The organism is Brevibacillus fortis (assembly GCF_046196545.1).
GTDB lineage: Bacteria > Bacillota > Bacilli > Brevibacillales > Brevibacillaceae > Brevibacillus > Brevibacillus fortis_A.
In genome coordinates this window covers 1,604,531-1,661,957 of record NZ_CP176370.1, presented here as the reverse complement: position 1 = coordinate 1,661,957, position 57,427 = coordinate 1,604,531, and the positions used below count along the sequence as shown (strand labels likewise).

The window sequence follows — 57,427 nt, the reverse complement described above, 5'->3', positions numbered from 1 at the left end:
CTCTCCCGTAATCGTTCCGCCCAAATCAATTGCCGCCGCGAAAATTTCCTCGAAGGCATGCTCAACGCGCTCGATCTCCTCCGTGTTGCGAGCGTCTGTCATGCAGGTCGGATGCAAATTGCCGTCTCCCGCATGGCCAAAGGTGCAAATTTGCAGTCCGTAACGCTCTGTAATCTCTTGGATCGCGGCGACCATCGGCGCAATCGCGGCGCGGGGAACGGTTGCGTCCTCCAAAATGGTCGTCGGACGCATCCGTGACAATGCGGCGAGCGCACTGCGTCTGGCAGTCATTACCTCATCCGCTTCCTCAGCTGTCGTCGCTACCTTGATTTGGACGGCATCATTCTTCTGGCAAATAGCAGCGATCTGCTCCATGTCCCGATCGACCGTCTGCGGCTCTCCGTCCTGACCGATCAGGAGGATCGCCGCCACATCTGTCGGAAGCCCGATCTGTTTGAAATCCTCGACAACACGGATCGTTCCTTGATCAAGAAATTCAAGCGTTCCTGGAATGATACGATTGGCAATAATATCAGAAACAGACCTCGCCGCCTGTGCCATATCTGCAAACATCGCCAACATGACTCGCTGTGTCTGCGGCTTCGGAATCAGCTTGAGAATAGCCTCGGTAATGATCGCCAACGTGCCCTCGCTACCGACCAAAAGCTTGGTCAGATCATAGCCCGCCACATCCTTCATCAGCTTGCCCCCGGTACGAATGACCTCTCCGTTCGGCAACACAGCTTCGAGTCCCAGCACGTAATCCTTGGTCGTTCCGTACTTCAACCCGCGCAGTCCACCCGAATTAAGTGCAATATTCCCGCCAATTGTGGAGATGACCATGCTGCCTGGATCTGGTGGGTAAAACAAACCGAGTGCCTCTACCGCCTGATGGATGTCGACCGTTCGGACCCCCGGCTGCACCGTTATCGTCAAATTTTGTTCGTCAATCTCTACGATCTGATTCATCCGGCTCAACACCAAGACAATTCCGCCACCGACTGGTATCGTTCCGCCGCATAGATTGGAGCCGGCTCCACGCGTCACAATCGGGATGTGATGTCGTGCTGCAACTCGCATGACCTGCTGGACTTCGGCTGTACTCTTCGGTATGACGACCACATCTGGCAATGCTTGCTGCATCGGAGTTGCGTCATACGAATAGGCGACTAATGCTTCCTGTTTGTCGAGGCAGTTTTTCTCTCCGACGATGGCACGCAGCTCTTCGCGAATGGATTCTGGCAACATGGAATCTCCCCATCCTTTCCCAAAAACTTAGTCCAGCTGCTGAATGGCTTCCCTGATTCTTCCATTGGTAACATTCAACAAACGAGTGGCCTCTTCCCTGCTCGATCCTGTCAGCTTCATGATAATGGCAGTCTTCGCATCTCCGTCTGCCTGATCAGCCAGTTGTTCCGCCTCCTCGTAGCTCGCTCCGGTCACTTCCATGATGATCCGCTTCACGCGTTCCTTCAGCTTGAGGTTGGTCGCCTGCACGCTGACCATCAGATTTCCGTACACTTTGCCCAAACGAATCATCGCCGCTGTCGTCAGCATGTTCAGCACCAGCTTTTGAGCTGTTCCTGCCTTGAGCCTCGTCGATCCGGTCAATACTTCCGGTCCTACGACGACATTAATCGCTACATCTACGCCTTCATTGATGTACGAAGGCTTGTTGCAAGAGACAGCAATCGTCTTGGCTTCGATCTTCTGTGCCTCCGCCAAAACACCGAGAACATACGGAGTCCGTCCACTAGCTGCGATCCCTACGACCACATCCTTTTTGGTCACGCCGTATTTATGCACATCTTCTTGACCTAATTCAAAAGAATCCTCTGCGCCTTCTACCGCGCGTACCATTGCGGATGGTCCGCCTGCAATCACACCCTGAACGAGCTCAGGCTGGGTACCAAAGGTCGGCGGGCACTCGGACGCATCCAAGATCCCTAAACGTCCACTTGTTCCAGCACCAAAATAAAACAGTCTTCCGCCCTTTTCCAATGCGTGTGTGATGACCTCTACCGCATCGGATACTTGATCGAGGACGCGCTCTACCGCATAAGGAACCTTCTTGTCCTCATCGTTCATCATTTGTACGATGCCTCGAGCACTCAATTGATCCAAATCACTGCTGCTCTCGTTTTTTCCTTCAGTTGTCAATGCTTGCAAGTTCTCCAGATTCATGCTCTATCGAACCTCCTTTTCAATCTTACTGCCCCATGCTCACTTCATGACTGATCCAGATGGCAAGTGACAAAATGCCCTCTCGATACCTCGCTAGCCACAGGAGCAACCGTTTTGCAAATGTCCATACAGTAGCGGCAACGCGGATGGAATGTGCAGCCAGACGGCGGATTCGCTGGACTAGGCAGGTCTCCCTCCAAAATGATCCGCTGAGTCGCCAAATGGGGATTCGGTACAGGCACCGCTGATAACAGTGCTTGTGTATAGGGATGTGTTGGTTTCTCGTACAATGATTGTTTATCCGCTACCTCCACCACTTTTCCGAGATACATGACCGCTACCCGGTCCGAAATATGGCGGACGACACTCAAATCATGCGAGATAAACAAATACGTCAGATTGAACTCCTTTTGCAAATCTTGCATCAGGTTCAAAATTTGCGCCTGAATCGACACGTCCAGAGCAGACACAGGCTCATCAGCCACAATCAGCTTGGGGCGCAATATCAGTGCCCTTGCTATGCCAATCCGCTGGCGCTGACCACCGGAAAACTCATGCGGAAAGCGATCCAGCTGCTGCTTGGAGAGGCCGACGATCTGGATCATCTCCTCGACTTGCTTGCGGCGTTCTACTGAATTGCCGATGCCGTGGATGATGAGTGGGTCCTCCAAAAGCTGTCCGATTGTTTTACGCGGGTTCAGCGAGGCAAACGGGTCCTGAAAAACGAGCTGCATGTTGCGTCTAGCCCGGCGCAGCTCTGATTCATTGAGCTTGCGAATATCCTGTCCTTCAAAAAAGATTTCTCCATCTGTCGGCTCAATCAGGCGCAGGATGCAGCGTCCTGTCGTGGACTTCCCACAACCTGATTCACCTACGATACTGACCGTCTCGCCCGGATAAACAGTCAGGTTGACTCCATCGACAGCACGGACGACTTTCTCCTTGCTGAAGAATCCTTGCTTGCTCATGAAATGCTTGGTCAATGATTTGACTTCCAGCAGTGGTTGCCTCATTGCACGTCCTCCTCGCGATACAGCCAGCAGCGGCACTTTTGGTTGTCTGCGACAGGCGTAAGCTCTGGATTTTTCTCGCGGCAAATATCCATGACTTGTGAGCAGCGCGGTGCAAAACGACAACCCACAGGCATTTCGCTCAGAAGGGGCACCGAGCCCGGAATCGCATCCAAACGCTCTTGGTTGACACTGACTGAAGGCATCGATTTCAAAAGCCCTCTCGTATACGGATGCTTCGGTTCGTCAAACAGCTGCTTGACGTCGGCCTCCTCTACGATTTGACCTGCATACATGACGATGACACGATGACACATCTCCGCCACGACTCCCAGGTCATGTGTGATAAGCAGGATGGAAGTGCCTTGCTCTTGACGGACTTTTTTCATGAGCTCCAATATTTGCGCTTGAATCGTCACGTCCAAAGCCGTCGTCGGTTCGTCGGCAATCAAGAGCTTGGGCGCACAAGACATCGCCATCGCGATCATCACACGTTGACGCATCCCACCTGACAATTGATGCGGATAGTCGGAAATGATTTCATCGGCACGCGGAATCCCGACTTCTTTCAAAAGCTCGATCGTCCGACGCTTGGCTTCTTGTTTGGACAGTCCGAGATGCCGACGCAAGGGCTCGCTGATCTGTTTGCCGATCGAATGCAATGGATTGAGCGAAGTCATCGGTTCTTGAAAAATCATCGCGATCTGATTGCCGCGAATCGCCTGCATTTGTTTATCCGTGAGTGAGAGCAGCTCCTTGTCTTGAAAACGGATGCTCCCAGTCATCTCCACATTCCGTCCCAAGAGCTGCATGATGGACATGCTGGTCACGCTTTTTCCACATCCGGATTCACCGACCACACCGACGGTTTCACCAGGCTCTACAGAGAGACTGACACCCTCGATCACGGTCAGCTTTTTGCCTGCTTGGATAAAAGAAGTTCGCAAATCATCAATCGTAAGCATTGCTGCCATGAGTACTCCCCCTTTTCATCAGGATGTGTGGTCAGGTTTGATTACCGAAAATAATCGGTTATGGTGAGCGGTCCGCCACGCCCCGATCAACGGGCTCGCGACAGGATGCACGCGGTTTGTCAATGTAATCAGCGTCACGTCTCTCGCCGGGTCCGACCAGATCGACGTTCCTGTAAAGCCGGTATGCCCAAAGGCGCGTTCCGAAACAAGATCTCCCCCGCTGCAGCCAGTAGCAAGCTGTTCCAAGGAACCGCCTGTCGGGGAAATGATCCACCCCAATCCTCTGCGATAAATCGAATGGTCTGTGAGTGAGCGAGTAGCCAAGGCACACAGCGTCGGATCAAGCTGCACGGAAGCCTTCCCACTCGTCCAAATGTGCATGTAGCGCTCTGTATCAGCCAAGGTGGAAAAAAGTCCGGCGTGCCCGCTGACACCTTCCAAGCCATAGTGGGCGTTGCAATCGTGAACAGTGCCACTGATAACTCCTTCTCGCCAACCGTATCCGGTCAAAGCTTGCTGCCATTCCAGCGCCAAAGGTTGTCTGGCTTCTGCCAGCTCCGATAAATAAGTCACAGCCATTTCTTGTTCAAAGGCATTGCCCTTCTCCGTAGCAGCAATGTCCATTCCTTGCAGACGTGGTTGTTTCAGCGGCAAGTAGCTCGTATGAAGCATTCGGCTCGGTTGAAAAATCATTCGCTTCGCCAGCGCGTCCAGTTCCTCGTCCCAAATGCGCTCCAGTAAAAAGCCCAACAGCATGAATCCCAGATCGCTGTACACAACGCTTCGTCCCGGGATGTCCAGCATCGACTCGTTTGCGATGAGCCGCAAATAGTCCTCCCGATTTTTCCCCAGCAAAAAGTACGGACGCCATGCAGGAAGTCCCGATGTATGAGTGAGCAGGTGAATGATTTTGATCTGCCCTTTGCGTTCCTGATCGTGGACGCTCGCCAATTCTGGCAGGTAGGTCGTCACGGAGTCAGTCAACGACAGCTTGCCTTCCTGCACACTAATGAGAATGAGCGGCAAGGTCACCATCACCTTGGTCAAAGAGGCCATATCGTACAACGTTTGATTATGAACCGGTCTTCCATCGTGTCCATAGCTTGTTTTTCCCATGCAGACTGTCAAAGCTGGCGCGCCTTTTCGCAGCATACTGACAGCGCCTCCCGGAAAAATGCTCTGACGAATCCCTTGCGTCAGACTGGACTCCATTCGTTCTCTGATCTGTTGCACGTTCATTTGTTCTCACCTCTGCCTATCGTTCCTATTTCCCACGATGACGCGGGTCGAGAATATCACGGACGGCATCCCCAAACATGTTGCAAGCAAGAATCGTCACCGTCATGGCCATACATGGCCAGATGATCATGCCCGGAGCTAGCTCCATGTAGCGACGCGCCTCTGAAATCATCCCGCCCCACGACGGGTCTGGCGGCTGAATCCCCAATCCCAAAAAGCTGAGGGCCGATTCGGTCAGGATCGCACCTGAAATCGCCAGAGAGGATTGAACCAGCAGCGGTGCCGTTACATTCGGAAAAATTTCCTGAAACAAGATACGCGGTGTACTCGCACCGATGGCACGAGCGCTTTCTACGTACTCCAGATTTTTGATAGAGAGAACCGCTCCCCTCACCGTCCGGGTGAAGATCGGAATGTTCACGATTCCGATGGCCATGATCGTGTTGAAGGTTCCTGGCCCTAATGCAGCGACAATCGCCAGCGCCAGCAAAATTTCCGGAAAAGCAAACAGGACGTCCATACAGCGCATAATAAATCCGTCAATCCAACGCCCGAAGTAGCCAGCGATCAAGCCAAACAGCGTACCGAAAATGACGCTGACAAGAACGGCAGAAAGCCCGACCACCAGCGATACGCGCGCACCGTAGATGATACGGCTCAAAATATCACGACCAAACTGGTCCGTACCTAGCAAAAACTCACCCGAGCTGCCTTCCATCCGATGATCCTGAAACATTTGTGTCGGGTCATGCGGAGCCAACACCGGAGCCAGCACTGCCGTCAAACAGAGCAACGCCAGCAAAATGGAGCAGAAGACGGCTGTCTTATTCGCCAAAAAACGCTTTCGAAATGTGCTCATGTCGCATTCCCCTTGTCAATACTTGATACGCGGATCAATCCAGGTATAGATCAGGTCTATGAGCAGATTGACCAGGACAAACACCAGAGCGACGAACAAAACGCCTCCCTGTACAACCGGATAATCCCGCTGATAAATTCCTTCCAGAATGTACTGGCCCAAACCCGGAATCGAGAACAGCTGCTCAACGATCACAGACCCGCCCAGCAGATAACCGATCTGCATACCTGCGATCGTAACGATCGGAATCGAAGAGTTGCGGAACGCATGACCCATGACGATTGTCCACTTACTGTTACCCTTGGCCCGCGCTGTCCGAATAAAATCTTTGTCCATGGTTTCCAAAAACGCAGAACGAGTCATCCGCATTACGCCAGCAGCCACTACAATCCCCATGGTTATCGCAGGCAAAATGAATACTTTGAACGCCTCAATCGGATCTTCCCAGAAGTTCACCACATCAATGGGCGGGAACCAGTTGAAATAAAGGGAAAAGCCGAGCAAAAGCAGTGTCCCGATGGCAAAGTTCGGAACAGAAATACCTAGCAGCGTAAACACACGAACCACGATGTCTGTTTTGGAATGAGCGCGAATCGCCGAGAGAATCCCGAACGGAATCGCGAGCACCCACCCAATCAGAACGCCAAATACAGTCAGTTGCATGGTGATGGCAAAACGCTTGAGAATTTGGGGCAAAATCTCTTCTCCTGTGTGGACCGATACGCCAAAATTCCCTTGCAGGATTCCTGTGACCCAATGCAGGTACTGGTTAATCAACGGCTGATCCAGCCCCATGCTTTTATTCAACGCCGCAATCGCTTCCGGTGTGGCATTCGTTCCTAGCATGATGGAAGCTGGATCGCCCGGCACCAGATGCAGGATCGTGAAGATCAAGACGGATATGCCAAACAGGATGGGAATCAGGCTGGCGACACGTTTGATTAGATAAGATCCCACGAGTTTCCCTCCATATTTAGAAACTTGGCTCCGCCTAACCTCTGGCGGAGCCTTCATCACACGTATGCTACATTACTTGATCGAAGTTTTGATCAGCGAGTATACTTCACCCGCTGCGGACGGCGTGAAATCGATGTTGTCACGTACCGCGTAGTAGTTTTTCGGAGATGCCAGGAACAGGTTTGGTGCATCTGCTACCAGCATGGCTTGTGCTTCGTCATACAGCTTTTTGCGCTCTGCCTGATCTACTGTCGTCAGTGCTTTTTGCACCAACTCATCGTAGGCAGCGTTGGAGTAGTTCCACACGTTAGCAGAACCAGTTGTCGAGAAGAAGAAGCGCATGGAGCGGTCAGCATCTACACCAGAAGTGTTCCGGCCTACCATCAAGTTCATGTCCTTGGATTTCCACGTTTCGATGTAGTTCCCCCACTCAAGCTGGTTGATCTTCGCATTGATGCCGATTGCTTTGAGCTGTTGTTGAATCACTTGTGCCGTTTCAACCATGTCTGGGTAAGTTGCTGCTGTTTCGATTTGGGTCTCGAAACCGTTTGGATAGCCCGCTTCCGTCAGCAATTGCTTCGCTTTTTCTACATCTGTTTTGTAGGTCGGATAAGTAGCAGGGTCCAAAGCCGAGTTGGTCAAAGCAGGAGCGATCGGACCAGTCAGAGTCGCTTCCCCTTTCCAAACAGTCTGGATAATTTGGTTACGGTCAACGGCATAGCTGATCGCTTCGCGCACCTTTGGATTGTCAAAAGGCTTTTTGTTTACGTTAATGCCCAGATAGCTGTACTCCAAGGATTGGTAGTTCTTGATCTGTACGCCTGGCTTGCCTTCCAAGAGCTTCGCAGAATCAGCAGACACCATGCTGATGTCGACTTTACCGGAGCGAATCGCAGCGAGACGCTCAGCCTCGTCCTTCATGATTTGGAACTTGATGGACTCTACCTTTGGCAGTTCTTTATTGAAATAATCCGTATTTTTCTTCAGCAGGACATATTGTCCCGACTCACTTTTTTCCATTTTGAATGGACCGGTACCGATTGCTTCCTTGGTCAGGTCAGTGGAGCCTGTTGGCACGATGGAAGCATAGGCGCTTGCCGTATTTGCAACGAATGAGGCATCTGCATTTTTCAGCTTGAAGACAACTGTCGTTGGATCTTTCACTTCAATCGCTTCTACACTGGAAAAATACGATTTCGCGATCGAACCCGTGTCTGGATTCATGATTCGCTCAAAGCTGAATTTTACGTCTTCTGCCGTCATGTCTTTTCCGTTGTGGAATTTGACGCCTTTTTGGAGGAACATGGTGACCGTTTTTCCGTCTGGCGCAATCTCCCATTTCTCTGCCAGGTTCGGTACGATGTTCATGTTCTCGTCCAACTTGGTCAGGCTATCGTAAATGAGCGCATAGACGCGCACACTGGATGCCGCTGGAACCTTGTGCGGGTCATAGCCCACTGGCTCTTGCTCGGCTGCCACGATCAGTTCTGTTTTTGCTTGTCCTTCCGCTGACTTGCCTTGCTCTGCGGGTGCTGTTCCTCCACCAGAACAAGCGGAAAGCACGAGAGACAATGATAGGAAAAAGCCTGCCAATACTCGTTTTTTCACGATGGTACCCCCTCTGTTGATCTCATGTTAGAAGCATATATTTCCTAACGGTACGGCCCTCTTCGCCCCTGTTACGGATGGCACATTGGATGGTCGTCCCATTAGTGTCTCATGACCCAAAATGGCAAACGCGACGGCTTCCTTCGCATCGTCAGGCATCCCAAACTGCTGCGCCGTCATCACGGTTATTCCTGTCGGCAATTGACGCTGCAGCATGGCGAGAAGCGTCTGGTTATGAGCGCCTCCCCCTGAGACGATCACTTCCTCCACTTTGGTTGTTGGTAATACAAATTGCATATAGGCGTTCGCAATTGTCGTGGCAGTCAATGCTGTCACGGTTGCCAACAGATCCGTCTGACTAATCCCGAGCTGATTCGCATCATGGAACAGCTCTTGGGCAAAAGCTTTGCCGTATACTTCGCGGCCTGTGCTTTTCGGTGGCTTGATCTGGTAGTACGGGTCCTGTAGCCATTTTTCCAGTAATACCGAAGAGACGGTGCCACCTGCGGCCAGCTTGCCACCCTCGTCATACCTCATCTGTCCGTTAGTCATGAGCTGGACGATTTGATCCATGATCATATTGCCAGGGCCTGTGTCAAAAGCGACGACTTGATCGATCGCCGCGCTTGCAGGAAGTAATGTGACATTGGCGATTCCACCGATGTTTTGCAGCAGTCTGCCTTTATGCGGATGGCGGAATAAAATATAGTCCGCATACGGAACAAGCGGTGCCCCTTCTCCATCAGCAGCCAAGTCTCGAGCGCGAAAGTTCCCCACTACCGGAATACCCGTACGTTCTGCCAATGTGGACAGCTCGCCGATTTGCAAGGATGCCCTGACCTCTGTCATTCCTTGTGGTCCGGGAAATGGCGTGCGCCCGGCAATATGCCAAATGGTTTGTCCGTGCATACAGACCGCATCTACTTCAGCTGTCGTAACACCAGCCTTCTGAATCAATTGCTGTACCGCATAGGCATACCATTCAGATAAGCCGTAATGAACCGCTGTCAACTGATCCACTCTCGCTGTTTCTACACTGCACAAGTTCATGACCCACTCACGCAAGTCATCGGAGTAAGGCATATAAAAAAAATCGCGGAGAGTCACCTTTTCGATCTCGCCCTGTTCATCTGTGCGGATCGCTACGAGTGCGGCATCAATGCCATCCAGCGAAGTGCCCGACATGAGGCCGATGAGTACATGCTCTTTTTTCGCACGATAATCGAGCAATTTTGCAGGTTGATCCATGTCAAAAGCCCCCATTTTAGAATCGGGAATCGTTGAAAAATTCGATCCTGTTATCGCTTTCATTATATGTAGCAAAATTACACAAGTCAATCGATTATTAGTAAATTTTATTTCCTGAAAGATCAACCATGCATAGGTCCCACCCCGTTCAAGCTGTCACGGCACTAGCCCGTTATATTGAGAAAAACCAGTGATGTTATGGGTATGTTTTCCTATTAAAAAGTTTTATATATCAGCCAATGATTCCGTCCCCTACGCAAACAAGCCGAACCTTTTTCACATAGGCTCGGCTTGTCTTCTTATGTAATGATCGTATTACGCAAACAAACTAATCAGGTTCCCATCCGGGTCTTTCACAATCGCATACCGCTGGCCCCAGAACGCATCCCACGGCTCACGGTGACTCTCGTAGCCTTGTGAAACGATTTTCGTATACAACGCATCAAGCGCCGCAGCATCCTCACATAAAAAAGCCAGCTCAATCCGATGCCCGACAGGTGCCTCCCATCCTCCATACACACCCTTGGCAACTTCTATTGTATCAAAGGCCAGACGAACACCGTCCTGCGCTACCTCCACATGTGGCTCTTCATTTGCTCCCTCGGGAATATCGAAACCGAGTACCCGATAGAAATCCAACGCTTTTTTCATGTCCTGTACAACAATCCCTACCATATCAAGCTTGATTCCCATATCACTCACTCCTGTTCGCTCTTGATTTCTTGCTGGACGCGCTTGGGCAGTTTTTGGAGCACCGTTTCGTACGCATGCTCGATCATCCTTTCCCATAAGCCTTCAGGAATGTCAGCGTCCAAGTAGACAGAATTCCAATGGGATTTATTCATGTGATAGCCGGGTACGATCCCTTCGTAGGTCTCGCGCAATTCCTCCGCACGCATCGGATCGCATTTCAAGGTGAGGATGCGAACACCTTTGGAATCGCCTCCGATCATGGCAAAGATTTTGCCTCCGACATGGTAGCGATCGCATTCCCAATCCATCTGATAGTCATGAGTCGCACCGGGCTGCTTCCGGCAATATGTATCTAATGTTTGTTCATTCACATGAATTCACCATCCTTTCTTTAGGGTAACGCGTCTCGCAAAAAGAAGATTGTAAAAAACGGACAACTTTTAAAGACTATCGATTTGCACGATCTGGCGAGACAAGTTTACTTGGAGCTACACCGTAAAAAGTGTGAAAGCTCTTGATCAAGTGCGACTGATCGTAATAGCCACATTGGAGAGCTGCATCTGTAAACGAAGTGCGTGTTCCCATCGCCAGCATTTGCAGCAGCCCTTGAAATTGAATGATTCGGCCCAGTTCCTTCGGGCTCATACCCAACTGTTGTTGAAACGTCCTGCGCAAGGTTCTCTCGCTGTAATTCACTTTCTCGGCAAGTGCTGCCATGGAAAGATTTCCTCTGTATTCATATAAGTAGTTCATACTTGTCAATAGCAACTGGTCTGCTGGATCATCCATCCACAATCGTTTGATAAGCTCCTGTTCCAACCAAGCGATCCGCTCCGCCGTGTCGGAAGCTTCGAGTAAGCCCTCTATCACCTCATCCGCCTCTTTGCCCCAGATGTCTTCCAGATTGGGATGATGTCCGTTGACCATGGCGACGGGGTAACGCAAAAAGCGAGCTGCTCCCTCAGCGTAAAACCGAATGCCAATCAAGGATTGTGGTTCGGTCAATGGGATCACCTCGTACGTCCTCATCAGTCCCGTTAGAAATGCCCCCTTCTTTACAGAAGTAGCTCCGAGATTGACAATGATATCGACGAATCCATCGGGTATGACTCGGCTTGCAGGTGCTATCCCTTTGCCGTCGTACTCTGAGGTCCAGTAGCAGGCGATATCGTTCACCAGGCATTTGCTGGGCATGTACTCTTGGTAGCGATAGGCATTTTGGGCGCTCGCTCGTTGTAGAGTCGGAGGTTGCACCGGACGGAATTGCCGCATGATTTTCGCCATCCTTCTCCTTTGATTAGAACATATATTCCCCCATAATCCTTTAACTCCTTCTTAAGTCCTTGGCAATTTTTGAAAAACGTCCCCTTTCAAAATAAAAACGGTCGAGAACGCTTCTGCATATGCTGGGACGAATGGATTTTTCGTAAAGTGAGGTGCATGATGTGATCTCCTCCTCCAAGTGGAGCCTTCATCAGTTCTTTTCAAAAAGTCCTTACATTCGCCCTTACCTACCGCCTACTTCTTTATATCAGCCCGCAAGTTTGGACTCGTATTTAGCGAAGTATTCTACCGTCTATATCAAACCGACGAGAACCCATATGGGGAAAGGCATTATTCGTGTCTGGAAAACGGGGGGCGGGGCCTATCAATTTGTCAAGGAGCGCGGAGAACCTATGCAGGCAGATTCTTTGGCTGACTTGAAGCAGCAGCTCGCCGCGCAATGTACGGAAAAAAATTACGTGATTCAAAAAGGGCTGGACTTAGCTGAAATCGACGGACGCCCCTTTGATATTCGCGTCATGATGATGCGCAATGGATTAGGCAAATGGCAGTATGCTGGCATGCTAGCCAAGGTAGCCGGTTCCGACAGTATCATTACCAATGTCGCCCGCGGTGGCGGATATGCCGTCACAGTCCCGCATGCCTTAAAAAAATCTGGAGCAGTCGAACCAGCCAAATTAAAAAGTGTCGTCTCTCAGTTGATCCAAATCAGTCACCGTGTATGTGCCCACTTTAATAAATATCGGCACAGCGCGCAAATCGGCGTTGATTTTGCTATTGATAAAGCTGGAAACCTCTCCATTATTGAGGTCAATTACGACTTTCCCTCGCACGGGCTGTTTGCCAAGCTCAAAGACAAGACCTATTACCATACGATTAAAAGACTTCACTATCAGTATAAAAACCGCGTGAAACGAAAACAGAGGAAGGCATAATCGCCCTCCTCTGTTTGTTTGATTCGTGTATTCGTCTTATTCGTGGGCCAATGCTGTTCCTTTTGTCTCCAGCATGGAGGTGCAGTTTGGGCAGCGTGTAGCCTTGATCGGAATAGCCGAGATGCAATGCGGGCACTCTTTCGTTGTCTCAGGTGCTTTCTCCATTTCTTGCTTGCGTTTGAAACGGTTGAGCTGCTTGATGACGATAAAAATAGAAAAGGCAATGATGACAAAATCAATCACGGAGTTGAGGAACAACCCGTAGTTCAGCGTGGCAGCATTAGCTTTTTTTGCTTCGGCGATGGTCGTATAAGGAACTCCACTCAAATTGATGAACAAGCCGGAGAAATCTACCTTGCCCAGAAGCAATCCGATCATGGGAGTAATGATGTCATTGACAAGCGAGGTAACAATCTTCCCGAAAGCCCCACCGATAACGACACCGACAGCGAGATCCATCACATTTCCTTTTAACGCAAACTCTTTAAACTCTTTTAACACAATGACTTCCTCCTTAAGTTCCTAATACATGCTGTAAAAAATGACTGACAAAGCGCTCATGGTCAACCTCCAGGCACACGTCCACATTCGACGGCTGCGCTGGATGTTCCCGTCTGTCTCCAATCGTGCGGGCATCACTGGCTCCCCCGGACGTATCCACCGCAACATGCATCGGAACAGACTTCACAAACGTCGGATCAATGACCACACCTACCGCCAATGGATCATGCAGACCGCAGCCGCGCAAATTGCCCACTGTCGCGTAAGCATTCATGTACACCTCGCACATATCCGCGAAAACATGACTCAAGCGTGTATCCTTCGCTCTCCATTCCTGCAAGTGTTCGCGGGTAAGCAGCGTTTGCATCGTCACGTCCAGGCCTACCAGCGTCACTGGAATACCGGACTGAAAGACATACGCTGCGGCTTCCGGATCGGCACAAATATTCGCCTCCGCTACAGGCGTGCGATTCCCCGGCACCGTTACAGCTCCTCCCATCACGACTACTCGTTTGACAAGGGATACGATTTCTGGAGCAGCCATAATCGCCTGCGCCAGATTGGTCATGCTCCCGACGGTCACGAGTGTCAATTCGTGCGAATGTTCCTTTATCGCAGAGATGAGAAATTGTGTGGCAGACTGTGGCTGAGCCGTTGTCGATGGCTCAGGAAGGACGACATTGCCTAGCCCGTTTTCACCGTGGAACAGCCTTGCTTTTCCTGTGAGGTCGCGAACAATCGGCTTCGATGCCCCCTGATAGACAGGAATCGCAGAGGCACCCAGCAGCTCTAACACCTGTAAGGTATTGCGTGTTGCTTCTTCCACCGTAATATTGCCAAAAGTCGTGGTAATCCCACACACTTCAAGAGCAGGTGAGTGAACAGCATAAGCAATCGCCAGCGCATCATCAATCCCGGTATCTACATCCAAAATGATTTTTTCCATGCGCTTATACTCCTCCCTGATCCAAAACGGTTTGCAGCCAGCGCTCTGCCACTGCCATCTCAACCTCAACCTCAACACATACGGCCGTATCGGTTCCTACACTCGGTTTCGCCCGTAGATCGGCGAGAATGGCACCGCGTGACAATTCGCTTTTGCATTCGACCGAGAGCTTCATCTGTTCCGTCCGCATCTTTTCAGGCGAGAGTGCCGCGAGCATCGCTACCCATGCATGGAGCGCACGAGCAGAAACGGCGAACTGCACGTCTGACATCGTCGTTCTATCGATCAGGCCCACTGCTTGTGCGAGACTTCCCAGCGTATGTACTTGCTCTTCCGTCAAACGAAACGAGTTGGTTGTATCTAATGGCACAAGCACAAGCGGCAAGCGGGCTGCCAAAACGAGCGCAGCTGCTTCCGGATCACCATGCATGTTTGTTTCAGCAATGGCCGTAACATCTCCTGGTATGCGTATGGCCCCACCCTGCACCACGATTCGCGTAAATTTACGCGCCAACAGTGGGTCAAGCGCGACAGCCAAAGCTAGCGTCGTCAAACGGTCAAACGTCACGAGCGTCAAGTCACTTTCCTCATCCTGCGTGGTTTCTGCCAGGAGCCGTACACCTTCCGAGGTGGTGGTCTCTATCGTTCCCGAGAAAAGCGGCTGCTTGGCACCTGTAACGATTGGAATTTCATAGCCTGGCTGTGCAAAATCAATCAGCTTGCTAGCCAAGCTTGACTGCGTGTCTCCGCAAATGATTCCTGCCACTTGAACATCAGGCGACCGCAAAGCATACAGCAAGGCCAGCCCTTGTCCAAATCCACCGCAAAACTCGATGATTAACCGGTGTTTTTTTGCCACAATCTCATCTCCCGCTTCTCGCTATTGCCATTTGTCAAAACCGCTTTTCCTATGCTATCCAAATCAGCAGCAACCGTCAAATATCCAAATGCTCATCTCTACCTTCTATTCTCTTGCATCGAACTGATAACTATTTTACACTTATTCATAACTTCGACAAAAATCGCCATCACACAAGACTAATGCGCCAAGCCATGCAAAAGGAGTATAACGGTCATGCTTTCGTTGAACCACTCAACCATGGATGCTATTTCTCTCGTGAAAAACCAACTGATCCAAGCGATTGTGCAGCACCAAACGAAGCCTTATCTGCCTATTTGGGGAGAACTATTTACAGCGTTGCGAGAAATCCAAAAGGCAGGCCAGCATTCACAGAAAAATATACACGTCTATTCCATTGAGCCAACAGGCGATCTCTGGTATTTGTACCGAGAGAATGTTTTTTCTGTCGATCTGCCTGGGATGGGCATCACGATTTCTCTCACACAAGAGCAATTGATTGATGCCTTGCTGAAAGGAAGCTTTCAACCTACTCTATCGATAACAGAGCCGTTATGAGAAACGGCTTTTTTTCATGCATTTTGAACAAAAAAAAGCCCCAAGATCAAATCTTGGGAGAGAGTAGTACGTTGTATTCACGTGAACAAGCTTATTTTATATCCAACTACTCACTCATTCCAGCTGTATATTCAGGTAATTGTACCTATTATATCCTATGTGTAACGGCAAAAAAAAGAGGCGGCCCTTCTGCACAGATTGGGTGCCGCCATCCCGAACTTCCCCAAGTTCGTTCATATTGGAATTGTACTATGAAACAGCCCTATCGAAAAGTGTCAGGTTTTGTTTTCCTGTGAATTATTGCAAATCCCTGACGCCTGCTTAAGGCCATCAGGGATCATTCTATTTGCTATCGTTGTTGAGCACGTCAGCAGCTCTCGGTCCAAAAATGATATACAAATAGACATATTGGCTGACGCTAACACGAGGAAAGACGAACGCAACACTGGTCTTGCCCTCTTGTTGTCTGACAAAATAACGCAATTTGCTTGTTTTGATCCTTTTCACAATGCGTGTCGCTTCTCGCCATGGTACGGAAAATTGAACGCTTTTTTCCATCAGCACCAACACCTCTCACGGCTAGTATGCCCGGATTGGTAAAATTACACACTCACTCATACCGCAGTGCGTCAATCGGTTTGAGCTGTGCTGCTTTTCTCGCCGGATACACACCAAAAATGACACCAACCAATGTAGAGGTCAAAAACGCATACATGATCGGCGACAGACTAATTGAGGTCGCCATCTGACCGAGCTTGCTAACCAAAAACGCAGCCCCTACTCCTAAGGCAATACCAATCACCCCGCCAATCAGGCTAAGTGTAATCGCTTCGATCAAAAACTGGCGGAGAATATCTCCCCGCTTGGCTCCAATCGCCTTGCGAATCCCGATCTCCCGTGTCCGCTCCGTGACTGATACAAGCATAATGTTCATTACGCCGATCCCGCCAACAATCAGCGAGATGGCGGCAATGCCAGATAAAAGCGCGGTCATCGAGCTGGATACTGACTGTGCCGTGCTTAAAATGTCTGACTGGGACGTAATGCGGAAATCATCGGCAGCTTGTGGCAGTAGTTTGTGATTGGCACGAAGGGCTTGCTGAATATCTTGTTGCGCCTTCTCCATCAAGTCCGCCGATGCTGCCGAGACGTAGATCGAGCCCACGTTTTTGCCTCCGGTCAACCTGTTCATCGCAGTTGTAATCGGAATGATGATCCGATCGTCGTTGTTTGTCATGCCTGAGCTTCCCTGGCTCTGCAATACGCCGATGATCGTAAACGGAATCCGGTTGATCTGAACGGTTTGCCCCACTGGATTCGTTCCTTTAAACAGGTTGCCGACCACCTCTGTCCCCACGACAGCCACGTTGTATTGCATTTTCACTTCAAAGTTGCTAAAGAAACGCCCTTGTCCAACTTCTACATTCCTCACCTGAGGGAAATCGGCTGACGTCCCCTCGAGCATACTGGAATAGTTATTGCTTCCCCAGACAATTTGCCCCCGCGCATTGACGCTGGGAGCAACACCCGAAATGGACTCTTTTTGCATCAGGGTTTCTGCATCTGCCATCGTCAGCGTGTTCAGGGAGCCAGCCCCAAGGCTTACCCTGCCTTGTGTCGCCTGACCAGGTGTAACAATGAGCAGGTTGCTCCCTAAACCATTGATCTGCGAAGCAACAGATGTGGAAGTCCCTTCTCCGATCGCCACCATCGCGATAACAGCTGCCACACCGATGATAATTCCTAGCATGGTGAGAACGGAGCGCAAGCCATTTGCCCTGATGCTGCGAAATGAAATGCGTACACATTCAATAAAGCTCATCTGCTCTACCCTCCATCGACACCCTCCTGCGATCCTCCACCACTTCATCCGCGATGATTTGCCCATCACGAAACCGGACGATCCTCTTGGCATACTCCGCAATATCAGTTTCATGTGTCACCAAAATAACCGTTTTGCCCGCATCGTTCAGCTTTTGAAAAATACCCATGATCTCTTCACTCGTCTTCGTGTCCAGCGCTCCTGTCGGCTCATCTGCCAGCAGGATGACGGGATCATTGACGAGAGCTCGCGCGATCGACACGCGCTGCTGCTGCCCACCTGACAACTCATTAGGCTTGTTGTTCAATCGCTCTGCCAGTCCGACACTCGTTAATGCCCGGATGGCTTTTTCTCTTCGTTCCCGTGCTGGCGTGCCTCCATATAATAGAGGCAGCTCTACATTTTCCACTGCGGTTGTACGTGGCAACAGATTGAAATTTTGAAAAACAAAGCCGATTTTCTGATTGCGGATGACCGCCAATTCATCGTCATGTGCTTGTGATACAGGATAACCGTCTAAAAAAAATTCTCCCGAGGTGGGCTTATCCAGACAGCCAATCACATTCATCATGGAAGACTTGCCTGAACCGGAAGGCCCCATGATTGCCACGAAATCCCCTTCCTCAATCGACAAGCTGACACCCCTGAGCGCATAAATCTCCTGATCTCCGATGACGTACTGTTTTCTCAGCTCTTCTATTTGAATGACCGGTTTCATCTGCCTACCGTCCCCTTATCTGGACGCCCATTCCGCCGAATCCCGGCATACCGCCGCCGCCCATTCGATTTCCATTTTGACTCGTTCCAGATGAGGTCTGTGTATTCACGAGGATGACAACACGCTCTCCTTCTGTAAGCCCCTCCGTCACCTCTACCTGATCGACAGTAAAGTACCCCATTTTAATCGGAACAAATCGATACGGCATATTCGCTTGCTTCGCCTCAGCCTGATTTCCTTTAGCTCCTTCACCAGCTTGTTGTGCAGCAGCATCCCTTAGCACATACACGCCATCCTTGCCATTTTGCGTTTGCAGTGCTTGCGCAGGTACCACGAGCACATTTTTATGGGTTCCTCGTTCGATCGCGACGTTCATCGTCATCCCGATCTTCAATTTGTTATCTTGATTTGCCACAGACAACAGCACATCGTAAGTGGTGACTCCAGCGTCGGTTTTCGCTTCTGGATAGATCAGCTTTACTTTTCCACGGAACGTCTCGTCCGCATAAGAACTCGTCGTAAACGTCACAGGCAAGCCTTCCTGCACTTTTCCAATGTCGCTCTGGCTAATCTGGGCCAATACCTCTAAATCTCCGCTATTCGAATTATCCATGATAATGAAATCATTGCCGGGTATTTCTCCTACACTGCCATTCACCTGGACGATCACACCGTCCATTGGTGCTTTCAAGGTGACAGCTCTCAATGCTTTTTGTGCTTGTTGCAGCCCCGCTTTTGCCTGTTCCACCGCTGCTTTGGCCGATAATACTGTGGCGGCATCGGGGCCTTCATTCGCTTCCTGTAACGCTTCTTGCGCTGATTGATACGCGGCCAAAGCCTGCTCTACCTTCACACTGGCCTGCCCTGTCGTCTGTCCGGCTGTCAAGACCGCCGAGTTGTAATCGCGTTGGGCTTGTTCCAACGAGGACTGAGCACTGTCGAATTCACTCTTGGCAATCGCACCTGCCGCAAACAAGGTCTGCTGGGAAGCGTACGTTTTTTGGGCACTCTCCAGGTTTGCCTTTGCCTTCTCTACATCATTCGCCGCTTTTTTCCCGTCAATGTTTTGCTTTGCGAGCTCCCATTCGTTCTTGGTCTGATTGACGGCGGCTTGCAAAGAAGTGATTTCAGCGGGACTCTTGCGCTTTTGTGCCTCCTCTAGCTTGGCTTGCGCCGATAAAAGATTTGCTTCCGCATTGGTCACCTGGATTCTCGCTACGGAATCGTCCATCGTCGCCAGAACTTGCCCTGCCTTCACCGCATCACCAACGCCGACGTGAATGGTAGAGATCGCATCCTTGGCTTCCTCTGCATCGGAAAACGAGAGAGACGAGCGCTTGGAAGCCTGGACAGTACCTGATGCCTGCACGACTTCTGAGATGTCTCCCCTTTTTACCGTCTCCACTTGAAAAGCGGCCTGCGCCGTTTGCGGGGTAAAAAACGACTGGTAGCCGAATATACCACCTGAAACGATCACGGCCCCGACAGCCAAAACTCCAACCATCCACCTTTTCTTGTTGCTTCCTACCTTCGAAAACAACTCTCTCTTTTTCTCCTTGTGAGTCACGCTCAGTCCTCCTACCGTCTACTTGATTGAAGACTTGTCTTTTTGGTTGCGACCACTATACGGAACGAATACGTCAGGGAAAAGTCAGATGAAGACACAAAAAAACGACCAGAGAACCAGGTCGTTTTTGGATCATGCATGTTTTATTTGCGCAAAATCAACGTGAAGGTGCTGCCTGACGATGTACTCTCAGTCAGAATCAACATACCTCCTAACGCTTGGGCAATCATTCTGCTAAAAGACAGACCAAGCCCCAGCCCACGGAAGATGTGCTTCTTGTCCTCGCCTCGGTAGAATCGCTCGAAAATCAAAGACTGTTCTTCTATGGGTATCCCACGTCCATTGTCCTTCACGTCAATACGAATCTCATCTGCTGCTGCAGAAAGCGACACGACGATCTGCCCCTCCGATTCCATCGCTTGTGCTGCATTGTTTAGGAGATTGTACATGATTTGCTGAACACGCAGCGGGTCGGTATCTATCAGTATAGGATCAGAGGTATTTTCGATATGCAAGCTGAGCTTCTCTTCTTCCTGCGCAATTTTCCATTGGTGCGTAATTTCCCGGATCAGCTCCTGCATGTTTTGAGGTTGCCGGCGAATGCGAATGTCACCTACAGCAAAAGAGTTAAAATCGAGCAAATCCTCTACCATCTTTTGCAGACGTGTCGTTTCCTTCGTACAAATATCCAAAAACTCCTTGGCTTCCTCACCGCTAACAACCTCTTCCCTCACGGCTTGTACTAGACCACTGATAGACGTAACAGGTGTTTTGAGTTCATGGGTCACCCCTGCCAATAGCTCGGTACGCATCATTTCTAACTGCTTCAATCGTTCTGCCATTTCTTCAAAGGAATGGATCAGCTCATACACTTCTTGTTCGCGCTTATTTTTATCCAATTGAATCTCGTAGTTTCCCAGCACGATTTGCTTGGCAGCGTCTGCCACATCCTTAATCGGCTGAGACAGCTTTTTCGTCAGCAAGTAAATGACGAGCCAGCCAAGCAAACCGAGACCCAGAAGCATGATCGCAAGCAATTGGAATTCGGTCATGCTGCGGATCACCTGTTTTTGTGGGGTGAACAGCATGACCCATCCAACCACTCGCTCATCAACCTTAATGCTTTCCTTCACGAAAAGCACTTCGTCGCCCCGCGCAAGCTCAAACTGTGACAGGCTGTCATCCGCTTCCACCAGATCAGGCGCGATGCGCTTCAGTTCCCCAGAAAAAGGACCTGGTACGCCAAATACCGGTTGTTTGTGCTCATCTAAAATCATCATCATTGGCTTGTAATTGACTCCGAGTGACTCCTGACGACTGTCCACAATACGAAACAAGAACGGAGCCATTTTTACCTTGCCTTCCACATCAACGACCCGATCCGCTACTTCCGCTGCCATCAGTCTCATAAAATCAAGTCGTTTTTGTGTCTCACTATAAGAAATCCAGTAGCTGGATGCAATCCCGATCACGAAAAGGCCGATACACAAGATGATCAAGTATCGCGTCGTCCAATACCGAAACAAAGAGGTGCGTTTTTTCTCACTCATATACGCACAGCTTGTAGCCCAAGCCACGATAGGTACGGATTTCCCCTTCGGATGTCGGCCAATTCTCCAAAGATCGCCGGATGCGTTTGATCGCGAGGTCTACTGCGCGATCACTTCCTTCGTAATCCATCCCCCACACCTGCTCGATGAGCTGTTCTCTGGTGAATGTCTGGTTTTTGTACTGCGCCAAAAAAAGAAACAGGCACAAGTCCTTTGGCGTAAACGCCAGTTCGATGCCGTGCAGCATGACAGAATAAGCCTTGAAGTCGACTTTTAGACTGCCAAACTGCTTCACATGATTGCCTTCTATCAATTGTTTCGAGCGACGTAATACTGCATGTACGCGAGCGACCACTTCGTCGGCAATAAAGGGCTTGGTGATATAGTCATCGGCGCCTTTGTTCAAGCCCGCCAACTTGTTATCGATTTGTCCCAACGCTGTCAGCATGATGACAGGACACGAGCTTTTACCCCGAATATATTCGAGAATACTCCATCCACTTCGTCCAGGCAGCATCACATCCAGCAAGACGAGCGCAGGATTGAGTGAATCAAACTTCCGCTCTGCTTCCTCACCGTTAAATGCCTGTTCAACTCGAAAGTTGTTTTTTTCCAAATAAGCCTTCAATACCCGAGAGATGGGTAACTCGTCTTCCACGATTAAGATGTTTTGCATGCTCGTACTCTCTCCCCTCTGCTCGGACGAATCTCCTCTTTAGCGTAGGACATGAATATGTCAAGCAGATGTCTGGAAGGAAGCATACTTTGTAAGTAAAATAAAGAGACCTGAATGCAAATAGGGAGGTTTTTCTCATGAAACGCTTAACCGCGGAAGAAAAAAACGGTTTGTACAAAGCCATCAGCAATCGTCGCGATATTCGTACCTTTCGTCAAGACCCTGTTGCCCCAGAAAAGCTCGCCATGATCTTGGCGGCTGCTCACCATGCTCCTTCTGTCGGATTCATGCAACCTTGGAATTTTGTCCTGATAGAAGACGACGCAACCAAACAAGCTCTCGCAGAAAGTGCGGATAAAGAACGCCGGGCACTTGCCATCCACTACGAAGGTACGGGACGAGAGTCGACCTTTTTAGAGTTAAAAATTCAAGGGATCAAGGAGGCGCCTGTCACCATCTGTGTCACTTGTGATCCTACACGTGGCGGAGACCATGTACTTGGACGCAATTCCATCCCGGAAACAGATATCATGTCTGTCAGCTGTGCGATCCAAAACATGTGGCTGGCTGCCTACGCAGAAGATTTGGCGATGGGCTGGGTCAGTTTTTACAAGAAGGCAGACGTGCGTCGCATCCTAAACATACCGCCGCATATCGATCCTGTCGCATTGCTGTCGATCGGCTACACGGATCATTATCCGGAACGTCCACTCTTGGAGCTGCACCAATGGAGACAACGCGAGGACCTGCAACAGTTGATTTATCGGGAGCAGTGGGGAAACAAAGCGTGAGCTATGATCCTATACGTAAGTGAGGGAGCTGCAACTGCGGCACCCTTTTTTTCACAAAAAAAAGACCGCCTGATCAACAGGCAGCCAAGAGAAGTAGAGGGGGTAGTACGTGATTCACGGTATCTTCCTGACGTGCCCGAACACGCAGAAGGTTTCACAATTGACGTGACTCACGAACATGGAACTAGCAAAATGGGAAATTTCACCTGACGTCGAGCCCTTCTTCTATGCCCGAATATACCTAGCGAATCGATTTATATGCGTGGACGCGTCCTGTTTGTCGGAATGGCTGCTAGCGGATCATCCGGCCAATAATGCTTGGGATAACGTCCCTTCAAATCTTTTTTCACATCAAAATACGCATGTGCCCAAAAGCTCGCCAAGTCCCGTGTCACTTGTACCGGACGATGAGCCGGCGACAGCAGGTGCAATGTCAGTGGTACTCTTCCTCTGCCTATTCTTGGAGAGTCTTGCCAACCAAACAACTCCTGTAGCCGGACCGAAAGCACCGGTGCCGCTGAATCGCTGTAATCGACAGGAATTTTGGAACCGCTCGGGACGATCACATGAGTCGGAGCGAATTCGTCTAGTTGTCTGCGCTGCTCCCATGACAGCATACTCTCTAGTAGCGTAGTCACTGACAGCGAATGCAGGTCTTCCTTTCTTTTGAAACCATACACATGGGGAGCGAGCCATTCCTCCAAGGAAGCAAGCAGTGCCTCATCTTCCACATTCGGCCAGCCTTCCTCCAGACGATGCATAAACAACAAACGCTCCCGATACTGTCTCGCCTGCCGATTCCACGGCAAAATCTCCAAGCCTTCTTCCTTTATTCCGTCTAAAAACGCTGTTAACACCTCATCTGGCAAAGCCTCCGCAGGTATATCCGCCAACAGGATCGCCCCCAAGCGCTTTTGCTTGCGGCTGCGAACTGCCCCTGCTGTATGCTCCCACCATACGTTCATTCGTTCGGTAATTTGCATCGCGCAATCATTCAACAGCTCGCCTTCTTCCACGCTAGCCGCCAGTAATATCCGACTATCTGCACCTTGGTCATCGAGTTCTGCTGCCACAATATACGGCGAAGCAGCCAGTGGTTGCTGCACGGAAAAAGCCGCCCCACGCCCATTGCGAAGCAAATAACGTCCATCTGCCCTTCGCTGGGCAATCCGGTCTGGGTACGCAAACGCCAGCAGTCTTCCCGTCGCTTCTGTACGAGTGGAAGTGTCACTAGGCTTGTTGTTTATCCATACCCGTTTGAAGTGAGCGGCCTCCTTCCAAAGTCTTCTGCATGCTCCTACATCAATCGGAAGCTCCCCTGCACCACTCTGTTTGTTTGCTACCTGGCGAAGCAGTTCAACACGGGTGCGCATATCTGCATCTGCTGAAGCTTGGCGGCCCCTCACAATATCTCGTTCTTCCAAGAGGACAGCCAGCTCGCAAGCCAGTTCGCCTTCCCCCAGCTCATTCGATTTCTGAATCATGTGGCCCAATCTCGGATGCCCACCCATCCCAGCCAGCACTCGTCCATGTGGTGTGATCTGCTTCCGCTCATCTAATGCTCCTAGCTGAAGCAGCAGCTCTTGAGCCTGTGCCATCGCTGGCTTCGGCGGGGGATTCAGCCAATCCAGCTCGTCCGACGATCCGACACCCCACAGAGCCAGCTCCAAAGCGAGCACAGCCAGATCCGCTTCCATGATTTCAGGTGCCTGCTGTGGAATGAGCATGCGATCTTCTTGCTCTGTCCACAGTCGAAAGCAGACCCCGGGTGAAAGACGTCCAGCCCTTCCTCGACGTTGGTCAGCAGATGCTTTCGATACCTTTGCAGTCTCCAGTCTCGTCATCCCTGTTCGTGGAGAAAAGCGCGGGACCCGTTTTAATCCACTATCAATCACGATGCGCACTCCCTCGACAGTCAAGCTCGTCTCGGCAATAGTGGTAGCGAGGACAATTTTGCGCTCCCCTGTTTTCCCGGGCTGGATCGCCTTATCTTGTTCCTCCTGTGACAAATTTCCGTAAAGAGGCGCAATCCGTAATTTCGTGCCCACACCGCTTTGTTCTAGCAACTCTTGCACCCGGTGAATTTCTTTGGCTCCCGGTAAAAAGACGAGCATATCTCCCTCTTCACGTCTCAATGCTTGGAAGATCATCTGGACAACCGCTTCCTCCAGACGCCCCTCTATCGGGGAAGGCAAAAAGTGCGTCTCCACCGGAAACATCCTGCCTTTACTACTGACAACGGGAGCATCCCCCAGCAAGGCTGATACGGGCTCGGCATCGAGCGTAGCGGACATCACGAGAATTCGCAGGTCTTCCCGAAACAAGCTTTGTGCCTGAAGACTGAGGGCCAGCCCTAAATCCGCGTGCAAATTCCGTTCGTGGAACTCGTCGAAAATAACAAGACCGACATCAGATAGCTCCGGATCATCCTGTAGCATTCTCGTTAAAATTCCTTCTGTAATCACTTCAATCCGTGTGTCTGGACCTACTCTTGATTCACGCTTGACCCGGTATCCGACCGATTGCCCAACTTCTTCCCCCAGCAAGGCAGCCATGTAGGCAGCAGCTTGACGTGCGGCCAGTCGGCGTGGGACCAGCATGACAATTCGTCGATTTTGTAACCAAGCTTCTTCACGCAAGGCCAGTGGTACCCGCGTCGTCTTTCCCGCACCCGGAGCAGCGACCAACACTGCGTTTGTCTCTTGGCGCAGCGTGTCTACCAGCTCTGGCAATACTTCATTTATCGGTAATGCATTCATGTTTTCACCTCATACGAGCAATCATCCCTATTCATCATACACGATACAGGGATGTAAGATGAGTGTGGATCGCAAACGAAATGACTGAATAATCATTCAATAGTATAATGATTCCATCACTATGGGAGGTGTGCGGTATGATTCACATTCATCATCATGAAGACGTGGCATGTCTGGAAGGGATTGTTCGTGTAGGGGATTGGGAATCAGGGATTACTGTTTATGTGACGGATGGCATGCTAGTTGATACTGGCCCGAAAGTACTCGAGCAAGCTCTCGTTCACAGGTTTCAGGAGGCCTTGTTTGATTCGGTCGTCTTGACGCACAGCCATGAAGACCATGTCGGTACCGCCTCGTGGATTGCCCAGCACAAGCAGGTTCCTCTTTTCATTCACGAAAAAGGTGTGGACATTTGCTCCCAAAAAGCACAGTACCCTTTCTACCGAAAGCTTACTTGGGGGATTCGCGATCCATTTGTGGCTCAACCTTTGGGGGACATCCATTACTCTCGCTCCATCGGATGGAAAGTGCTTTATACCCCCGGCCATGCCCATGATCATGTCGCCTTGCTGGACGAAAGGACCGGGCGCTTGTTCTGCGGTGATCTTTTTATGGGTGTGAAAACGAAGGTCATTTTACGAGAAGAATCAATTCCCACCTTGATGAATTCCCTTCGTACTGTGCTGGCTTGTGACTTCAAGTCGATCTTTTGCGCCCATTCCGGCTATCATCCAGACGGGAAAATACGCTTGCAGCAAAAGCTGGAGCATTTGGAGAATCTGTCTGGGGAAATCCTGCATTTGCATAGCCAAGGGCTTTCTCCCCATGAAATAAACAAGCAACTGTTTCCTTCTAAACCGCCGATCATCGCGGCTTCGTCTGGCGAGTTTGACTCACTCTATATCGTCACATCTGTTCTTGCAGAACGCCTTCCTTTTCCAGCGCCGGATAGTATACTAGAAGGATAATCCTTACAATTTCATAGAAAAAAGAGAGGAGAACATATGAAATTCATCACAGTGTTACTTGCACTCATTCTGGGATTATCTGGTGTTTATCCTGCGGTTTCTCATGCTGCGCCGAAATTTAATGATGTCGATCCCAAGAAATACGGTTGGGCTATGAATTCGATCTCCTTCATGGTAGATAAGGGTGTGGTGAGCGGTTATCCTGACGGTCGCTTCCAGCCTGAAAGATTGGTAGACAAAGCAGAAATGACCGTCATGATCTATCGCCTGTTTGATCGTTACAGACCGTATAAAGCTAACCAAAAGACAGATTACAGCGACTATCGCATCGAGCGATTTGCCGACGTGCCCAAAAATCACTGGGCGTACACGGAGATCAGCTCGATCGTCACAAGAGACTGGTGGAACGCTGTCCGCTATTCGTCCAACGGCTACTTTTTTTTCCCAGACACGAAACTAAATCGAATTGGTGCGGCAAACGTCTTGCCCGTCTTTATGTTAGAAAACCAAGACATTCCAGCGGCAGAAGTCTTGCAAATCCTTTCTGCCATGCGGGATATTCCCATCGTCCTGAGTCCGTATTCGCTTGACCCAAACTCGCCTGAAGACTTTTTCCAGGAGGATGGTAGGTACAACGAAGATGGGAGAGACCAAACGAACATCCTGTATCCGCTTCTCTTTGGCCAAGATGGCGATGAAATCTTGTTTACGGATGACTACAGCGGAATCCTCGGAACCAATCTCGCCCTCTTACAAAAAACAGGGATCATGACTGCATGGAACGGCAAGTTCGAGGGTGGAGAAATGCTGACTCGCGCGGAAGCTGTCACTATTTTGCACAGATTTTATAACTATTTGAAACAAACAGGGACACTCCAACAATACTCGAGCAAGTGAAAAAAACTGTAGAAAGGAATGAAGTGATATGGCAATCAAAAAACTGGAGCATGTGGGTTTGATGGTAAAAGATTTGGAGGCATCGATTGCCTTTTACACCGAAGTCATTGGGATGGAGCTAAAAGGAAAGCTTGCTCATTCCAACGGAGTCATTACCCTTGCTTTTCTTGGATTTCCGGGAAGCACAGAGACAGAGCTGGAGCTCATTCACGGATACAGCGATTCGTTGCCGGTAGAGGGCAAGGTTCACCACCTTGCGTTTGCTGTGGACAACCTCGAATCCGAAATCGAACGTTTAAAGCAGTTGCATGTATCCTTTATCGATCAGGAAATAACCACGCTGCCGAACGGCTCGCGTTATATGTTCTTCAAAGGTCCGGATGGGGAGTGGCTGGAGCTGTTTGAAAGCACAAGAACGTAGAGGGAAAAGATTCGCCTTTTCCTTCTACGCCCCCTCTTCTTCTATTCTACTTTGATCTCTTTTCTACGTCCCATATACCACTGATAAAACCTTTCCGCCAACTCAATCGGCACATCTGTTACCCCTTTATGACTCACTGGTTTGGCGCGATTGACCATTTTAATAGAAGCGAGACCTAACTGCTTTTGGAGAATATCTCTTTTGACGTTGACCTCAATAATCTTTTCCCGTTTGGAGACAAATAACGTTGTGGTTAAGCTCCCTGTTTGAAACTGGATGAAGTAATCATTCAAGGTGTATCTCGTGTTGTAGAATTCAATGACCTCGAAGACCAGAACGAAGAGTGTCAAAGCAATGGATATGATCCACCATGCTTGCTCCCATCCCCAAATATTCGGCTTGAAGTAGTAAAGTGCACCTGTTCCTATGATCCAAATCCAGCAGGATCTGACCAAGCGAACCCATAACGATTTGATTGGGAGACTCGTCATTTCTTCCGTCAATTCATACGCAGGCAATATTTCTGATATCATCTCATACGCACGTTTTACCGGTAAAAATGGATAGAGTGAGCTGACATCCTGTTTATCTTTATCCGAGTCACTATCCCCGCCGACAACCGTCAGCTTGACTTCGGCGAGACCCAGCATGCGCTTTAACAAGGATTGCTTGATTTTAATTGCCTGCACTCTCTCTTTTGCAATCGAAAAAGCTGTTTCTTCTATGACTCCTTTGGCAATGTAAATCCGCTCGTGGTCGGACGAAATCTCATATTTTCCGTAACGAATGTAGGTCGTGACCATACCGAATACGATGGATAGGACGAGAAGTCCAATGGCTGTCAGCGTGATCAATGTCCACGAGCTCGTAATCAGCGAATAAATACCTACTACCTGCTCCTCCACGTCGATATATTCGGTGATCTTGAAATACGCCCATACCAGTAACGTAATCATCCCGAGGAAGCTGAGAGAAGTGAAGGAAGCCTTGATAATCTCTTTTTTCGTTGGCGTAAAGTGAATGATTCGCTCAGGAGTGGTATACGGCGTACCGATTTCCTCCGAAGAGGTCACGTCTCCTTCTTTCCCTTCAGCTTCAGGCTCTTTCTCAATTCGCACAGCCTGTTTCGTGTAAGCCTCCAGTCGATCCGCTTCGTTTAGAGAAATCACCGCGAATTCCACGGTAGAATCATCCCCGACCATCCCTGTCTCAAACCGAATGGAAGTCACTTTAAAAATCCGATGCAGCAGCGTCGTATGTCGATTGACGTTTTGTATTTTGGCAAAGGGGATCGTTTGCTTTTTCTTCGTAAAAATTCCTTCGTAAAGATGGAACGACGTATCATCCAGCCTATACTTGTACGAAACCCATTTCAAAACAAGATAGACCAGCATCCCTACTACATAGATGTAAAACACAATTCGCCCGTACGTAATGAATGCGTTAGTCGAGTCACGATTGAACACAAATAGAATCAACGCAGGAAAAAACAGATGCTTTACTTGAGTAATGAGATCAAAAAGGATGTTTAGTAGATGGTATCGTTTTGCTTCCATCACTACTCCACTTCCTTTAATTTGGCGTAGTGTGCAATCTGCTCTCTTAATTGAGAAGCGACATCTCCCGGCAATCCTGGGATTTCGTGCAAGGTGCCCATTGTTTTTATCGAGATAGTGTACAGCCCGTATTTTCGTAAAATCGGTCCTTGTTTCGTTGAGACGGCTTGGATTTTTGTCATGGGAACCAGGAAATGTCTCTCTGTGATCACCCCGAATTTCAATTGCAAGAAATCTTCGTCGATATCATACCGCCAGCTTTTATATAAAAAATAAGGCTCGACAAAAGACCAAATCGCCGCGATCACACCGATCACGAACAATCCGTGCAGACCCCATCCAATCCAATCCTTCCAGGCAAAACGATCATCTAGATAATAGAGGACGGCCAAAATAACAAACCCGATTCCTACCGTAATCCCCTCGGTAATAAGCTGTACTTTGAACGCATCCTTGGACAAGCTTTTTTGCGGTGCGCTGATTGGAGATGGCATATCATCACTCCTGTATGTTAATTACGCTATCAAATCGCTCTTTATTTCATACGTAAAACATTTCGCCCGGTTTCTACGGACGAATCGCCAATTTTTCATGCAGCAAACGAATACTCTTATGCCGTTCGAATCATACTAAATAATGGAGAAAACGGCTTGTAAAAATTATCACATTATAATCATTATAAAAAACTTGACTTACTGAATCATTTATTAAATAATAATCATTGTAAATTATATTCAAGCATGCCTCGTTACGCATGTCCTGAATATGTACTATACAAATAACATATAAAGGAGCTAACACTATGTCACTCATCGGAACTGAAGTATTGCCTTTTAAAGCACAAGCATTCCAAAAAGGTAAATTCCTCGAAGTAACAGAAGCGAACTTCAAAGGTCAATGGAGCGTAGTTTGCTTCTACCCAGCAGACTTTACATTCGTATGCCCTACTGAACTCGAAGATCTGCAAAACCAATATGCAACTTTGAAAGAACTCGGTGTTGAAGTATACTCCGTTTCTACAGATACTCACTTCACTCATAAAGCATGGCACTCCAGCTCTGAAGCAATCGGTAAAGTAGAATACATCATGATCGGCGATCCTTCCCATGTTATCTCCCGCAACTTCGATGTATTGATCGAAGCTGAAGGTCTGGCAGATCGCGGTACATTCATCATCGACCCAGACGGTGTAGTTCAAGCTGTTGAGATTACTGCAGGTGGCATTGGCCGTGATGCAAGTGCTCTGATCAACAAAATCAAAGCGGCACAATATGTTCGCAACAATCCAGGTGAAGTTTGCCCAGCTAAATGGCAAGAAGGTGGCAAAACACTGAAACCAAGCCTTGATCTCGTAGGCAAAATTTAAGGTGTGATATAAAATGGCCCTTGACCAAGAAATCAAAGCGCAACTAGAACAATATCTCGAGCTCTTGGAAGGCGATATTGTACTCAAAGTCAGTGCAGGCACCGATGAGGCATCCTCTGAGATGCTTGCACTGATTGATGAGTTAGCCAGCATGTCTTTGAAGATCAGTGTGGAGAAAGCTACACTCACTCGCACACCTAGCTTTAGCGTAAACCGTGTCGGTGAAGATACTGGCGTCGTTTTTGCTGGTACTCCACTGGGTCACGAATTTACTTCTTTGGTATTGGCTCTCTTGCAAGTTAGCGGAAGAGCTCCAAAGGTCGAGCAAAGTGTCATTGATCAAATCAAAGACCTTCGTGGTGAATATAAGTTCGAATCTTACATCAGCTTGAGTTGCCACAATTGTCCAGATGTTGTCCAAGCTCTGAACTTGATGAGTATCTTCAATCCTGGTATTACTCATACAATGATTGACGGTGCCGTATTCAAGGACGAGGTAGAGAGCAAAAACGTGATGGCTGTGCCAAGCGTTTACCTCAATGGTGAATTTTTCGAAAGCGGCCGTATGACTGTGGAAGAGATTCTTGCCAAGCTGGGTTCTGCTCCGGATGCATCCGAGTTTGACAATAAAGACCCTTATGATGTGCTTGTTGTTGGCGGTGGCCCAGCAGGTGCAAGTGCGGCGATCTATGCAGCACGCAAAGGGATTCGTACTGGTCTCGTTGCTGAACGCCTTGGCGGTCAAGTCAATGACACATTGGGCATTGAGAACTTCATCAGTGTGAAATACATTGAAGGTCCTCAGCTCGCAGCCAACCTGGAAAAGCAAGTGAAAGAGTATGGCATTGATGTCATGAAACTGCAACGTGCCAAGCGCTTAGAGAAGAAGGATCTGATCGAAATTGAACTCGAAAACGGCGCTGTTCTGAAGAGTAAGACAGTCATCTTGTCGACAGGTGCTCGTTGGCGGAATCTGGGTGTACCAGGTGAAGCAGAGTTCAAGAACAAGGGTGTAGCTTATTGCCCTCACTGCGATGGTCCTTTGTTCATAGGCAAAGATGTCGCAGTTGTTGGCGGCGGTAATTCAGGTGTGGAAGCAGCGATTGATCTCGCAGGTATTGTGAAGCATGTAACGGTTCTGGAATTCTCGCCAGAGCTGAAAGCTGACGCGGTATTGCAAGATCGTCTCTACAGTCTGCCAAACGTCACTGTACTCAAAAACGTTCAAACCAAAGAAATTACGGGTACGGATAAAGTAAACGGCATTTCTTACATCGAACGTGAGACAGGTGAAACCAAGCACATTGAATTGCAAGGTGTGTTTGTACAGATCGGTCTTGTACCGAATACAGATTGGTTGGGCGACACGATTGAGCGCACTCGCTTTGGTGAGATCGTGGTAGACAGCCATGGTTCTACAAACATCCCTGGTGTTTTTGCTGCCGGTGACTGCACGAATAGTGCTTATAAGCAGATCATCATTTCGATGGGATCTGGTGCTACTGCGGCTTTGGGAGCTTTCGATTATCTCATCCGCAACTAAAAACAAAGCCACTCCTCTTCAAGGGAGTGGCTTTGTTCATTTATTCGGTTATGGGGAACCCACGTTGATAAACGGAGTAGCTCCACCGGTTACGTTCGGCAGCTTTCCATCCCATTTGCGGATCGCTTCGAGTTGCGCCTCAATCTGTCTGAGCTGAATCAGCTCTGGCGTAACCTCTTGCTTTTGCAGGCGCAGTGCTTGTGCCTGTGCTTCTGCCCTCGTGATTTCTTGCTCTTTCTCGATCTTGATTCTCTCTAAGTCCAGCTTTGATTTGAGCGCTTGCTGCTCGGCCACCTGCTTGGATTCAATGGCGCGGTTGAATTCATCACTGAAGGTAAACTCGCGAATATTGATTTCATCGAGGATAATGTTATAGTTTGACAGCTTTTTATGCAGGACTTCTTTTACCTTTTGGCTGACCTCGGAACGCTTGGATACCAGTTCTTCTGCTGTGTATTGAGCGGTCACGGCTTTAAATGATTCGGCAATCGCAGGATCAACAATTCGGCTATTGTACTCCAATCCCACTTGCTGATACAGTTTATTGACATTTTCTGCATCCAAATGATGGTTAACAGCAATCGTCGTGGATACGGTTTGCAGGTCACGTGAAGCGGAAGTCTGGCTCATTTCTGATTTTTGTACTCGCACTTCCATCGGGACTACCGTTTGGATAAACGGAATTTTAAAATGCATGCCCTCTTGCAGCACTTTTGGCTGTACCGCTCCCAGTTGCAGCACAACTCCACTATGCCCTGCGGAAATAATCGTAAAGGATTGAGTGCCAAGCAAGACCAACGCGACCAGTATCACAATCGTTGCGATCAGCTTTCCTCCTGCTTGAAAGGGACTCATTTTTACAACATTTTTGTCGCTCATACTCGTCCTCCCTCTATCTATACATGCTCATTCATTTATACGAGGGAGTGGGCTGTAAGTTTCAAGAAATTTATGAAAAATACATGTCATGAACGCTCAGCTTTCGATGCTTCTAAAAGAACGTGTGCCATTCGCTCTGCCTCGATTTTGCATAACTCAAATTCAACTTCACCAGATACATGCGAAATCAATTGAATGACTTCCTCACACCCATGATTGCATATTAAAAACTGTCCCCACCGCACTTCCGAACGTGGTACTTTGCGGGCGGAAAAGCCGCTTTGAAAGCCTCCAAGACTCATATCATTGCATCTCCTATCCAAAAAACAAATCTACAATATTCATCGTTGACGAAGAATTTCGTTTATACATTTCACTATAACCGCAATTCACGCAACTGATTACATCATATACCTGATACTGAACATTTAACATGCGCGATAAGCCACCGCCTGTAGCTGACATCTGTGTCACAGTTGTACGCGTGCATCCGCATTTTATACATCCTCTTCGTCCACTGTTACGATCTGACAAAGCTCTCCCTTGCCTTGTACACCTGCACTGGTTGTTTTGATCCAGATTTTCGTTGCATATTCCGCATGCCCCCAACATCTTACCACCTCAACTCATTCGATTAGCTACAGCCCCCCTCATCATACCCTTTATTTGGAAAAGGAGGCAAAGAAGATTGTTGAAGGAACTCCCCTTTCTCACTACTATAGAGACAAGAAGGGAGATGATTCATATGCTAGACCCTTATGTTCGAAGAGCCGAATGCGGCTCTGAGCAAAGAGTTCCCCTTTCTCTTGGTTCAGAGCCTTACCCATATTGAGTTGAGGATCTCTTTGCTCATCTATATACGCACATCACGCTATATAGACAGGAGCAAAGCACATGAAATACAAAAATGCACAAGACCTATTGCCAGACGATCTGCTGCGGCAAATTCAACATTATGTACAAGGAAGTTACTTGTACATCCCGATCCACCATGAAAACAAACGACAATGGGGCGCCTCCACAGACACAAAGCAATGGCTAAGCGAGCGCAATCAGGCGATTTGGCAGGCATATCACGAAGGGGCTTCTGTCAAAATGCTCGCCCAGAAACATTACTTGACCGAACACAGTATTCGGCGCATTATTCGTGGACATAAATGAGACAGAGAAAAGGTCGACCGTGTGTCTGTTACCCAATTGCGTTAGACTCCTCTTTAAGATCAGCCGGTCAGGAGGGACAACGTATGAACCAGATTCACTTTCTCGACATTTCGTTTATGTACAATGGATCTGCACAGGTCATTACCCCGGTGCTGCTGCAGGATGAGCATGAAATGATCCTTGTGGACTGTGGTTATCCAGATTTTTTGCCACTGCTTCAGGAGGCCGCACACAAGCATCAGCTTACGCTCGACGACCTTACAAAGGTCATTGTGACACATCACGATATGGATCACGTCGGTTCTTTGGCAGCGTTAAAAAGAACCTATCCGCACCTCGAAATCATCGCCTACGAAGGCGAAGCACCGTACATCGCCGGACAAAAGACATCTTTGCGATTGGAGCAGGCGCAAGCAACACTAGACCATCTGTCGTCGGATGAAAAGCAGCACGCTAAGGAATTTATTCGCTTTTTGCAGTCCATCGAGCCCACTGCGGTTGATCGAACCGTAACGAATCACGAACGTCTGTCTTGGTGTGGCGGCATCGAGATCATTCACACACCCGGGCATATGCCGGGACATATTTCGTTGTATTTGATCGCAAGCAAAACGCTGATCGCCGGAGATGCTGTTGTGATTGAAAACGGTAGACTCGAAATCGCCAATCCGGCCTATACGCTGGATATGCAAGAAGCGATTCGCTCTGTCCGCCACTTACTCGAATATGACATCGAGCAGTTGATTTGCTATCACGGTGGAGCGTTTCAGGGGGACGTCAAGCAAGCGCTGCGGGAACTAATCCAAGCCTACGACCCGACCCGGGAGGTTTTGAACGGATGAAACAGAACAAATACGATGAGCAAGGTTTTTTCACCAAATACAGTCAAATGGCTCGTTCGGTTGAGGGACTGAACGCTGCGGGAGAATGGCACGCGTTTCGGGAGCTACTGCCTTCCCTTCGCGGGAAAAAAGTGCTCGATCTAGGCTGTGGCTTCGGTTGGCACTGCCGATATGCGCGTGAGCAGCAGGCCCGCTCCGTTGTGGGTGTTGACCTTTCCGAAAAAATGCTGGCTCGTGCCAGAGAGACGACAACTGATCCCGCCATCGAGTATCTGCGTCTTCCGATTGAAGACATTGATTTTGCTTCAGAAGAATTCGACGTCGTCATCAGCTCCTTAGCCATCCATTATGTGGAGCGCTTTGACTTGCTTTGCCAACGTGTTTATCACTGTCTTGCTCCTGGAGGTGCCTTCGTTTTCTCCGTGGAGCATCCCGTCTTCACTGCCCTGGCTGAACAGGACTGGCATTACGGCCCTCAAGGCGAACGTTTGCACTGGCCAGTGGACAACTATCAGCAGGAAGGCATCCGGCAAACCACCTTTCTGGATCATGAAGTCGTCAAGTATCACCGAACGTTTTCGAGCTATATGAACGATCTCCTTGCTGCCGGATTTCACCTAACAAAAGTTGCTGAACCTGGTCCTCCTGAAGAAATGCTGGATATACCCGGGATGCGAGACGAAATCCGTCGGCCGATCTTCTTGTTGATCGCCGCCAGCAAACAAGCATCCTAACTGATAAAAAAAGCACCCCGTCCTCCACGTCATTTCCGTGTTTGGACGGGGTGCTCTGTTATTCCCCAACAGCCTCCAGATTTTTAAACTGGTTGTAAAACAATTGATAATAGGTACCTTTCTGCTCGATAAGTTCATCGTGACTGCCTTTTTCCACGATCTCTCCCCGATCCACAACCATAATCGTGTCGGCATCCCGAATCGTACCCAGCCTATGCGCAATCACAAAGCTCGTACGCCCCTCCATAATGGTGAGGAGCGCATCCTGGATATTTAGCTCTGTCCGTGTGTCGATGCTGCTTGTCGCCTCGTCGAGTATGAGCAGCGACGGCTTGGCGAGTATAACGCGGGCAATCGCCAAAAGCTGGCGTTGTCCCTGACTCAGGTTGCCCCCATTTTCCGTCAGCATCGTATCGTAACGCATCGGGAGCCTATTGATGAACACGTCCGCATTCGCCATTTTCGCAGCGGCTACTACTTCCGTATCTGTTGCATCCGGCTTGCCGTACATAATATTTTCCTTGATGGTACCCGAAAACAAGTACGTATCCTGCAAAACAAAGCCAAAGCTCCGCCGCAAGCTGTCCCGCGAATATTCTCGTATGTCTTTTCCGTCCAAATAAATCGTTCCTGAGGTCACATCGTAAAATCGCGTGAGCAAATTCACGATGGTGGTCTTGCCTGCACCCGTCGGTCCAACTAGCGCAATGGTGCTCCCTGCCTGTGCCTCGAAGCTGATATTTTTCAAAATCGGTTGATCCGGACGATAGCCGAAGCTGACCTGATCGAAAACGACGTGACCCTTGGGCTGTGCAAGCACAGTAGCACCCGGAGAATCCAATGGCTCCCCTTGTTCATCCAATACCTCAAACACACGCTCCGCGCCAGCAACACCGGATTGAAGCACATTGAAAATGTTCGCGAGGTCGTTCAACGGACGGACAAACTGTCGGGAATAACTGAGAAAGCTCGCAATCACACCTACTGTAATCAATCCTTTTACAGCGAGAACTCCTCCGACAATCGCTACCATGGCAAAGCCGAGGTTGTTAATCACGTTCATGATCGGCATGAGAAAGCCCGTCCAGACCTGTGCCTTCATCCCGACCTTGCAGAGCCGATCATTGATCGTCGTAAAGTCCTCAATGGCCTTTTGCTCATAATTGAAGGCCTGCACCACCTGAATGCCTGAAATCGTCTCTTCAATGTGCCCGTTCAGCTTGCCCAGCTCCATCTGCTGATTTTTGAAGAGTACACTCGTTCGTTTGGCAATCGTTCGTGTGAGCACAAACACAAGTGGCACCGTGATCAGACATGCGAGTGTCAGGATCGGGGACAAGACGAGCATCATCACCAGCGAACCTAGGAGCACGATCCCTCCTGACATCAACTGCGTTGTGGATTGAGAAATGGAGTTGCTGACGTTGTCGATATCATTCGTGAGCCTGCTCATTAACTCCCCGTGCGTACGCGAATCGAAATAAGCAATCGGCAGCTTTTGCAGCTTGTCAAAAAGAGTTTGCCTCAGATTCGTGACGATCCGTTGAGAGATGCCTGCCATCAACCAGCTTTGCAAAAACGTCAGTGCCCCATCCAAGATGTACGAGCCGAGCAAAGCAAGGATGATGATCGACAAAAAGCTAAGAGCTTCCTCGCCACCTGTCATCGCATCAATCGACTTTCCGATCAAATAAGGCGCAGACAGCATGAGTAGTGCATCGACAAAAACAATGACAAATACAATTGGCAGCAACTTTTTTTCTTTGCCAAAAGCTTGCCAGAGCCTTTTTAGCGTACCTGTAAAATTTTTGGGCTTACTCACTGGACCTCTGGCAGCACCATGTCCAAAGCCTCGGCCAGGTCTCGGTGAAAAGACAGGCTGTTGCTTCTGTTGACTCACCTTACTTCACCTCCCGGCCGATTTGTGACTGAAAGATTTCCTGATAGACGTGGCAAGAGATCATCAATTCGTCATGCGTACCGATGCCTGCGACTTCCCCATTGTCGAGCACGATGATTTTATCCGCATCCATGACGGACGTAATCCGCTGTGCGATCAAGATGCAGGTGAGACCAGCCGCATAGGCTCGAAGCGCATCCTTAATCTTCCCTTCTGTCGCCACATCTACTGCGCTTGTACTGTCGTCTAGAATGAGGATTTCCGGCTTTTTCACCAGGGCTCTGGCTATGGAAATTCGCTGCTTCTGTCCTCCGGAGAAGTTGACTCCTCCCTGCCCTACGCGTGTCTCATAGCCTTCAGGAGTAGCGGAGATGAACTCGTGAGCCTGCGCCATGCGTGCCGCTTGCTCGACCTCCTCGTGGGTCGCCTCTGCCTTGCCCCAACGGATGTTTTCCATCACCGTGCCTGTAAATAGCATTGTTTTTTGCGGTACGATCGCTATTTTTTCACGCAATCGCTTCGGTTCGATGTCTCGTACATCCATACCATCTACCCGAATCGTGCCTTCCGTTACATCATAAAACCGTGGAATCAAGCCAACCAAACTGCTTTTTCCAGAGCCTGTCGACCCGATAATCCCGACGGTCTCCCCAGGCAGACAAGTAAACGAAATCTGCTTGAGTACCGGCTGTCCGCTCCCACCGTCATACGAGAAGCTGACCTGCTCGAAGTCGATACGTCCCTTTTTGCCCGGAAGCTCGTGAGGTTGTTCCTCTTTCCAGCTCATTTGGTTTTCCTCAGCAAATACTTCCCCGATGCGTCCCGCTGATGATTTGGCCCGCACAAACATGTTAAATACCAAGGAAATCATCATGAGTGAAAACAGAATTTGCGTCATGTAGTTCGTAAACGCGATGATATGTCCGACTTCGATGCTTCCTTGTTCTACGCCAAGCCCGCCAAGCCAGAGAACCGCGACAATTCCGAGGTTCATCGTCAGCATGATCGCTGGACTGAAGATAGACATTACCCGCGTAGCCGAGACCGATTTGGATTGCAGCTCTTCGTTTGCCCGTGTAAACTTGCCACGCTCAAAATCAAAGCGATTGAATGCCTTAACGACTCGTACTCCAGATAAATACTCACGCATTGCCCCGTTCACCCTGTCGAGTGCTTGCTGTACCTTCAGGAAGAACGGGAAACCAATTTTCATATTCAAGAAAATAAACAATCCCACAATGGGCACAACGATTGCGAGAATCACAGCCAAATCCGCGTTCAATTGGGTTGCCATAAACAACCCGCCAATGCACATCAACGGTGCCTTGACGAATATTCGCATCATGCCGTTTACAAACATCTGTACTTGATTGACGTCATTGGTTAGACGTGTCACGAGCGAGGCTCTGTCGAACTTGTTCAAGTTTTCAAAGGATAAGGACTGCACTTTGGAAAACAAATCTGCGCGCAGCTGCGCACCGAAGTTTTGCGAGACGTATGTGGCCAGCACATTGCGGATTGATGCCGCAACTGCCCCGAGCGCCGTAACGAGCAGCATCAGCCCGCCAGTCTTGAGCACGTAATCCAAATCCCGGTTTGCTACACCCTTATCGATAATGTGTGACAGGATCGTCGGCTGCAAAAGATCACATACCGCCTCCAACGCTAAGAAAAACATGGAAATCCCGGCGACTACGCCGTATTTTTTTATGTATTTTTTGTAGAAGCGCATCCGTTCACCCCATCTGTGTTCCTACGTACAAGATAACGCTTAGCTAGCGAAATGTCACGAGGGATTGTCAAAATGAAAGCGTGGGGCTAACAGGTTTTTCCTATCAACATCGTCGAAATGTTAGGCGATAGATTTTTGGTCGAATAGGAGATGAAATGATGGCTCAATCACTGTTAAAAGGTATGGAAGGGGTTTTTATACCTGTGACGAACCCCCGTGCATCTGCAAAATGGTATGAAGAAAAGCTTGGGTGCAGATCTTTGTTTGTGGAAGAAGAAGCGGTCACGATGCGGATTTCCGAGGAATCTAACACTGTCATCTGTCTCGTCCGCGTAGAAAACCATCAGCCGATGACATTTCCGGAAAATCATTTTGGTGTCGGCAAATACTATAATTTTCTTCCTGCGGACATTGAGGCAGCACATCAGCTGTTAATAGAGCGTGGGGTGAGGGTAACCCCGATTGATGGATTTGGGTCTACAAAGGTGCTGACGTTTTTTGACCCAGATGGGAATCCGCTTGGAATGTGCCAGTATTGAATGGACAAAAAGGGCAAAAAGCTGGAATCACTTTTACGATCCCATGCTTTTTGCCCTCATTTCGTTCACTCGGTCTTTTATTCCTGTGGAACAGCGCTTTGATCCATATACAAGAACTCCCACAGATGGCCATCCAAATCTTGAAAGCTCCAGCTGTACATGAAGCCGTGGTCAACCGGGTCTTTCGATGGAGTTGCGCCCGCGGCTAATGCTTTGTTTACGATCTCATCGACTTGCTCTTTGCTGTCCGCCGATAACGCGACAATCACCTCGGTGCTTCTCGTTGCATCTGTCAGCTCTTTTCTCGTAAACGTTTGGAAAAACTCTTCGACGAGCAGCATTGCAAAAATGTTTTCGCCGATCACCAAGCATGCTGCATTTTGATCCGTAAATTGCGGGTTAAATTCATAGCCGATTGCCGTAAAGAAGTCGATGGATTTGTTGAGGTCTTTCACCGGTAAATTAACGAAAATCTGTTTGGATTGCAATGCCATGTGTACTTCCTCCTCGGGTTTGTTTTTCCTTGATGTCTATATCCTAGCATTTCCGAGGACAGGAGGCTTCTTCTGAATTGCTATTTTGCCACGAAGGTATGTGGCTTTCCGATTGAGTTTCTATGCCGATGGACACTCAGGACGAGACCGAGGACGGCGAAATGAGCCAAAGCAGTTCCTATGTCGCCATAGCTGAGAAAAGGAATCTCAAGATCCACGATTGGCAGCATGCCTGTTGACATCAGCAGTGGCCAAATGAAGAACAGGGAGAATAAAGGAACGATACCGACAATGAGATGCTTCCCATACGGCTCGTCCACTTCCTTGACGACCCGAGCCAGTCTTATTATAAACAGAGCAACGGCTAACAAGATCAAGATGCCCGCAATCCAGCCATAACTATGGATTAAGTATGTAAATTTGAAATCGGAGTCTAAAGCAGGCACGTTCGGTAATGGAGCATTGGAGCCCTTTCCCCAAAAACCTGCCGAGCGAATTGCTTCCATCGCCTCTAGATATTCATATCCCTTTCCGAGCGGATCTTTGGTCGGTTGTACCCAGCCCTGCACCCTTCCTAGCGTGTATCTATCCAATAAACAGGCAACTGCCAAAACAATAGCAGACACAATCACTAAATAGAGTTTTTCTTTCCGGACGGTTTTCGTATACATCATGAGTATCATGAATCCAAATAAGTAGAGCATGAGTTCCATAAACGATCCAGCCATAACAAAGAGGCAAGCTGGCAACAAAACAAATACGGTCAGCTTGGAAGCTATGCTCCGAAATCGCCACGTTCTGGTAAGAAGCATACCCGCAACGCTTATGAGAAACAAATACATGGACATTGCCACAAAATCGATCCTAATCGAACCACTAAGGTACATATATATTTTTCCATTCATTGTATAGCCGTACGCAAGAATGAGAAAAAACACGCCCACAGTCAGCATGTACAAATGCAACGAGTACCGCAAAAGCTTGCGATAATCCGTAAAAGTAAATGCGAGCATCACCCCGATACCAAATAAGGCATAGAACCAGTAGCGGTCCAGCTTTAACTCAATATTTATGACCTGCATGCCATACATCGTAAAAAGCCCGACAGCCAGAAAAGCCATCACATACACCAGAAGCCTCCACTCCACTTTCGGCTTATAAATCTGATGCAGCTGCTTCCCAACCGCAGCAGAATCCCCCATTTGCAAAATGGCTTGCCTTACCGCTTCTTCCTCTCCCATCCCCTCGTCCATCTGCTCATCCATCAAATCTAGCAGGTGACTTTCCAGTTCATCCCGAATTCTGCGATGCATTTCTGTAGCCCGAACATGTCGACATACTTGATCGAGATAGTCTGCAATCAATGGATGTGTATTCGTCTGCTTCATGCTCTTCCCTCTCCCAGCACCCGATCAATCCCATCGCGGAACGTATGCCACTCGAGCTTTTTCTCCTTCAATTGCCCGCGACCTTCTGCCGTAATCCGATAGTATTTACGCTTCCTGCCATCCTTCTCATCCCAATACGCTTCCACAAAACGCTCCGCTTCGAGCGCATGCAGGATCGGATACAACGTCCCTTCTTTTAGCGTAAACAGACCATTTGACTCCTTCTCGATGGCTTTCGCGATCTCGTACCCGTACATTTCCTTTCGATCCAGCATCGTCAAGATCAGGATCACGGTACTACCTTTTAAAAGCTCCTTATTGATTTTCATAGCGCCTCCCGATTTAACCGAATATACCTAGATAAACAATACATCATAAATCTATGTATGTAATTCTATCATCCAAATCTTGTAAGATCAACACATGTGTAACATTCAGCTTTCGAGAAACGTCTACCTTCTACATACAAAAATGGAAAGAGAAAGTGATTCTACCTATGAAAAAGACCAAATCCGTCAACATTCTGTTAGCTCTAAGCCTTACTCTATCAATCGTTCCTTCTGTCGCACATTCTGAAAATGCCATCCGTTCAGACAGACCGGAAACGACAATACTCAAGTACGTTCCGACAGAAAAAGAGATTCAGGTACCACCTGGTCTAACGGAACCATTTTTCGTACCATTTGCAGGATCGAGTCCGAATGATCCCTATTACAAAGAGTTCAAGCAGAAATGGTTCCCTCATTTTGCCCTTGTTTCTCCTACCGGGAAAGTAATCGATCAGCAGGAAGCGTTATTATATCCAGGCTACATCAGTCCATTGCAAAACGGATATGGCTTTTTTCATATCATTACCCACTTTGGTAACAGCTCGTTTATTATTTTCGATCAACAAGGCAACACACAGGAATTAACCACCTATAACGATTACTTCACGCAAATAGACGGAGAGTGGTTTTTGTATTCTCCCACAAGCTATACCTCTTATCTGTACAATGCTCGTACGAAAATATCCAAGCAGATCACAGATGAGGAACTATTTCCAATCTCGAGTGAGCATACGGGAGAAAAAACTTTCGATATTCATCACTACCCTTTTGTCAAACGTAACGTAAAGGATGGCATGGTTTTATCCTACAAATTTGGTTTAAAAGATATGAATGGCAAAATACACGCAAAGCCTTTCTTTGATGAGTACATGGGATACAGCGAAGGATTGCACCGCGTGAAAATAAATGGCATGACCCACTTTATTACGCACGAAGGAAAAATCGTGCTGAAGCCTTCTCGAAACTACAAGGTGGAATCCAACTTCCATTCCGGTGTTTTTATCGTGTCAGGCAAAAAGGACAACGAACAATTTTACTTATTGATGAATAAAAATGGGACATTCGCTTCGAAAAAGTATGCGTTTTTGAAAGAGACGAGTGACGGGCAGTTTATTGCGGTGTCGAAAACAAAGGATGGGTATTTGTTCCAGAAAATCAATGCGCTGGACAAACCAACCACAACCCTTCCATACAAGTTGGATAAACCAGAGCAGCTCAAGCAATTGAAACAGACTGGCAAGCTCTTTCATACAGACACACAGATCATCGCAGACGTAGCGAATAAGCAACCATTCCCGTTTCCACACAAGCTGCTCACGCCTCCTAGAAAGGAAACCGTTTCTATGGAATATACGGTTGGCGGCAAGAAATATATCGGTACGTTTACGCATGATGGGACGAAGATATATGCCAGAGAGCTGAAATAGCTGCTGGATTAGCTCTGTTCCCGATTCTACTAGACGAAGGGACGTTATTTCGTGAAGCCAACTATTCTCACCCGCGAGGAAACACATGTAATTGGTATCACTTTTACGGCGAGTGTGACAGAAGACTTGGGCAAAAAGCTCTCCGCTACTACCACTGAAGCTTTGCGAGCTAGAAAAAGCGAGATTCACCATCAGGTTGGTGAGGGCGAATACCTGATCCAAATCTATCCTGACAAAGCTGACTTCGATGCGGCGGTAGATCCTTTTACCACCCTAATTGGCGTCGAAGTTTCCAGCCTGGCCGATATTCCTGAAGGGATGGTCAGTCACACGATTCCTGCGGGGACATTTGCAAAAGTAACACACAAGGGACCAGAGACAAACTTGGGTGAGACGTATGGTTTTCTTTACGGGTCCTGGCTCTCTGAATCGGGATATGAGTATGCCGGATTTGATTTTGAGTATTGGGACGAGCGCTACAAGCCAGAGCAAGAAGACAATGAAATTGATATTTACGTTCCGCTCTTCAAATAAGAGACATAGCGAAAAACCAGGGAAGTCTCTCCCTGGTTTTTCTGTTGTTACGATGTTATTAACTACGCACCCACTCCCCTGTCAGCGCATCTACCATATAAAGCGGTGTGTCGTGATAATAAATATGATAGACGAGACGCGGTTCTAATCTTCCTGTCGTTGGGTTCTCCATCAACTTGTAGACCAATCGGAGCGGGCGATGGGTGACGTATACGTTAGTCGCGTCTTCCCGTGACATTGCCTTGTTTTTGTCAGGAAGCTGCTTAGGCTCCATGGCATACGTAGGAATGATTCCGATCACCTGTTTCCTGTCCACATCAAAATGAACCGTATACCCTCCCATAATCGGTACTCCCTGATGGGACTTGAAGAATTGATAGGTTTCGGTGTTGCCTCTTCTAGTGGCAGAACCAAGTAGCAGTTCTTTCGTGTCTAACGGAAGGTATTTCTGAAATTGCTTTGCTGCTTCTTGTACGTTTTCCAACTTCGGATGAGGGAGCTTTTCCTTTTTCTCATGGATATTTTCATACCGATAGTTCAGAATTTTTCCTGTATCTGTTACTACGATCAGTTCCATTTTCTGTTTGGTTCGCGTTTCCATTTTGTACGTATGTACGCCTGAGCCTTCTTGAATAACGATGGAAAACGGAGGCTCGAATCCCCACTCCCGAAAAAGTCTATCTGCTTCTTCGATGTCGGGAGCTACCAGCTTTATGCCTCCCGGTTTCACAGGAATTGGCGGCATATCTACTAGACTGTAATCGGGATGATAGTGTTCTGTGGGGTAAATTTCTCCTGTGATGGCATCAATGTCACCTGAAAAAGGAAACTCATATTGCAATCGCCCTTCCCACTCTGAATAGAGCAGCCGGGCGCTCTGCCCAAAAATTTGTTCTGCCTTTTTTACTGGCATTGCCTTTTTGGGATCAGGAAAGACCATGCCTGTCGTATCATTTGTCCGTACTTCTTTTTTATGATTCCTGCCCGCCTGGTCAATTGTAAATGTATATTGGTCTTCGAGAACCGGTATGTTGTTCACCGTCTTGTTCATCACGACAACACCTGTATCGGTATTGGATAACATACCATTCACCGCATATTCACTCGCCTCTCGACCTGCCAATTCTTGCAGCAGCTTCTTCGCCTGCTCGTATACAGGATGGGCGGGAAGCTGATGACTACTTGTTGCCGTCACCTGAGGGTCCATGAGTTCGTTTTGCCCCATCCCAGCCATGATGTACAGCCCAAAGCCAAAAGCGATCACGACTGCTGTCATCCCCGCTGTCAACGGATTCATGAACAGCCGTCCCTTCTTGCCGACCCGACTCGTTTCTTGTTCCAGCATAGTACGTAAGCTCTCTACAAACTCCTTACGTGGGGGTGTACTTTTTTGCAGAGTCGCTAACCGTTCCAGCATATCTCGTTCATTTTGCCAATCCACTGTACAACTCCCCCTTCTTCGTATTCGACAGTTTGCCATGCAACAGCTTCAGTGCCCGGTGCATCGTCGTTTTCACGTTTGATTCAGAACAACCCAGTATTTCGGCTGTCTCTTTGACGCTGTACTCTTTAATGCCACGCAGAATGACAACCATGCGATAATGCGGCGGCAATCCCTTGATCGCAGTGATCAATTCCTGCTCGTCCTCCCGGCTTTCCGCTTCCTGAGCAGGATTCCCCTCTGAGGCTGGCATCACGACAGACAGCCAGTCCCCTGACAACAGCTTTTGCCACTTGCGTTTTCGATAGTAATTCATCGCTGTATGCTTCGCGATCGCAAACAGCCATGTCTTCACGTCAGATCGCTCTTCAAATCGTTCAAGCGAGTGAATCATTCGCAAAAAAACCTCCTGCGTCAAATCTTCTGCATCATTCTGACTGCCGGCAAAGTACAGTAAAAATTGATACACATCATGATAATGCCGCTCATAGATGGCTATGACCCGATGTTTCATTTCCTCATACAAAAAAGCTCCTCCTTCTCTTGCTGTCGGCTGATCGACTACTTTCCTGTAGCGAAAATTTTCTCGTATACCCATTAGTGTCTTGAATAGGAAAAAGGTTACAGCAGAATGTTTGAAAATGTTCAGGAATGCAACAGCGACGGATGGATCGGGTAGCCTATAATTTACATGAGTCCTGCTACTTTCCTGATAACACAAGAAGTAAGAACGGAGTGACCTGTATGTATAAACGGCTACTAGCGATCCCGATTGCCGCTTTGCTCCTCGTCCTGACAGCCTGCGGCAATGGTGGACAATCGGGCGATTCGGCATCGAAACCGACCAGATCAATCAATTACTTGGGCAACACCTATACAATTCCAGCCAGAACCAAAGATATTGTGTTCGTAGGCTTCCCTGCTTCGTATGAAGATTCTTTCTTGCTGGGAATCCCGCCCACCGCAGCAACCATGGATAAAAACGGAAAGTTTCCGGCGGAATATCAAGCCATGATCAGAAATGCCAAGCATCTCCCTTATAATATTGCAGATAATCTAAATGAGCTGGTTGCCCTCGAACCTGACGTCATCATGACAACCGACAAGACCCCCAAGGAAGACGTCGCCAAATTGCAAACCGCTGCATCCGTCATTCCCGTCTCTACGAACGGAGCTCATTGGCAAGAAAACCTGCGTCTGCTCGCTGATGTTCGTGGAAAAGATGCCAATTTGGATACTTTCGTAGGTAAAGTGAAGCAAAACGCACAGGAACTCCGAGACAAGCTCGCCGCACTTCCAGAAAAGAAAGTGCTGACGCTGTGGTTCCAAGAAGGCTCCTTCTACGTCTATCCAAAGGATGAACGGTACAATTACCTGCTATATACCGACTTGGCCCTGCCTGTCCCAGATGTCGTCGCGAATGTGCAGGAGCGTACCGCGCTCTCTATGGATGCTTTAGCAAAAGAAGATCCCAACTACTTGTTTGTAATGGTCAACAAAGAAGACCAGCCCGCTCTCAAGCAGTTGCAAGAGCAGCGTGCATGGACGAACCTAAGTGCAGTCAAAGCAGGTCAAATGTACATGAATGCAGTTGAACCAGGATTGGCTGGTGGCACGGCCTACAGCAACCAATCGTTTTTAAATGCGATTCGAAAACAGATGCTGAAGATGAGTGAATAAAAAGATGGGCTTTGCTCATACTATATTCATCGAGCTCGGTGATGTGTTTTCAATCAGGCTGTAGTCCTTTACGGAGGCGATGTGCCATGGATGATTTACACGATCACCTAGTGAGTAAGGAAAACCGCACACTGCTTTAAGCTTCTAACTTCATACTGGAGGTAGATGCGTCGCACGTGATGATCGGTAACACCTCAAAACTAACGAGCTCGATTATGCCGTCTCCTTTATGGGGGCGGTTTTATTTCTTTTAAAACCCGTTTGTCGGGCTGGAGTGGTGGGGAGGAAACAGGAGAAAACGCTCAGCTTCTTGTCCCACCCGCTGAGGGTTCACTGCCCGGCTCCATGAAAAAAAGCGAAACCCGCGTCCAAAGTCGTCCTTTCAGGAGGTGTCTCAGAGGTGGACGCTAAAAGCTTGTTTCTCTTTTTTTCATTGCGCCTCGGTCGGTGTACCAAAGATCTTCACTTATTTCTCCTGTTTCCTCTACGAGCTTTCAGTGTTAAACGGGTTTTAAAAGCCTTAAAAGATGGAAGAATGTGTTCAGTTACGACAGAGAAGAATATTTCCAGACGTAGCGACTTGTGGAGTCCTACCGAGCGGAGAAGGGATTTGCGGGGAAAAGAAACGCAACGTGCCCGTGCTACGAAGCGGCTACCACTTTTGCGTTTCCCCGCAAATCCCTTCGGAGCGGACAGTCTTAGCCCTCAGCAGGACGGAGCCTGGAGCCTAGACTGGAAATATTCTTCTCTCTACCGCAGCCTATTTTAGGAACCTTACGTAGTTGCTGTAGTGCTGGGAGGAAACAGGAGAAAACGCTCAGATTCTTGTCCCACCCGCTGGAGGATTGACTGCCCGACTCCATGCAAAAAGCGAAACCGCGTCCAAAGTGGTCCTTTCAGGATGCCTTTTCAGAGGTGGACGCTTAAGGGCGTGTTTCGCTTTTTGCATTCCGTCTCGGTCGGTGTACCAAAGATCTTCGCTTATTTCTCCTGTTTCCTCTACGAGCTTTCCGTGTTAGACGGGTTTTAAAAGCCTTAAAAGATAGAAGAATCTCATTAGTTACGACAGAGAAGAATATTTCCAGACGTAGCGACTTGTGGAGTCCTACCAAGCGGAGAAGGGATTCGCGGGCAAAAGAAACGCAACGTGCCCACACGACGTAGCGGCTACCACTTTTGCGTTTCCCCGCGAATCCCTTCGGAGCGGACAGTCTTATCCCCCAGCAGGACGGAGCCTGGAGCCTAGACTGGAAATATTCTTCTCTTCACCACAGCCACATAAAAAAGACCTCTGTTCTTAACAAAGGTCTTCTCCATTGAAAACATTATTCACCTAAATCAACGTTATGGTACACCTGCTGCACATCGTCCAAGTCTTCCAAAGAATCAATCAGCTTTTCGAATTGAGCTTGTACATCTTCTGTCAGCGTTACTTCGTTGTGGCGTGGTATCTACTTGTAAGTCTAATGCCATTGTATTACTCATCTCCGAGCTACAGTTTAGGAAACCGTTGCTACATCCTGCTGAGCTACGGGGACAACTATGGTTTGTGGCAAGAGCCTTTTTCTGACGCCTCACCGACTTTCTTATTATATGTAGGTACACATTTTTTGCAAATACCGTGGTCATTTTCAGCTTCCGGCACGAGAGACGGCTTTCTATTGCGTGATCGATTAGCGCTGCTCATAAATGCGGAAATACTCGTCTGACTTGTCCGATGCAAAAACAGAATAATGGGTGGAGGCAAGATCGGCCAAGTAATACGATTTCCCATCCCCAGCCCAACCAATGATGCGGTAGTTATCAAGCCCACCTAAATAGGGGCTAATTTTGCCATCTTGAGGATCACCAAAAGGATAGGTGCACTTCGGGACTTGCTTGCAGGAGCGGATTAACATATAACTATCCCGGGAGCTTGCTGCTCCCATAAAAAACGCCTCTGCAGCAATCTGATGTCCGGCAGGTGACCAGAAGATCTTATACAGGGTATCTTCATAGGACACGGGAGTCTTCATAATCACCTTTTTTCCCTTTTGCAAGTCTAATAAGTATTCTTCCGTATCTGTCCGCATGTAACGGTACTTCATGTCATTGGAGTAAGAGGGAAACTGGGTCATTTTGTGATCGTATTTCAAGCCTGTCGGCACGTCCAGTTCCTTGTATGCAGTTTGAGTTTGGTAAAACAGCTTTTGGGAATTCGGCATCCAGTAGAACTTTTCTTCTGGTTCGAATTCATCCTGCTTCCAAGCATACTGGTCGTTCATCTTCATCTTGAGCGTAGGCAGATGCTGCAGGTACAGATGGGCATTTCCCTTCGTATCAGAAGATTTTTCGTCCTTTCGGGTATAAGCCATGTACTGTTCATCCGGTGAGACGGAGAAATCGAGCACTGGATACTGGGAAACTGGCGGGACAAGCACCGTCTTTTGGCCGTCTGCCAACGTGAGCTTTGCAATGCCTCCATTTTCACGGATGTAGAGTACGTCCTGCTTCGGTGACCATTTGGCAAAGCCGGATAATTGGGTCAGCGTGTGCTTTTGCAAATCGTACAGGAATGGGATTGTAGGATCTGCCTTTGCGTAGCCGATTCTCTCTCCGTACACAAATCTACCCGTTGGCGATATGTTGGCCCGATGAATCAAGGGCATCTTCGTCTCGATTCTTTTGATCTTGCCATCTGTTGTCGCTTGATAGAGGACGACGGGGTCTGGCTTACGCGGGTCCAACTTGGCAGGAGTAGGAGCACCAGAAGAAGCACTGATCGGCACAGAGGCCAGCACGATGATCAGTAAAAATGAAGTCAGTAAACGTCGTATCATAGTAGGTCCTCCTAAGTAAATGTTCCATAATTAAGACGCAGATTGTTAACTTTAGTTTCTGCCATATTAATAATAATAAAAAAGTGGGACAGCCTTGTTGAATCTCCTTACTGGATTGAAAAAGCTTTTTCAAAAGAAATGCAAAAAGCGAAACCGCGTCCAAAGTGGTCCTTTCAGGATGCCTTCTCAGAGGTGGACGCTTAAAGACGTGTTTCACTTTTTGCATTCCGTCTCGGTCGGTGTACCAAAGATCTTCGCTTATTTCTCCTGTTTCCTCTACGAGCTTTCCGTGTTAAACGGGGTTTAAAAGTCTTAAAAGATAGAAGAATCGCATTAGTTACGACAGAGAAGAATATTTCCAGACGTAGCGACTTGTGGAGTCCTACCAAGCGAAGAAGGGATTTGCGGGCAACAGAAACGCAACGTGCCCGTGCTACGAAGCGGCTACCACTTTTGCGTTTCCCCGCAAATCCCTTCGGAGCGGACAGTCTCAACCCTCAGCAGGACGGAGCCTGGAGCCTAGACTGGAAATATTCTTCTCTCCCCCGCAGCCAATACGCAGCAACGAAAAAAGACCTCTGTCCTAAAACAAAGGTCTTCTCCATTGAAAACTTATTCACCTAAATCAACGTTATGGTACACCTGCTGCACATCGTCCAAGTCTTCCAAAGCATCGATCAGCTTTTCGAATTGGGCTTGTACATCTTCTGTCAGCGTTACTTCGTTTTGTGGCAGCATGGTCAGTTCAGCTACGGTAAACTCTGTGACGCCGCCATTTTTGAGCGCTTCTTGAACAGCGTGGAACTGTTCTGCATCTGCGTAAACAATGACAGCATCGTCTTCTTCCAAAATGTCGCGCACGTCTACGTCCGCTTCCATCAAGATTTCCAGCACTTCATCAGAGGATTTGCCTTCCAAGCCAAATACCGCTGTTGGGTCAAACATATAAGCAACCGAACCGGATACGCCCATGTTACCGCCGTTTTTGTTGAAAGCGGCACGCACTTCAGGAGCTGTACGGTTTACGTTGTTGGTCAGTGCATCTACGATGATCATGGAACCGTTTGGCCCGAAGCCTTCATAGCGCAGCTCGCTAAACGTTTCATCAGAGCCGCCCTTCGCTTTATCAATCGCGCGGTCGATAATCGCTTTCGGTACGCTGTACGTTTTGGCACGCTCCAGGACGACCTTCAGAGCACGGTTGGACTCTGGGTCCGGCTCGCCTTGCTTTGCCGCTACGTAAATTTCCTTCCCGAACTTCGCGTAAATACGACTGGTGCTTGCGTCTTTAGAAGCTTTCTTTTCTTTAATATTGTTCCACTTACGACCCATAATCCCACTCTCTTTCAATATGACAGATTCAAAATAGAAAAACTCCGGATTCCTTTTACACACTAGCCTATTATACCTCAATCTTATGAAATATGTTAAGCAGTGGAAGAATTTAAAAGCACAGCCCCTGATCAGGAGAGCTGTGCTTTGCTTTTTAGAATCTTATTTCTTGGTCAATCCTTCGTAAATCGTCTTGATATTCCACTCCATCATTTTGATGTACGTATCGCCATCTTCTCCCGGCTTTCCGAGAGAGTCCGTAAATACTTTCCCGACAATCGGTACACCAGTTTCATTTGATACCATCTCCATGCTGCGCGGATCGATACTCGTCTCTACGAACAGAGCCGGGATTTTTTTCGCACGGATGGTATCGACCACCTGTGTGACCTGCTCTGGTGTTCCTTGGTTCTCCGAGTTGATTTCCCAAATGTATGCCGCTTCAAAATCGTACGCTTCGCTGAAATATTTGAACGCTCCCTCGCTCGTCACGAGCATACGCTGTTCTTTCGGAATCTGGCTGTATTGCTTAACCGCGTCCTCGTGCAGAGCAGTCAGCTGTTCGATGTACTTCTTGGCGTTTTGCTCATACGTTTCCTTGTGCGCTGGGTCTACCTTGATCAAGGCATTTTTTGCATTCTCCGCATACTTGATGCCATTGCGTACATCCAGCCAAGCGTGCGGGTCCTCTTCGCTCTCTTTCCCTTTAGTCGTCAAGTGCTTGGCTGCTACGCCCTCACTGAGTCGGAACACCGGTGCATCCGGACCTGATTTGCCCGCTGTGTTCATAAGATTATTGAACCAAGAATTACCCGCCTCCAGATTTAAGCCGTTGTAGAAAACAGCGTCTGCATCCGTCGTTTTTTGCACGTCAGCAGGCAGTGGATCATATTCATGCGGATTGGAGCCAATCGGAGCGAGACTATGGATCTCTACCCGATCTCCTCCAACGTTTTTCACGATGTCATACAGGATGGAATACGTGGTCACGACCTGCAGCTTGTCGCTATCTGATTTCGTGGGCTCGTTCGCACTTTGCGGAGCACCACACGCTGCCATTAATACGGTTGATATAAGAAAAACAAAAAACAGATTCCACTTCTTCATCACTATATTCTCCTTTACTTTGAGAGCTCGACTCGTTTTTGCCGAGCTCGGATTGATTTCCATACTACCCCGTGTTTTCGGGAGAAGAGAAAGGCCAGGAAGAATAGCACAGTTGCAACCACGACAATCGTGGCACCAGAGGCCAAATTATAGGTAAAGCTGAAATAAAGGCCGATAACCGCCGACAACATCCCAAAACCGCCAGCCAAAAAGATCATGATCGACAAACGGTCCGTCAAAAGATAGGCGGTAGCAGCCGGTGTTATCAGCATCGCTACAACCAGCACGATTCCTACGGTTTGCAAGGAAGCGACAGTTACCATCGTCAACAAGGTCATCAGCAAGTAATGAATGAGATTGTTGCGCAATCCATAGGCAGCAGCAATGGTCGGATCGAACGAAGTCAGTAGCAGTTCTTTGAAAAAAGCGTAAACTGTCACGATGACGACGATCCCGATGCCAACCGTCACCCACATGTCTGACGAACGCACAGCCAATACATTCCCGAACAAAATGTGATACAGATCGGTACTGCTTTTCAGCATCGTAACCATAATGATCCCGACCGCAAAGGCGGACGTGAACAAAATCCCGATCGCGGTGTCGTTTTTGATGCGGCTATTTTGGCTCACGTAGCCAATTCCAACAGCGGTGAGCACCCCCGTTAAAACAGCGCCCACGAAAAAATTGATTCCAAAAGCATAGGAGAGGGCCACCCCAGGCAAGACAGCGTGTGAGATGGCATCCCCCATCAAAGACATTCCACGCAAGATGATAAAGCTACCAATGACGCCGCAGATTAACCCAACCACTACAGATGTAAATAAAGCTTTTTGCAAAAACTCATACTGTCCAATTGCCATCAAGAAATCCATTATGCAAGCACCTCGGTCTTTTCGAGAAATGGTAGCTGATAGGAATATGCTCTCGACATGACTTCTCGATTCAGCACTTCGTCGACCGTACCGAACTTGATCAGTTCTTTGTTCATGAGAAGAAGCTGATCAAAGTACGCATATGCTTTGGACAAGTCATGATGGACGACCACGATTGTTTTGTCCTGAAATTGCAGCTCTTTCAAAATACGAATGATGGTGTCCTCGCTCGCCACATCAATCCCTACAAACGGCTCGTCCAGAAGCAGCAACTCCGGTTTTTGCGCAAGTGCCCTTGCCAGGAAGACACGCTGTTGCTGCCCGCCGGAGAGCTCCCCAATTTGCCTGTCGCGGAAATCCTCAAGCCCTACTCTTCTCAGGCATTCCAGCGCCCACGCTTTTTCCTTTTTTTTCGGAAATTTGAACAGTCCGACACTTGGGTATGTCCCGATCAGCACTGTATCCATGACGGTGATCGGAAACGTCCAATCAATCATGCTCCGCTGTGGTACATAGGCAATTTTCTTCCGGAATTCATTCGTCTCTTTCCCAAAAATCCGGACATTCCCCTTATCTCTCGGAATGAGGTCCAAGAGCGCTTTAATCAGGGTTGACTTTCCTGCCCCGTTTGGACCGATGATTCCAACCATGCTCCCTAGTTCAACATCAAAAGAAACATCCCGAACAACTTCGTTCCCAAAGTAAGAGACATGCAGATCCCTTACCGCGATAGCAGATTCCATGATTTTTCCCTCCAAATAATAGCCCGTTATATGATCCCGCCCAAAAACCGATGGTGAAACGGGTAATTCCTATATGCACATATGCCTACACACAACAATGTAGTCTTGTACCAATAATATTCTCCAAAGCAAACTAATATGCTTGCGTATAAAAAAGTTGCCCTAATGCAAAATTAAATGATTTCCATTACCATGTCAATATATTCTTTTTTCTGAAATACAAAAAAAGTGCAGCCCTTGTTTAAAAGAGCTAACACTTCCAAAATGTCCCTATTTCGTTCATAATTAAAAGCTTTTTTTCTATAAAAATAAATAAACATATGTGAAACAACTATAGTTATGTTAATATGAACATTATCTGTTTGATAAAAATCTAAAAATTAAAAACTAACTAAAAATAAAGAGAGGTGGATCGTATGCAGGATCAAAACTTGGAGAGAGGTCTAAAAAACAGACACGTACAACTCATCGCGATCGGCGGTGCAATCGGAACAGGATTATTTTTGGGCGCAGGAAAATCGATTCATTTGGCCGGCCCATCCATCTTATTTGCTTACTTGATTACGGGCATCATCTGCTTTTTAATCATGCGCTCACTCGGGGAGCTCCTCTTGAGCAATTTGAACTACCATTCTTTTGTGGATTTCGTCAAAGACTACTTGGGGAACATGGCCGCATTTGTCACGGGCTGGACTTACTGGTTTTGCTGGATTTCCATCGCCATGGCCGACCTGACAGCGGTTGGTCTGTATACGCAATACTGGTTTCCAGAAATACCGCAGTGGATGCCAGGCTTAATTGCCCTCGTGATTTTATTAATCATGAACCTGGCTACGGTGAAGCTTTTTGGAGAAATGGAATTTTGGTTCGCGCTCGTAAAGGTCATCGCGATTCTCGCCCTGATTTTTGTCGGCGTCTTCATGATCATCAAGGGCTTTTCTACGAATGCAGGTGCGTCCAGCTTCACGAATCTCTGGAGTCATGGCGGTATGTTCCCGAACGGCTTCAATGGGTTCCTTCTCTCCTTCCAGATGGTCGTGTTCGCATTTGTTGGGATCGAGCTCGTCGGTCTGACAGCCGGTGAAACAGAAGACCCAAAACGAGTCATTCCAAAAGCGATTAACCAAATCCCGATTCGGATTTTGATCTTTTACGTTGGCGCACTCATCGTCATCATGAGCATTTATCCTTGGAACGCGATCAACCCGTTGGAGAGTCCATTCGTGCAGGTCTTCGCAGCGATTGGAATTGCAGCCGCTGCCGGTATCGTCAACTTTGTCGTACTGACCTCCGCTGCTTCCGCATGTAATAGCGCCATTTTCAGTACAAGCCGGATGGTTTACTCCCTTGCCAAAGAAAAGAATGCACCGGTGCCTCTTACCAAGCTGACTGCCAACAAGGTCCCGGCAAATGCACTACTCTTTTCGACGGTTGTTATCCTTATCGCCGTTGTATTGAATTACGTCATGCCAGAAGGCGTATTTACACTGATCACAAGCGTTTCGACCGTTTGCTTTATCTTTATTTGGGGTATTACCGTCATCTGTCATTTGAAATATCGCAAAACGAGACCAGATTTAGCAAAAGCCAATTCATTTAAAATGCCGCTCTATCCTTTTGCCAACTACCTGATCCTGGCATTCCTTGCCTTCATTCTGGTCGTGCTGGCACTCGCGGAAGATACACGAGTCGCCTTGTTCATCACACCTGTGTGGTTTATTTTACTCGTCGTGATTTACAAACTGCGGAAAACGAAGACAAATGAAATAGAGGTAGCAGAAAACTAAGCAGCGCCTCCTGTTTTCACTTTCAACACCGGTGAAAATGGGAGGTGCTTTATTTTGGAATATCCTCGCGTTGCTCCGCTTCAAATACCCCTTCGATCACAAGCCCTTTCTTGCACTTGAGATAGTACATAAACGGAAAATAGGAAACGAAGCCAAACAGAACTGCGCCCAAGCCATACAGGAGCGGTACAGAAAGCAAGTGCAAGATTCCCGCTCCCCATCCTTTCACCTGCATACTGAAAAGCAAAGCTTCCGAAGCGCTCAACTGCCCCATTACAAGTAATAATAGAAAACGGATGGCCCCATCCAAAACCCCGATCGAAACCCCAGCTCCCACGCACAGCTTTAGGTAGGACGATATTTTTATGTATTTGACTTTTACTCTCGTCATCCACTGCACCCCTTTTTCAAAATTTTTTCTAAAAGAAAACTAGCTTCCTTTCACTTCGATGTGTACTATATGTAAAAAAACCAAATCCAGCATGAGGTGATAGTAAACATGACACAGCAGCATTCGTCCTTTGCAAGACCTCCACTCGCAGATTGCATTCCTGATCTCGTTGCCTTTTCCAGAGGGGAGAAAAAAGCGACTCTCTTCATCCATAACGGCACTCTCGTCAATGTTCTCTCCGGTGAAATCTTGCCGAATATGTCCGTGGCTATTGTTGGCACCCGTATCGCTTATGTCGGTCCTTTTGTGGAAGGGATGACGGATGAATCCACCAAGATGATCGATGCAAAAGGAAAGTATATGGCACCCGGCCTGCTGGACGGGCACTGTCATATCGAGAGCAGCATGCTGTCCGTGACGCAATTCGCCAATGCGGTACTGCCGCTCGGAACGACAGGCGGCTTTTTCGACGCGCATGAGATCTCGAATGTTCTCGGTCTACCTGGTTTGCGCATCATGCTGGATGAGGCGAGACAAACACCGATGGCTGCTTACATGCAGGTCGCTTCCTGTGTTCCTTCGACGGATGCTTCCTTTGAAACGGCTGGGGCAGAATTCGGACCAGCGGAGGTCGCAGAAGCATTGAGCTGGGGACCGGATATGATCGCGCTCGGAGAAGTCATGAACTTCCCTGGCGTTGTGTATGGTGACCCGAAAATGATTGGAGAGATTCAAGCGACACTGCGGGCGGGAAAAGTAGTAGATGGTCACTATACTTGGCCTTCAAGCGATCCGCGTCTGGCT

58 protein-coding genes and 1 pseudogene (2 of these 59 cut by a window edge) are annotated in these 57,427 nt (G+C 48.4%); 17 read left to right on the top strand and 42 right to left on the bottom strand.

What is annotated here, in order from left to right:
- From ACKKE8_RS08805 to ACKKE8_RS08750, 12 genes are all read right to left on the bottom strand, one after another.
- Positions 1–1,248 carry the 5' portion of an FAD-binding oxidoreductase gene (locus ACKKE8_RS08805; protein ID WP_409177836.1) on the bottom strand. The gene continues 168 nt to the left of window position 1, outside the view, so the window shows 1,248 of its 1,416 coding nt (coding positions 1–1,248); its start codon is at positions 1,246–1,248; its stop codon lies off the left edge, out of view.
- A gap of 27 nt (positions 1,249–1,275) precedes the next feature.
- On the bottom strand, positions 1,276–2,184 hold the full coding sequence (gene murQ, locus ACKKE8_RS08800; RefSeq protein WP_409177835.1) for an N-acetylmuramic acid 6-phosphate etherase: 909 nt from the start codon (positions 2,182–2,184) through the stop codon (positions 1,276–1,278).
- 44 nt (positions 2,185–2,228) lie between these two features.
- Positions 2,229–3,197 (bottom strand): ABC transporter ATP-binding protein, encoded by a 969-nt coding sequence (locus ACKKE8_RS08795; RefSeq protein ID WP_409177834.1) that lies wholly within the window; start codon positions 3,195–3,197, stop codon positions 2,229–2,231.
- Positions 3,194–4,168 carry an ABC transporter ATP-binding protein gene (locus tag ACKKE8_RS08790; protein ID WP_409177833.1) on the bottom strand — a complete coding sequence of 325 codons (975 nt, stop codon included), beginning with the start codon at positions 4,166–4,168 and terminating at the stop codon, positions 3,194–3,196. The genes ACKKE8_RS08795 and ACKKE8_RS08790 overlap by 4 nt, the downstream gene beginning before the upstream one ends.
- 18 nt (positions 4,169–4,186) lie before the next feature.
- On the bottom strand, positions 4,187–5,407 hold the full coding sequence (locus ACKKE8_RS08785) for a serine hydrolase domain-containing protein (RefSeq protein ID WP_409177832.1): 1,221 nt from the start codon (positions 5,405–5,407) through the stop codon (positions 4,187–4,189).
- Positions 5,408–5,432: 25 nt separating this feature from the next.
- Positions 5,433–6,266 carry an ABC transporter permease gene (locus ACKKE8_RS08780; RefSeq protein ID WP_088906462.1) on the bottom strand — a complete coding sequence of 278 codons (834 nt, stop codon included), beginning with the start codon at positions 6,264–6,266 and terminating at the stop codon, positions 5,433–5,435.
- 15 nt (positions 6,267–6,281) lie between these two features.
- The gene (locus ACKKE8_RS08775; RefSeq protein WP_409177831.1) at positions 6,282–7,223 is read right to left on the bottom strand and encodes an ABC transporter permease; all 942 of its coding nucleotides are present in this window, start codon (positions 7,221–7,223) and stop codon (positions 6,282–6,284) included.
- 72 nt (positions 7,224–7,295) lie between these two features.
- Positions 7,296–8,831 (bottom strand): ABC transporter substrate-binding protein, encoded by a 1,536-nt coding sequence (locus tag ACKKE8_RS08770; protein ID WP_409177830.1) that lies wholly within the window; start codon positions 8,829–8,831, stop codon positions 7,296–7,298.
- A 27-nt stretch (positions 8,832–8,858) separates the two neighbouring features.
- The gene (locus ACKKE8_RS08765) at positions 8,859–10,079 is read right to left on the bottom strand and encodes an anhydro-N-acetylmuramic acid kinase (RefSeq protein ID WP_409177829.1); all 1,221 of its coding nucleotides are present in this window, start codon (positions 10,077–10,079) and stop codon (positions 8,859–8,861) included.
- A gap of 315 nt (positions 10,080–10,394) precedes the next feature.
- The gene (locus ACKKE8_RS08760; RefSeq protein WP_409177828.1) at positions 10,395–10,772 is read right to left on the bottom strand and encodes a VOC family protein; all 378 of its coding nucleotides are present in this window, start codon (positions 10,770–10,772) and stop codon (positions 10,395–10,397) included.
- 5 nt (positions 10,773–10,777) lie between these two features.
- The gene (locus ACKKE8_RS08755) at positions 10,778–11,143 is read right to left on the bottom strand and encodes an MmcQ/YjbR family DNA-binding protein (protein WP_047070817.1); all 366 of its coding nucleotides are present in this window, start codon (positions 11,141–11,143) and stop codon (positions 10,778–10,780) included.
- A 76-nt stretch (positions 11,144–11,219) separates the two neighbouring features.
- A complete protein-coding gene (locus tag ACKKE8_RS08750) occupies positions 11,220–12,056 on the bottom strand; it encodes a DUF6597 domain-containing transcriptional factor (RefSeq protein ID WP_409177827.1) in 837 nt (278 codons plus the stop codon).
- A gap of 152 nt (positions 12,057–12,208) precedes the next feature.
- On the opposite strand from ACKKE8_RS08750, the gene ACKKE8_RS08745 reads away from it, so the two are divergent.
- Complete coding sequence (locus ACKKE8_RS08745) at positions 12,209–12,991, top strand: YheC/YheD family protein (RefSeq protein ID WP_409177826.1); 783 nt, start codon at positions 12,209–12,211, stop codon at positions 12,989–12,991.
- 36 nt (positions 12,992–13,027) lie between these two features.
- Here ACKKE8_RS08745 and mscL read toward each other — a convergent pair whose 3' ends face one another.
- From mscL to ACKKE8_RS08730, 3 genes are read right to left on the bottom strand one after another with little or no spacing between them, the layout of a single operon-like run.
- Entirely contained in the window at positions 13,028–13,492 is a 465-nt protein-coding gene (gene mscL / locus ACKKE8_RS08740; protein ID WP_409177825.1) for a large conductance mechanosensitive channel protein MscL, read from the bottom strand.
- Between the two features lie 13 nt (positions 13,493–13,505).
- Positions 13,506–14,438 carry a nucleoside hydrolase gene (locus tag ACKKE8_RS08735; RefSeq protein ID WP_409177824.1) on the bottom strand — a complete coding sequence of 311 codons (933 nt, stop codon included), beginning with the start codon at positions 14,436–14,438 and terminating at the stop codon, positions 13,506–13,508.
- Between the two features lie 4 nt (positions 14,439–14,442).
- A complete protein-coding gene (locus ACKKE8_RS08730; RefSeq protein ID WP_409177823.1) occupies positions 14,443–15,297 on the bottom strand; it encodes a nucleoside hydrolase in 855 nt (284 codons plus the stop codon).
- A gap of 216 nt (positions 15,298–15,513) precedes the next feature.
- Here ACKKE8_RS08730 and ACKKE8_RS08725 point away from each other — a divergent pair, with 216 nt between their 5' ends.
- A complete protein-coding gene (locus tag ACKKE8_RS08725) occupies positions 15,514–15,855 on the top strand; it encodes a hypothetical protein (protein ID WP_409177822.1) in 342 nt (113 codons plus the stop codon).
- A gap of 342 nt (positions 15,856–16,197) precedes the next feature.
- On the opposite strand, the gene ACKKE8_RS08720 is transcribed toward ACKKE8_RS08725, so the two are convergent.
- The 6 genes from ACKKE8_RS08720 to ACKKE8_RS08695 form a co-directional block, all read right to left on the bottom strand.
- The gene (locus ACKKE8_RS08720) at positions 16,198–16,413 is read right to left on the bottom strand and encodes a hypothetical protein (RefSeq protein ID WP_017250899.1); all 216 of its coding nucleotides are present in this window, start codon (positions 16,411–16,413) and stop codon (positions 16,198–16,200) included.
- 52 nt (positions 16,414–16,465) lie between these two features.
- Positions 16,466–17,677: an ABC transporter permease gene (locus ACKKE8_RS08715; RefSeq protein WP_409177821.1), complete on the bottom strand. Its 1,212-nt coding sequence runs from the start codon at positions 17,675–17,677 to the stop codon at positions 16,466–16,468.
- Complete coding sequence (locus ACKKE8_RS08710; RefSeq protein WP_409177820.1) at positions 17,664–18,395, bottom strand: ABC transporter ATP-binding protein; 732 nt, start codon at positions 18,393–18,395, stop codon at positions 17,664–17,666. Before ACKKE8_RS08710 ends, ACKKE8_RS08715 begins: the two co-directional genes overlap by 14 nt.
- Before the next feature lie 4 nt (positions 18,396–18,399).
- A complete protein-coding gene (locus ACKKE8_RS08705; RefSeq protein ID WP_409177819.1) occupies positions 18,400–19,962 on the bottom strand; it encodes an efflux RND transporter periplasmic adaptor subunit in 1,563 nt (520 codons plus the stop codon).
- Positions 19,963–20,105: 143 nt separating this feature from the next.
- On the bottom strand, positions 20,106–21,539 hold the full coding sequence (locus tag ACKKE8_RS08700; RefSeq protein WP_409177818.1) for an ATP-binding protein: 1,434 nt from the start codon (positions 21,537–21,539) through the stop codon (positions 20,106–20,108).
- A complete protein-coding gene (locus ACKKE8_RS08695; protein ID WP_409177817.1) occupies positions 21,505–22,188 on the bottom strand; it encodes a response regulator transcription factor in 684 nt (227 codons plus the stop codon). The genes ACKKE8_RS08700 and ACKKE8_RS08695 overlap by 35 nt, the downstream gene beginning before the upstream one ends.
- A 137-nt stretch (positions 22,189–22,325) precedes the next feature.
- Here ACKKE8_RS08695 and bluB point away from each other — a divergent pair, with 137 nt between their 5' ends.
- Positions 22,326–22,979, top strand: a complete 654-nt coding sequence (gene bluB / locus ACKKE8_RS08690) for a 5,6-dimethylbenzimidazole synthase (RefSeq protein ID WP_409177816.1) — start codon at positions 22,326–22,328, stop codon at positions 22,977–22,979.
- Between the two features lie 254 nt (positions 22,980–23,233).
- Here bluB and hrpB read toward each other — a convergent pair whose 3' ends face one another.
- Complete coding sequence (hrpB, locus tag ACKKE8_RS08685) at positions 23,234–25,738, bottom strand: ATP-dependent helicase HrpB (RefSeq protein WP_409177815.1); 2,505 nt, start codon at positions 25,736–25,738, stop codon at positions 23,234–23,236.
- Between the two features lie 137 nt (positions 25,739–25,875).
- Between hrpB and ACKKE8_RS08680 the strand changes: the two genes are divergently transcribed.
- The 3 genes from ACKKE8_RS08680 to ACKKE8_RS08670 are packed head-to-tail and all read left to right on the top strand — an operon-like array spanning position 25,876 to position 28,024.
- Positions 25,876–26,706: an MBL fold metallo-hydrolase gene (locus tag ACKKE8_RS08680; protein WP_409177814.1), complete on the top strand. Its 831-nt coding sequence runs from the start codon at positions 25,876–25,878 to the stop codon at positions 26,704–26,706.
- Between the two features lie 36 nt (positions 26,707–26,742).
- A complete protein-coding gene (locus ACKKE8_RS08675; RefSeq protein ID WP_409177813.1) occupies positions 26,743–27,603 on the top strand; it encodes an S-layer homology domain-containing protein in 861 nt (286 codons plus the stop codon).
- Positions 27,604–27,631: 28 nt separating this feature from the next.
- A complete protein-coding gene (locus ACKKE8_RS08670) occupies positions 27,632–28,024 on the top strand; it encodes a VOC family protein (protein WP_409177812.1) in 393 nt (130 codons plus the stop codon).
- A 41-nt stretch (positions 28,025–28,065) separates the two neighbouring features.
- On the opposite strand, the gene ACKKE8_RS08665 is transcribed toward ACKKE8_RS08670, so the two are convergent.
- On the bottom strand, positions 28,066–29,580 hold the full coding sequence (locus ACKKE8_RS08665) for a PH domain-containing protein (RefSeq protein WP_409177811.1): 1,515 nt from the start codon (positions 29,578–29,580) through the stop codon (positions 28,066–28,068).
- A 2-nt stretch (positions 29,581–29,582) separates the two neighbouring features.
- On the bottom strand, positions 29,583–30,074 hold the full coding sequence (locus tag ACKKE8_RS08660; RefSeq protein ID WP_409177810.1) for a PH domain-containing protein: 492 nt from the start codon (positions 30,072–30,074) through the stop codon (positions 29,583–29,585).
- 308 nt (positions 30,075–30,382) lie between these two features.
- Between ACKKE8_RS08660 and ahpC the strand changes: the two genes are divergently transcribed.
- A complete protein-coding gene (gene ahpC / locus ACKKE8_RS08655; RefSeq protein ID WP_007727513.1) occupies positions 30,383–30,946 on the top strand; it encodes an alkyl hydroperoxide reductase subunit C in 564 nt (187 codons plus the stop codon).
- A gap of 13 nt (positions 30,947–30,959) precedes the next feature.
- Positions 30,960–32,489, top strand: a complete 1,530-nt coding sequence (gene ahpF / locus ACKKE8_RS08650; RefSeq protein WP_409177809.1) for an alkyl hydroperoxide reductase subunit F — start codon at positions 30,960–30,962, stop codon at positions 32,487–32,489.
- 48 nt (positions 32,490–32,537) lie between these two features.
- Here the strand turns inward: ahpF and ACKKE8_RS08645 are convergent, their stop codons facing one another.
- From ACKKE8_RS08645 to ACKKE8_RS08630, 4 genes are all read right to left on the bottom strand, one after another.
- Positions 32,538–33,368: a prohibitin family protein gene (locus ACKKE8_RS08645; RefSeq protein WP_409177808.1), complete on the bottom strand. Its 831-nt coding sequence runs from the start codon at positions 33,366–33,368 to the stop codon at positions 32,538–32,540.
- Positions 33,369–33,454: 86 nt separating this feature from the next.
- Positions 33,455–33,670, bottom strand: coding sequence for a hypothetical protein (locus tag ACKKE8_RS08640; RefSeq protein ID WP_007727516.1), 216 nt, complete (start codon positions 33,668–33,670; stop codon positions 33,455–33,457).
- 13 nt (positions 33,671–33,683) lie between these two features.
- Positions 33,684–33,833, bottom strand: coding sequence for a zinc ribbon domain-containing protein (locus ACKKE8_RS08635; protein ID WP_206767977.1), 150 nt, complete (start codon positions 33,831–33,833; stop codon positions 33,684–33,686).
- 32 nt (positions 33,834–33,865) lie between these two features.
- On the bottom strand, positions 33,866–33,988 hold the full coding sequence (locus ACKKE8_RS08630; protein WP_409177807.1) for a hypothetical protein: 123 nt from the start codon (positions 33,986–33,988) through the stop codon (positions 33,866–33,868).
- Positions 33,989–34,262: 274 nt separating this feature from the next.
- On the opposite strand from ACKKE8_RS08630, the gene ACKKE8_RS08625 reads away from it, so the two are divergent.
- From ACKKE8_RS08625 to ACKKE8_RS08615, 3 genes are all read left to right on the top strand, one after another.
- Positions 34,263–34,529, top strand: coding sequence for a CD3324 family protein (locus tag ACKKE8_RS08625; RefSeq protein WP_409177806.1), 267 nt, complete (start codon positions 34,263–34,265; stop codon positions 34,527–34,529).
- 83 nt (positions 34,530–34,612) lie between these two features.
- On the top strand, positions 34,613–35,371 hold the full coding sequence (locus ACKKE8_RS08620; protein WP_409177805.1) for an MBL fold metallo-hydrolase: 759 nt from the start codon (positions 34,613–34,615) through the stop codon (positions 35,369–35,371).
- The gene (locus ACKKE8_RS08615) at positions 35,368–36,105 is read left to right on the top strand and encodes a class I SAM-dependent methyltransferase (protein WP_409177804.1); all 738 of its coding nucleotides are present in this window, start codon (positions 35,368–35,370) and stop codon (positions 36,103–36,105) included. The genes ACKKE8_RS08620 and ACKKE8_RS08615 overlap by 4 nt, the downstream gene beginning before the upstream one ends.
- Positions 36,106–36,163: 58 nt before the next feature.
- Here ACKKE8_RS08615 and ACKKE8_RS08610 read toward each other — a convergent pair whose 3' ends face one another.
- On the bottom strand, positions 36,164–38,005 hold the full coding sequence (locus tag ACKKE8_RS08610) for an ABC transporter ATP-binding protein (protein WP_409177803.1): 1,842 nt from the start codon (positions 38,003–38,005) through the stop codon (positions 36,164–36,166).
- A 1-nt stretch (position 38,006) separates the two neighbouring features.
- Positions 38,007–39,737: an ABC transporter ATP-binding protein gene (locus ACKKE8_RS08605; protein ID WP_409177802.1), complete on the bottom strand. Its 1,731-nt coding sequence runs from the start codon at positions 39,735–39,737 to the stop codon at positions 38,007–38,009.
- Between the two features lie 158 nt (positions 39,738–39,895).
- Here ACKKE8_RS08605 and ACKKE8_RS08600 point away from each other — a divergent pair, with 158 nt between their 5' ends.
- Positions 39,896–40,276, top strand: a complete 381-nt coding sequence (locus ACKKE8_RS08600) for a VOC family protein (protein ID WP_409177801.1) — start codon at positions 39,896–39,898, stop codon at positions 40,274–40,276.
- Positions 40,277–40,353: 77 nt separating this feature from the next.
- Here ACKKE8_RS08600 and ACKKE8_RS08595 read toward each other — a convergent pair whose 3' ends face one another.
- The 3 genes from ACKKE8_RS08595 to ACKKE8_RS08585 all read right to left on the bottom strand — a co-directional run bounded on the left by ACKKE8_RS08595 (position 40,354) and on the right by ACKKE8_RS08585 (position 42,487).
- Complete coding sequence (locus ACKKE8_RS08595; protein ID WP_409177800.1) at positions 40,354–40,770, bottom strand: VOC family protein; 417 nt, start codon at positions 40,768–40,770, stop codon at positions 40,354–40,356.
- An 80-nt stretch (positions 40,771–40,850) separates the two neighbouring features.
- Positions 40,851–42,158, bottom strand: a complete 1,308-nt coding sequence (locus ACKKE8_RS08590) for an FtsW/RodA/SpoVE family cell cycle protein (RefSeq protein ID WP_409177799.1) — start codon at positions 42,156–42,158, stop codon at positions 40,851–40,853.
- Positions 42,155–42,487 carry a PadR family transcriptional regulator gene (locus ACKKE8_RS08585; RefSeq protein WP_409177798.1) on the bottom strand — a complete coding sequence of 111 codons (333 nt, stop codon included), beginning with the start codon at positions 42,485–42,487 and terminating at the stop codon, positions 42,155–42,157. The genes ACKKE8_RS08590 and ACKKE8_RS08585 overlap by 4 nt, the downstream gene beginning before the upstream one ends.
- A gap of 167 nt (positions 42,488–42,654) precedes the next feature.
- Between ACKKE8_RS08585 and ACKKE8_RS08580 the strand changes: the two genes are divergently transcribed.
- Positions 42,655–43,914: a hypothetical protein gene (locus tag ACKKE8_RS08580; protein ID WP_409177797.1), complete on the top strand. Its 1,260-nt coding sequence runs from the start codon at positions 42,655–42,657 to the stop codon at positions 43,912–43,914.
- Positions 43,915–43,965: 51 nt separating this feature from the next.
- On the top strand, positions 43,966–44,448 hold the full coding sequence (locus ACKKE8_RS08575; RefSeq protein ID WP_409177796.1) for a GyrI-like domain-containing protein: 483 nt from the start codon (positions 43,966–43,968) through the stop codon (positions 44,446–44,448).
- A 58-nt stretch (positions 44,449–44,506) separates the two neighbouring features.
- Here the strand turns inward: ACKKE8_RS08575 and ACKKE8_RS08570 are convergent, their stop codons facing one another.
- Positions 44,507–45,889 (bottom strand): hypothetical protein, encoded by a 1,383-nt coding sequence (locus ACKKE8_RS08570; protein WP_409177795.1) that lies wholly within the window; start codon positions 45,887–45,889, stop codon positions 44,507–44,509.
- Complete coding sequence (locus ACKKE8_RS08565) at positions 45,873–46,415, bottom strand: RNA polymerase sigma factor (protein ID WP_409177794.1); 543 nt, start codon at positions 46,413–46,415, stop codon at positions 45,873–45,875. The genes ACKKE8_RS08570 and ACKKE8_RS08565 overlap by 17 nt, the downstream gene beginning before the upstream one ends.
- Positions 46,416–46,633: 218 nt before the next feature.
- On the opposite strand from ACKKE8_RS08565, the gene ACKKE8_RS08560 reads away from it, so the two are divergent.
- A complete protein-coding gene (locus tag ACKKE8_RS08560) occupies positions 46,634–47,569 on the top strand; it encodes an ABC transporter substrate-binding protein (RefSeq protein ID WP_409177793.1) in 936 nt (311 codons plus the stop codon).
- Positions 47,570–48,894: 1,325 nt separating this feature from the next.
- Here the strand turns inward: ACKKE8_RS08560 and ACKKE8_RS08555 are convergent.
- From ACKKE8_RS08555 to ACKKE8_RS08530, 6 genes and pseudogenes are all read right to left on the bottom strand, one after another.
- Positions 48,895–49,008: pseudogene (locus tag ACKKE8_RS08555) on the bottom strand (YebC/PmpR family DNA-binding transcriptional regulator); the annotation flags it as partial.
- A 234-nt stretch (positions 49,009–49,242) separates the two neighbouring features.
- A complete protein-coding gene (locus tag ACKKE8_RS08550; protein ID WP_409177792.1) occupies positions 49,243–50,388 on the bottom strand; it encodes a hypothetical protein in 1,146 nt (381 codons plus the stop codon).
- Between the two features lie 612 nt (positions 50,389–51,000).
- Positions 51,001–51,720, bottom strand: a complete 720-nt coding sequence (locus ACKKE8_RS08545) for a YebC/PmpR family DNA-binding transcriptional regulator (protein ID WP_409177791.1) — start codon at positions 51,718–51,720, stop codon at positions 51,001–51,003.
- Between the two features lie 162 nt (positions 51,721–51,882).
- Complete coding sequence (locus tag ACKKE8_RS08540) at positions 51,883–52,827, bottom strand: metal ABC transporter substrate-binding protein (RefSeq protein ID WP_409177790.1); 945 nt, start codon at positions 52,825–52,827, stop codon at positions 51,883–51,885.
- 14 nt (positions 52,828–52,841) lie between these two features.
- Positions 52,842–53,702, bottom strand: coding sequence for an iron chelate uptake ABC transporter family permease subunit (locus ACKKE8_RS08535; RefSeq protein ID WP_409177789.1), 861 nt, complete (start codon positions 53,700–53,702; stop codon positions 52,842–52,844).
- On the bottom strand, positions 53,702–54,445 hold the full coding sequence (locus ACKKE8_RS08530; protein WP_012685204.1) for a metal ABC transporter ATP-binding protein: 744 nt from the start codon (positions 54,443–54,445) through the stop codon (positions 53,702–53,704). Before ACKKE8_RS08530 ends, ACKKE8_RS08535 begins: the two co-directional genes overlap by 1 nt.
- A 416-nt stretch (positions 54,446–54,861) precedes the next feature.
- On the opposite strand from ACKKE8_RS08530, the gene ACKKE8_RS08525 reads away from it, so the two are divergent.
- Complete coding sequence (locus tag ACKKE8_RS08525; RefSeq protein ID WP_409177788.1) at positions 54,862–56,232, top strand: amino acid permease; 1,371 nt, start codon at positions 54,862–54,864, stop codon at positions 56,230–56,232.
- A 49-nt stretch (positions 56,233–56,281) separates the two neighbouring features.
- Here the strand turns inward: ACKKE8_RS08525 and ACKKE8_RS08520 are convergent, their stop codons facing one another.
- The gene (locus ACKKE8_RS08520) at positions 56,282–56,623 is read right to left on the bottom strand and encodes a hypothetical protein (RefSeq protein WP_409177787.1); all 342 of its coding nucleotides are present in this window, start codon (positions 56,621–56,623) and stop codon (positions 56,282–56,284) included.
- Positions 56,624–56,731: 108 nt separating this feature from the next.
- On the opposite strand from ACKKE8_RS08520, the gene ACKKE8_RS08515 reads away from it, so the two are divergent.
- Positions 56,732–57,427 carry the beginning of an adenine deaminase gene (locus ACKKE8_RS08515; protein WP_409177786.1) on the top strand. It continues 1,134 nt past the right edge of the window, so the window shows 696 of its 1,830 coding nt (coding positions 1–696); its start codon is at positions 56,732–56,734; its stop codon lies beyond the right edge, outside the window.

Excerpts from the sequence above, each read along its gene's own strand:
- ACKKE8_RS08715 (WP_409177821.1), bottom strand. The coding sequence starts at position 17,677 with ATGAGCTTTATTGAATGTGTACGCATTTCATTTCGCAGCATCAGGGCA.
- ACKKE8_RS08725 (WP_409177822.1), top strand. The coding sequence starts at position 15,514 with ATGCTTTCGTTGAACCACTCAACCATGGATGCTATTTCTCTCGTGAAA.
- ACKKE8_RS08645 (WP_409177808.1), bottom strand. The coding sequence starts at position 33,368 with ATGAGCGACAAAAATGTTGTAAAAATGAGTCCCTTTCAAGCAGGAGGA.
- ACKKE8_RS08540 (WP_409177790.1), bottom strand. The coding sequence starts at position 52,827 with ATGAAGAAGTGGAATCTGTTTTTTGTTTTTCTTATATCAACCGTATTA.
- ACKKE8_RS08760 (WP_409177828.1), bottom strand. The coding sequence starts at position 10,772 with ATGGGAATCAAGCTTGATATGGTAGGGATTGTTGTACAGGACATGAAA.
- ACKKE8_RS08635 (WP_206767977.1), bottom strand. The coding sequence starts at position 33,833 with ATGTCAGCTACAGGCGGTGGCTTATCGCGCATGTTAAATGTTCAGTAT.
- ACKKE8_RS08660 (WP_409177810.1), bottom strand. The coding sequence starts at position 30,074 with ATGCCATCTCCAATCAGCGCACCGCAAAAAAGCTTGTCCAAGGATGCG.
- ACKKE8_RS08640 (WP_007727516.1), bottom strand. The coding sequence starts at position 33,670 with ATGAGTCTTGGAGGCTTTCAAAGCGGCTTTTCCGCCCGCAAAGTACCA.
- ACKKE8_RS08585 (WP_409177798.1), bottom strand. The coding sequence starts at position 42,487 with ATGAAAATCAATAAGGAGCTTTTAAAAGGTAGTACCGTGATCCTGATC.
- ACKKE8_RS08615 (WP_409177804.1), top strand. The coding sequence starts at position 35,368 with ATGAAACAGAACAAATACGATGAGCAAGGTTTTTTCACCAAATACAGT.
- ACKKE8_RS08750 (WP_409177827.1), bottom strand. The coding sequence starts at position 12,056 with ATGGCGAAAATCATGCGGCAATTCCGTCCGGTGCAACCTCCGACTCTA.
- ACKKE8_RS08675 (WP_409177813.1), top strand. The coding sequence starts at position 26,743 with ATGAAATTCATCACAGTGTTACTTGCACTCATTCTGGGATTATCTGGT.
- ACKKE8_RS08530 (WP_012685204.1), bottom strand. The coding sequence starts at position 54,445 with ATGGAATCTGCTATCGCGGTAAGGGATCTGCATGTCTCTTACTTTGGG.
- ACKKE8_RS08620 (WP_409177805.1), top strand. The coding sequence starts at position 34,613 with ATGAACCAGATTCACTTTCTCGACATTTCGTTTATGTACAATGGATCT.
- ACKKE8_RS08765 (WP_409177829.1), bottom strand. The coding sequence starts at position 10,079 with ATGGATCAACCTGCAAAATTGCTCGATTATCGTGCGAAAAAAGAGCAT.
- murQ (WP_409177835.1), bottom strand. The coding sequence starts at position 2,184 with ATGAATCTGGAGAACTTGCAAGCATTGACAACTGAAGGAAAAAACGAG.
- ACKKE8_RS08550 (WP_409177792.1), bottom strand. The coding sequence starts at position 50,388 with ATGATACGACGTTTACTGACTTCATTTTTACTGATCATCGTGCTGGCC.
- ACKKE8_RS08680 (WP_409177814.1), top strand. The coding sequence starts at position 25,876 with ATGATTCACATTCATCATCATGAAGACGTGGCATGTCTGGAAGGGATT.
- ahpF (WP_409177809.1), top strand. The coding sequence starts at position 30,960 with ATGGCCCTTGACCAAGAAATCAAAGCGCAACTAGAACAATATCTCGAG.
- ACKKE8_RS08780 (WP_088906462.1), bottom strand. The coding sequence starts at position 6,266 with ATGAGCACATTTCGAAAGCGTTTTTTGGCGAATAAGACAGCCGTCTTC.
- ACKKE8_RS08790 (WP_409177833.1), bottom strand. The coding sequence starts at position 4,168 with ATGGCAGCAATGCTTACGATTGATGATTTGCGAACTTCTTTTATCCAA.
- ACKKE8_RS08710 (WP_409177820.1), bottom strand. The coding sequence starts at position 18,395 with ATGAAACCGGTCATTCAAATAGAAGAGCTGAGAAAACAGTACGTCATC.
- ACKKE8_RS08525 (WP_409177788.1), top strand. The coding sequence starts at position 54,862 with ATGCAGGATCAAAACTTGGAGAGAGGTCTAAAAAACAGACACGTACAA.
- ACKKE8_RS08665 (WP_409177811.1), bottom strand. The coding sequence starts at position 29,580 with ATGGAAGCAAAACGATACCATCTACTAAACATCCTTTTTGATCTCATT.
- ACKKE8_RS08520 (WP_409177787.1), bottom strand. The coding sequence starts at position 56,623 with ATGACGAGAGTAAAAGTCAAATACATAAAAATATCGTCCTACCTAAAG.
- ACKKE8_RS08560 (WP_409177793.1), top strand. The coding sequence starts at position 46,634 with ATGTATAAACGGCTACTAGCGATCCCGATTGCCGCTTTGCTCCTCGTC.
- ACKKE8_RS08580 (WP_409177797.1), top strand. The coding sequence starts at position 42,655 with ATGAAAAAGACCAAATCCGTCAACATTCTGTTAGCTCTAAGCCTTACT.
- ACKKE8_RS08535 (WP_409177789.1), bottom strand. The coding sequence starts at position 53,702 with ATGGATTTCTTGATGGCAATTGGACAGTATGAGTTTTTGCAAAAAGCT.
- ACKKE8_RS08720 (WP_017250899.1), bottom strand. The coding sequence starts at position 16,413 with ATGGAAAAAAGCGTTCAATTTTCCGTACCATGGCGAGAAGCGACACGC.
- ACKKE8_RS08695 (WP_409177817.1), bottom strand. The coding sequence starts at position 22,188 with ATGCAAAACATCTTAATCGTGGAAGACGAGTTACCCATCTCTCGGGTA.
- ahpC (WP_007727513.1), top strand. The coding sequence starts at position 30,383 with ATGTCACTCATCGGAACTGAAGTATTGCCTTTTAAAGCACAAGCATTC.
- ACKKE8_RS08545 (WP_409177791.1), bottom strand. The coding sequence starts at position 51,720 with ATGGGTCGTAAGTGGAACAATATTAAAGAAAAGAAAGCTTCTAAAGAC.
- bluB (WP_409177816.1), top strand. The coding sequence starts at position 22,326 with ATGAAACGCTTAACCGCGGAAGAAAAAAACGGTTTGTACAAAGCCATC.
- ACKKE8_RS08595 (WP_409177800.1), bottom strand. The coding sequence starts at position 40,770 with ATGGCATTGCAATCCAAACAGATTTTCGTTAATTTACCGGTGAAAGAC.
- ACKKE8_RS08625 (WP_409177806.1), top strand. The coding sequence starts at position 34,263 with ATGAAATACAAAAATGCACAAGACCTATTGCCAGACGATCTGCTGCGG.
- ACKKE8_RS08735 (WP_409177824.1), bottom strand. The coding sequence starts at position 14,438 with ATGGAAAAAATCATTTTGGATGTAGATACCGGGATTGATGATGCGCTG.
- hrpB (WP_409177815.1), bottom strand. The coding sequence starts at position 25,738 with ATGAATGCATTACCGATAAATGAAGTATTGCCAGAGCTGGTAGACACG.
- ACKKE8_RS08795 (WP_409177834.1), bottom strand. The coding sequence starts at position 3,197 with ATGAGGCAACCACTGCTGGAAGTCAAATCATTGACCAAGCATTTCATG.
- ACKKE8_RS08600 (WP_409177801.1), top strand. The coding sequence starts at position 39,896 with ATGGCTCAATCACTGTTAAAAGGTATGGAAGGGGTTTTTATACCTGTG.
- ACKKE8_RS08670 (WP_409177812.1), top strand. The coding sequence starts at position 27,632 with ATGGCAATCAAAAAACTGGAGCATGTGGGTTTGATGGTAAAAGATTTG.
- ACKKE8_RS08605 (WP_409177802.1), bottom strand. The coding sequence starts at position 39,737 with ATGCGCTTCTACAAAAAATACATAAAAAAATACGGCGTAGTCGCCGGG.
- ACKKE8_RS08590 (WP_409177799.1), bottom strand. The coding sequence starts at position 42,158 with ATGAAGCAGACGAATACACATCCATTGATTGCAGACTATCTCGATCAA.
- ACKKE8_RS08785 (WP_409177832.1), bottom strand. The coding sequence starts at position 5,407 with ATGAACGTGCAACAGATCAGAGAACGAATGGAGTCCAGTCTGACGCAA.